Source organism: Variovorax sp. P2_H12 (assembly GCF_056403395.1).
In genome coordinates, this window is sequence record NZ_JBFUFO010000031.1 from 1 (window position 1) to 54635 (window position 54635).

57 protein-coding genes and 4 pseudogenes (1 of these 61 running past the window's edge) are annotated in these 54635 nt (G+C 65.5%); 34 read left to right on the top strand and 27 right to left on the bottom strand.

The features are described 5' to 3' along the window. Positions 1–164: 164 nt before the first annotated feature. Entirely contained in the window at positions 165–275 is a 111-nt protein-coding gene (locus AC1DYK_RS23310; RefSeq protein WP_478168516.1) for a DUF4411 family protein, read from the top strand. A 227-nt stretch (positions 276–502) separates the two neighbouring features. Here the strand turns inward: AC1DYK_RS23310 and AC1DYK_RS23315 are convergent, their stop codons facing one another. After that, positions 503–817, bottom strand: a complete 315-nt coding sequence (locus AC1DYK_RS23315; protein WP_478168461.1) for a BON domain-containing protein — start codon at positions 815–817, stop codon at positions 503–505. Between the two features lie 224 nt (positions 818–1041). Here AC1DYK_RS23315 and AC1DYK_RS23320 point away from each other — a divergent pair, with 224 nt between their 5' ends. The 3 genes from AC1DYK_RS23320 (at position 1042) to AC1DYK_RS23330 (ending at position 2667) form a co-directional block, all read left to right on the top strand. Next, positions 1042–1761, top strand: coding sequence for a Crp/Fnr family transcriptional regulator (locus tag AC1DYK_RS23320; RefSeq protein ID WP_478168462.1), 720 nt, complete (start codon positions 1042–1044; stop codon positions 1759–1761). 336 nt (positions 1762–2097) lie between these two features. Continuing rightward, a complete protein-coding gene (locus tag AC1DYK_RS23325) occupies positions 2098–2256 on the top strand; it encodes a DUF3309 family protein (protein ID WP_478168463.1) in 159 nt (52 codons plus the stop codon). Positions 2257–2469: 213 nt separating this feature from the next. After that, entirely contained in the window at positions 2470–2667 is a 198-nt protein-coding gene (locus AC1DYK_RS23330) for a CsbD family protein (protein ID WP_478168464.1), read from the top strand. A gap of 635 nt (positions 2668–3302) precedes the next feature. On the opposite strand, the gene AC1DYK_RS23335 is transcribed toward AC1DYK_RS23330, so the two are convergent. Next, positions 3303–4523 (bottom strand): hypothetical protein, encoded by a 1221-nt coding sequence (locus AC1DYK_RS23335; protein ID WP_478168465.1) that lies wholly within the window; start codon positions 4521–4523, stop codon positions 3303–3305. Positions 4524–5114: 591 nt separating this feature from the next. Here AC1DYK_RS23335 and AC1DYK_RS23340 point away from each other — a divergent pair. Then, a complete protein-coding gene (locus AC1DYK_RS23340; protein ID WP_106559146.1) occupies positions 5115–5378 on the top strand; it encodes a hypothetical protein in 264 nt (87 codons plus the stop codon). A 410-nt stretch (positions 5379–5788) separates the two neighbouring features. Here the strand turns inward: AC1DYK_RS23340 and AC1DYK_RS23345 are convergent, their stop codons facing one another. The 9 genes from AC1DYK_RS23345 to AC1DYK_RS23385 all read right to left on the bottom strand — a co-directional run bounded on the left by AC1DYK_RS23345 (position 5789) and on the right by AC1DYK_RS23385 (position 15162). Continuing rightward, positions 5789–6328 (bottom strand): cupin domain-containing protein, encoded by a 540-nt coding sequence (locus AC1DYK_RS23345; RefSeq protein WP_478168466.1) that lies wholly within the window; start codon positions 6326–6328, stop codon positions 5789–5791. A 20-nt stretch (positions 6329–6348) separates the two neighbouring features. Continuing rightward, on the bottom strand, positions 6349–7461 hold the full coding sequence (locus tag AC1DYK_RS23350; RefSeq protein WP_478168467.1) for an alcohol dehydrogenase catalytic domain-containing protein: 1113 nt from the start codon (positions 7459–7461) through the stop codon (positions 6349–6351). Positions 7462–7632: 171 nt separating this feature from the next. Further along, positions 7633–8502 (bottom strand): alpha/beta fold hydrolase, encoded by an 870-nt coding sequence (locus AC1DYK_RS23355; RefSeq protein ID WP_478168468.1) that lies wholly within the window; start codon positions 8500–8502, stop codon positions 7633–7635. A 37-nt stretch (positions 8503–8539) separates the two neighbouring features. Then, a complete protein-coding gene (gene dmpG, locus AC1DYK_RS23360; RefSeq protein WP_478168469.1) occupies positions 8540–9607 on the bottom strand; it encodes a 4-hydroxy-2-oxovalerate aldolase in 1068 nt (355 codons plus the stop codon). Positions 9608–9618: 11 nt separating this feature from the next. After that, complete coding sequence (locus AC1DYK_RS23365) at positions 9619–10569, bottom strand: acetaldehyde dehydrogenase (acetylating) (protein WP_478168470.1); 951 nt, start codon at positions 10567–10569, stop codon at positions 9619–9621. A gap of 52 nt (positions 10570–10621) precedes the next feature. Next, complete coding sequence (gene mhpD / locus AC1DYK_RS23370) at positions 10622–11410, bottom strand: 2-keto-4-pentenoate hydratase (RefSeq protein ID WP_478168471.1); 789 nt, start codon at positions 11408–11410, stop codon at positions 10622–10624. A 15-nt stretch (positions 11411–11425) separates the two neighbouring features. After that, positions 11426–12376, bottom strand: a complete 951-nt coding sequence (locus AC1DYK_RS23375) for a 3-carboxyethylcatechol 2,3-dioxygenase (RefSeq protein ID WP_478168472.1) — start codon at positions 12374–12376, stop codon at positions 11426–11428. Then, entirely contained in the window at positions 12376–14151 is a 1776-nt protein-coding gene (locus tag AC1DYK_RS23380; protein WP_478168473.1) for an FAD-dependent oxidoreductase, read from the bottom strand. The genes AC1DYK_RS23375 and AC1DYK_RS23380 overlap by 1 nt, the downstream gene beginning before the upstream one ends. Positions 14152–14169: 18 nt before the next feature. Continuing rightward, positions 14170–15162, bottom strand: coding sequence for a Bug family tripartite tricarboxylate transporter substrate binding protein (locus AC1DYK_RS23385; RefSeq protein ID WP_478168474.1), 993 nt, complete (start codon positions 15160–15162; stop codon positions 14170–14172). Between the two features lie 124 nt (positions 15163–15286). Here AC1DYK_RS23385 and AC1DYK_RS23390 point away from each other — a divergent pair, with 124 nt between their 5' ends. After that, positions 15287–16102, top strand: a complete 816-nt coding sequence (locus AC1DYK_RS23390; RefSeq protein WP_478168475.1) for a DNA-binding transcriptional regulator — start codon at positions 15287–15289, stop codon at positions 16100–16102. Positions 16103–16496: 394 nt separating this feature from the next. Here AC1DYK_RS23390 and AC1DYK_RS23395 read toward each other — a convergent pair whose 3' ends face one another. Beyond that, entirely contained in the window at positions 16497–17207 is a 711-nt protein-coding gene (locus AC1DYK_RS23395) for a hypothetical protein (RefSeq protein WP_478168476.1), read from the bottom strand. Between the two features lie 10 nt (positions 17208–17217). Then, on the bottom strand, positions 17218–18168 hold the full coding sequence (gene surE, locus AC1DYK_RS23400; protein WP_478168477.1) for a 5'/3'-nucleotidase SurE: 951 nt from the start codon (positions 18166–18168) through the stop codon (positions 17218–17220). Positions 18169–18443: 275 nt separating this feature from the next. Here surE and AC1DYK_RS23405 point away from each other — a divergent pair, with 275 nt between their 5' ends. After that, positions 18444–18758: a hypothetical protein gene (locus tag AC1DYK_RS23405; RefSeq protein ID WP_478168478.1), complete on the top strand. Its 315-nt coding sequence runs from the start codon at positions 18444–18446 to the stop codon at positions 18756–18758. Between the two features lie 279 nt (positions 18759–19037). Here AC1DYK_RS23405 and AC1DYK_RS23410 read toward each other — a convergent pair whose 3' ends face one another. Then, complete coding sequence (locus tag AC1DYK_RS23410) at positions 19038–19238, bottom strand: hypothetical protein (RefSeq protein ID WP_478168479.1); 201 nt, start codon at positions 19236–19238, stop codon at positions 19038–19040. 1092 nt (positions 19239–20330) lie between these two features. Between AC1DYK_RS23410 and AC1DYK_RS23415 the strand changes: the two are divergent. From AC1DYK_RS23415 to AC1DYK_RS23445, 7 genes and pseudogenes are all read left to right on the top strand, one after another. After that, a pseudogene (locus AC1DYK_RS23415) lies at positions 20331–20629 on the top strand (JAB domain-containing protein); the annotation flags it as partial. Between the two features lie 695 nt (positions 20630–21324). After that, positions 21325–22440, top strand: coding sequence for an ArdC family protein (locus AC1DYK_RS23420; protein ID WP_478168480.1), 1116 nt, complete (start codon positions 21325–21327; stop codon positions 22438–22440). Between the two features lie 45 nt (positions 22441–22485). After that, the gene (locus AC1DYK_RS23425) at positions 22486–22851 is read left to right on the top strand and encodes a hypothetical protein (RefSeq protein WP_478168481.1); all 366 of its coding nucleotides are present in this window, start codon (positions 22486–22488) and stop codon (positions 22849–22851) included. Between the two features lie 489 nt (positions 22852–23340). Continuing rightward, positions 23341–23517, top strand: coding sequence for a hypothetical protein (locus AC1DYK_RS23430; protein ID WP_478168482.1), 177 nt, complete (start codon positions 23341–23343; stop codon positions 23515–23517). Between the two features lie 696 nt (positions 23518–24213). After that, positions 24214–24522, top strand: a complete 309-nt coding sequence (locus tag AC1DYK_RS23435; RefSeq protein ID WP_478168483.1) for a DUF736 domain-containing protein — start codon at positions 24214–24216, stop codon at positions 24520–24522. Positions 24523–24904: 382 nt separating this feature from the next. Continuing rightward, positions 24905–26005, top strand: a pseudogene (locus tag AC1DYK_RS23440) (DUF3363 domain-containing protein); the annotation flags it as partial. Positions 26006–26183: 178 nt separating this feature from the next. Beyond that, positions 26184–26585, top strand: a pseudogene (locus AC1DYK_RS23445) (DUF3363 domain-containing protein); the annotation flags it as partial. Here the strand turns inward: AC1DYK_RS23445 and AC1DYK_RS23450 are convergent. Next, positions 26468–27379 (bottom strand): LysR substrate-binding domain-containing protein, encoded by a 912-nt coding sequence (locus AC1DYK_RS23450; protein ID WP_478168484.1) that lies wholly within the window; start codon positions 27377–27379, stop codon positions 26468–26470. The pseudogene AC1DYK_RS23445 and the gene AC1DYK_RS23450 sit on opposite strands and share 118 nt — an antisense overlap. Positions 27380–27605: 226 nt before the next feature. Here AC1DYK_RS23450 and AC1DYK_RS23455 point away from each other — a divergent pair, with 226 nt between their 5' ends. The 3 genes from AC1DYK_RS23455 to AC1DYK_RS23465 all read left to right on the top strand — a co-directional run bounded on the left by AC1DYK_RS23455 (position 27606) and on the right by AC1DYK_RS23465 (position 30187). Further along, positions 27606–28283, top strand: a complete 678-nt coding sequence (locus AC1DYK_RS23455) for an iron-containing redox enzyme family protein (RefSeq protein ID WP_478168485.1) — start codon at positions 27606–27608, stop codon at positions 28281–28283. Positions 28284–28454: 171 nt separating this feature from the next. After that, positions 28455–29027 (top strand): LysR family transcriptional regulator, encoded by a 573-nt coding sequence (locus AC1DYK_RS23460; protein WP_478168486.1) that lies wholly within the window; start codon positions 28455–28457, stop codon positions 29025–29027. Between the two features lie 38 nt (positions 29028–29065). Continuing rightward, positions 29066–30187: an autoinducer binding domain-containing protein gene (locus AC1DYK_RS23465; RefSeq protein ID WP_478168487.1), complete on the top strand. Its 1122-nt coding sequence runs from the start codon at positions 29066–29068 to the stop codon at positions 30185–30187. Here AC1DYK_RS23465 and AC1DYK_RS23470 read toward each other — a convergent pair. Continuing rightward, positions 30176–30841, bottom strand: coding sequence for an acyl-homoserine-lactone synthase (locus AC1DYK_RS23470; RefSeq protein ID WP_478168488.1), 666 nt, complete (start codon positions 30839–30841; stop codon positions 30176–30178). The two genes, AC1DYK_RS23465 and AC1DYK_RS23470, sit on opposite strands and share 12 nt — an antisense overlap. Before the next feature lie 478 nt (positions 30842–31319). Here AC1DYK_RS23470 and AC1DYK_RS23475 point away from each other — a divergent pair, with 478 nt between their 5' ends. The 4 genes from AC1DYK_RS23475 to AC1DYK_RS23490 all read left to right on the top strand — a co-directional run bounded on the left by AC1DYK_RS23475 (position 31320) and on the right by AC1DYK_RS23490 (position 34331). After that, positions 31320–32483: a Bug family tripartite tricarboxylate transporter substrate binding protein gene (locus AC1DYK_RS23475; RefSeq protein ID WP_478168489.1), complete on the top strand. Its 1164-nt coding sequence runs from the start codon at positions 31320–31322 to the stop codon at positions 32481–32483. After that, on the top strand, positions 32480–32845 hold the full coding sequence (locus tag AC1DYK_RS23480; RefSeq protein WP_478168490.1) for a chorismate mutase family protein: 366 nt from the start codon (positions 32480–32482) through the stop codon (positions 32843–32845). Before AC1DYK_RS23475 ends, AC1DYK_RS23480 begins: the two co-directional genes overlap by 4 nt. A 171-nt stretch (positions 32846–33016) precedes the next feature. Then, a complete protein-coding gene (locus AC1DYK_RS23485) occupies positions 33017–33598 on the top strand; it encodes a helix-turn-helix domain-containing protein (RefSeq protein WP_478168517.1) in 582 nt (193 codons plus the stop codon). A 130-nt stretch (positions 33599–33728) separates the two neighbouring features. Next, positions 33729–34331: a hypothetical protein gene (locus tag AC1DYK_RS23490; protein ID WP_478168491.1), complete on the top strand. Its 603-nt coding sequence runs from the start codon at positions 33729–33731 to the stop codon at positions 34329–34331. 70 nt (positions 34332–34401) lie between these two features. On the opposite strand, the gene AC1DYK_RS23495 is transcribed toward AC1DYK_RS23490, so the two are convergent. The 3 genes from AC1DYK_RS23495 to AC1DYK_RS23505 form a co-directional block, all read right to left on the bottom strand. After that, a complete protein-coding gene (locus tag AC1DYK_RS23495) occupies positions 34402–35280 on the bottom strand; it encodes a DMT family transporter (RefSeq protein ID WP_478168492.1) in 879 nt (292 codons plus the stop codon). After that, entirely contained in the window at positions 35280–37424 is a 2145-nt protein-coding gene (pabB, locus tag AC1DYK_RS23500; RefSeq protein ID WP_478168493.1) for an aminodeoxychorismate synthase component I, read from the bottom strand. The genes AC1DYK_RS23495 and pabB overlap by 1 nt, the downstream gene beginning before the upstream one ends. Positions 37425–37764: 340 nt before the next feature. After that, the gene (locus AC1DYK_RS23505; RefSeq protein ID WP_478168494.1) at positions 37765–38007 is read right to left on the bottom strand and encodes a helix-turn-helix domain-containing protein; all 243 of its coding nucleotides are present in this window, start codon (positions 38005–38007) and stop codon (positions 37765–37767) included. Between the two features lie 386 nt (positions 38008–38393). Between AC1DYK_RS23505 and AC1DYK_RS23510 the strand changes: the two genes are divergently transcribed. Then, entirely contained in the window at positions 38394–38951 is a 558-nt protein-coding gene (locus AC1DYK_RS23510) for a helix-turn-helix domain-containing protein (RefSeq protein WP_478168518.1), read from the top strand. Here AC1DYK_RS23510 and AC1DYK_RS23515 read toward each other — a convergent pair. Continuing rightward, a complete protein-coding gene (locus tag AC1DYK_RS23515; protein WP_478168495.1) occupies positions 38918–39142 on the bottom strand; it encodes a hypothetical protein in 225 nt (74 codons plus the stop codon). The two genes, AC1DYK_RS23510 and AC1DYK_RS23515, sit on opposite strands and share 34 nt — an antisense overlap. Positions 39143–39508: 366 nt before the next feature. Continuing rightward, on the bottom strand, positions 39509–39721 hold the full coding sequence (locus AC1DYK_RS23520; RefSeq protein WP_478168496.1) for a hypothetical protein: 213 nt from the start codon (positions 39719–39721) through the stop codon (positions 39509–39511). Positions 39722–40218: 497 nt separating this feature from the next. On the opposite strand from AC1DYK_RS23520, the pseudogene radC reads away from it, so the two are divergent. From radC to AC1DYK_RS23555, 7 genes and pseudogenes are all read left to right on the top strand, one after another. Continuing rightward, positions 40219–40650: pseudogene (radC, locus tag AC1DYK_RS23525) on the top strand (RadC family protein); the annotation flags it as partial. Between the two features lie 304 nt (positions 40651–40954). Next, on the top strand, positions 40955–41167 hold the full coding sequence (locus tag AC1DYK_RS23530) for a hypothetical protein (RefSeq protein WP_478168497.1): 213 nt from the start codon (positions 40955–40957) through the stop codon (positions 41165–41167). A 434-nt stretch (positions 41168–41601) separates the two neighbouring features. Then, on the top strand, positions 41602–41844 hold the full coding sequence (locus AC1DYK_RS23535) for a HigA family addiction module antitoxin (RefSeq protein WP_478168498.1): 243 nt from the start codon (positions 41602–41604) through the stop codon (positions 41842–41844). 180 nt (positions 41845–42024) lie between these two features. Further along, complete coding sequence (locus AC1DYK_RS23540) at positions 42025–42225, top strand: transposase (protein WP_478168499.1); 201 nt, start codon at positions 42025–42027, stop codon at positions 42223–42225. A gap of 904 nt (positions 42226–43129) precedes the next feature. Beyond that, positions 43130–45274 (top strand): ParB/RepB/Spo0J family partition protein, encoded by a 2145-nt coding sequence (locus tag AC1DYK_RS23545; RefSeq protein ID WP_478168500.1) that lies wholly within the window; start codon positions 43130–43132, stop codon positions 45272–45274. 335 nt (positions 45275–45609) lie between these two features. Next, complete coding sequence (locus AC1DYK_RS23550) at positions 45610–45876, top strand: hypothetical protein (RefSeq protein WP_478168501.1); 267 nt, start codon at positions 45610–45612, stop codon at positions 45874–45876. Continuing rightward, positions 45876–46118: a hypothetical protein gene (locus AC1DYK_RS23555; protein WP_478088467.1), complete on the top strand. Its 243-nt coding sequence runs from the start codon at positions 45876–45878 to the stop codon at positions 46116–46118. The genes AC1DYK_RS23550 and AC1DYK_RS23555 overlap by 1 nt, the downstream gene beginning before the upstream one ends. Positions 46119–46255: 137 nt before the next feature. On the opposite strand, the gene AC1DYK_RS23560 is transcribed toward AC1DYK_RS23555, so the two are convergent. Both AC1DYK_RS23560 and AC1DYK_RS23565 read right to left on the bottom strand, forming a co-directional pair. Then, the gene (locus AC1DYK_RS23560; protein ID WP_478088469.1) at positions 46256–46741 is read right to left on the bottom strand and encodes a hypothetical protein; all 486 of its coding nucleotides are present in this window, start codon (positions 46739–46741) and stop codon (positions 46256–46258) included. Positions 46742–46904: 163 nt separating this feature from the next. Next, complete coding sequence (locus AC1DYK_RS23565; RefSeq protein ID WP_478168502.1) at positions 46905–47162, bottom strand: hypothetical protein; 258 nt, start codon at positions 47160–47162, stop codon at positions 46905–46907. A gap of 167 nt (positions 47163–47329) precedes the next feature. Between AC1DYK_RS23565 and AC1DYK_RS23570 the strand changes: the two genes are divergently transcribed. From AC1DYK_RS23570 to AC1DYK_RS23590, 5 genes are all read left to right on the top strand, one after another. Beyond that, on the top strand, positions 47330–47884 hold the full coding sequence (locus AC1DYK_RS23570) for a hypothetical protein (RefSeq protein ID WP_478168503.1): 555 nt from the start codon (positions 47330–47332) through the stop codon (positions 47882–47884). Continuing rightward, a complete protein-coding gene (locus tag AC1DYK_RS23575; RefSeq protein WP_478158568.1) occupies positions 47877–48950 on the top strand; it encodes a relaxase/mobilization nuclease domain-containing protein in 1074 nt (357 codons plus the stop codon). Before AC1DYK_RS23570 ends, AC1DYK_RS23575 begins: the two co-directional genes overlap by 8 nt. 404 nt (positions 48951–49354) lie before the next feature. Beyond that, positions 49355–50563, top strand: a complete 1209-nt coding sequence (locus tag AC1DYK_RS23580) for a Fic family protein (RefSeq protein WP_478168504.1) — start codon at positions 49355–49357, stop codon at positions 50561–50563. Between the two features lie 254 nt (positions 50564–50817). Then, a complete protein-coding gene (locus AC1DYK_RS23585; protein WP_478088477.1) occupies positions 50818–51102 on the top strand; it encodes a ribbon-helix-helix protein, CopG family in 285 nt (94 codons plus the stop codon). Positions 51103–51109: 7 nt separating this feature from the next. Continuing rightward, on the top strand, positions 51110–51403 hold the full coding sequence (locus AC1DYK_RS23590; protein WP_478088479.1) for a type II toxin-antitoxin system RelE/ParE family toxin: 294 nt from the start codon (positions 51110–51112) through the stop codon (positions 51401–51403). 245 nt (positions 51404–51648) lie between these two features. Here the strand turns inward: AC1DYK_RS23590 and AC1DYK_RS23595 are convergent, their stop codons facing one another. The 4 genes from AC1DYK_RS23595 to AC1DYK_RS23610 form a co-directional block, all read right to left on the bottom strand. Further along, on the bottom strand, positions 51649–52770 hold the full coding sequence (locus AC1DYK_RS23595; protein WP_478168505.1) for a zeta toxin family protein: 1122 nt from the start codon (positions 52768–52770) through the stop codon (positions 51649–51651). Continuing rightward, on the bottom strand, positions 52767–53243 hold the full coding sequence (locus tag AC1DYK_RS23600) for a hypothetical protein (RefSeq protein ID WP_478158570.1): 477 nt from the start codon (positions 53241–53243) through the stop codon (positions 52767–52769). Before AC1DYK_RS23600 ends, AC1DYK_RS23595 begins: the two co-directional genes overlap by 4 nt. 93 nt (positions 53244–53336) lie before the next feature. Continuing rightward, entirely contained in the window at positions 53337–54038 is a 702-nt protein-coding gene (locus AC1DYK_RS23605; RefSeq protein WP_478168506.1) for a TraX family protein, read from the bottom strand. A 32-nt stretch (positions 54039–54070) separates the two neighbouring features. Then, positions 54071–54635 carry the 3' portion of a phospholipase D family nuclease gene (locus AC1DYK_RS23610; protein ID WP_478168507.1) on the bottom strand. 14 nt of this gene lie beyond the right edge of the window, so 565 of the gene's 579 nt are visible here — the last part of the coding sequence; its start codon lies beyond the right edge, outside the window; it ends in the stop codon at positions 54071–54073.

Sequence of the window (54635 nt, forward strand, 5' to 3'; positions counted from 1 at the left end):
TGCGCCGCAGCGTCAGCGCTGTGAGTTGCTCGCGTTCGGTTTCGCTCAGCACCAGTTCTGTCTTAGGTCTTCCTCGCATGGCCGCCTCGTCGTGTGCATACGGTACACGATCGATTCGGCGCTCCTTGATTAGTTCAATGAACTTCTAACTCACGACACTAGATATCCGTCGCAAGTTTCTGATTCCCAATGTCTGCCAGCACTTTGGGGTCGACTTCATCAACACCTTCGACATGCTGGGCAGGCTTTCCGCAAGGTTTGTGCTCGCCGAGTAGGCGGCCTCCACGCCTGCGCCGCCCAACTGACATAGACGTCCCGTTGGACCTGCTGCGACCTCGACACTCGCCGTGCCCGCGCATGACACCTACTTCTGCAGCCATGTGGTGCCGAAGCTGCCGGCGCCACCGATGAACTAGAGTGGGAGCACCTTCGGCGCATTTCGGCCACAACCAGTCATTCGAACCAGACTGCGTTTGTAATCGCCCAATCCGGGCTCCAAGGCTCAAGGTCGCACGGCAATCTCGTTCTTAACCGCCTTCACGCCTTTCACATTGCGCGCAATGCTTTCAGCCGTGGACTTCTCGACGGCGTTCTTGGCGAATCCGGCGAGCATGACCGTCCCGTTGAGCGTTTCGACCGAGATGCTGGACGCGTCGACGAGCTTGTTCTCAACAAAGCGGCCCTTGACCGACGCGGTGATACCTGCATCGTCGACGTAAGCCCCGGTGGATTCCTGCCCCCTGGTGACAGCACAGCCCGACATAGTAAGCAACGCCACGGCTGTGAGGGTGGCGGAAATGGCGATGCGAACAGTCATTTTGAATCTCCTGCGAACCTTGATCTGCAAAGACCGCCCCGATCGGGCCTGAGCAGAAAGGCCTCAGGCCAAGCACACAATCAAGACGAAGTACTTTGATCAAGCTAGTATTTGCGATCGGTCCGGCTGCCGTCTGTGCATTACCGAACATAGGCTTTTAGTTTGATGTGGATCAAATGGTAGATTGGGCGGTCGCCGTACATCAGAGCCACGCTAGGATGGAAATGGCCGCGCTGTCAGACCCCATGTCGAATCGCCTCCTTGCTGCCCTGCCCGAGGCCGAATGGCAGCGCTGGCGTCCGCAGCTTGAAGCGGTCGAGATGCCGCTGGGGAAGGTGCTGTATGAGTCTGGCAGCACATTGAGCCACGTCTACTTTCCAACCACCGCCATCGTCTCCTTGCTGTACGTGATGGAAGACGGCGCGTCCGCGGAAATCGCCGTCGTCGGCAATGAAGGAACAGTGGGTATCTCGCTCTTCATGGGCGGCGAGTCCACCCCCAGTCGAGCGGTCGTGCAAAGCGCCGGTCACGGCTTCCGGCTCAAGTCTCAGGTGCTCAAGGAGGAGTTCAACCGGGCTGGACCGGTCCTGCACCTGCTGCTGCGATATACCCAGGCGCTGATCACACAGATGGCGCAAACGGCGGTCTGCAACCGGCACCATTCGCTCGATCAGCAGCTGTGCCGTTGGCTGCTTCTGAGCCTGGACCGGCTGCAAGGCAACGAGCTGGTCATGACACAGGAGCTGATCGCCAACATGCTCGGCGTGCGTCGCGAAGGCGTGACCGAAGGCGCCCTCAAGCTCCAAAGGGCCGGCCTGATCAACTACGCTCGCGGTCACATTACCGTGCTGAACCGGCCAGGGCTCGAACAGCGGTCCTGCGAGTGCTACGCGGTGGTCAAGAAGGAGTACGACCGGCTCCTTCCGAAGTGCGTTGCGACCTAGCTGCTGACGCAGCAACTGGGCAATGACCGAGGGCGGCAAGGTTCAATGCTGCGAACATCGGGTTCTCGTCCACCGATAGTGCAACCCGACTTTCGCACGCTGAGCCGAATCCCGCCGTGCTACCAAAGTGCCCCGGCACACCTGGTGGCGTAAGAGCGCCAGCGAATCAAAGTTATGTTCGATGGCGCACAGACACACGCGACGCACGGGGATACCGTGGCCTTGCTGGCCGTTTCGCGACTCCGTGGGGCTGGCAGTGTGGAAAGATCGTGAGAAGTTTTCATGTCCGAGACGTGCCACGAACTTCACTTTCCTGCAATTTCAAGGAGAAGCGCCATGGGTCTAGGCACCCTTCTGTTGATCGTTCTGATCCTGATGCTGATTGGCGTGATACCCGCCTGGCCGCACAGCAGAAGCTGGGGCTATGCACCCGTTGGCGGTTTGGGTCTCGTCTTGCTCATCGTCCTCGTGCTGGTGTTGATGGGACGGCTGTGACAGCGTCCTCTGTGAACGTTTGGGGACGCCAAGACCCAATTGCCTGGCAGCGGCCAAGGCAAAGTTCAGCGAGAACTGATCTCGGCCGGAGGTCGTCGGTCAGGGCCGATGACGGGGCCCTACGCCGTGTCTGCGCGGCGTCTGACATCATTTTCTGCTCGAAGATGCTAGCTTGTTATGTGGCATCCGCCACATCGCCACTAAGGAGCTGCCATGAACAAAGACCAAGTTAAGGGTTCGCTGAAAAAGGCGAAGGGCAGTGTCGAAGCAGCCGTCGGCAAGGCCATCGGCAGCGACCGGATGCGGGTTGAAGGTGCTACTGACAAAGCGGTGGGTTCAGCGCAAAAAGCAGCCGGTGATTTGAAAGAAGCCGCGAAGGATGCGTCGAAGGCCGCCCACAAGAAGCCATGAGTTCAAGGATCGACGGGGGCTTGCGTTGCGGAACGCCACGATGGTTCACCAGTTACCTAGCAAGCCGGAGATCAGCAACTTCGTCGAAAGCGATTTGTCCTGCCTCCGGGCGCACATGACCCAATGCGCGGCAGCTCGGGATCGATTCCCTCGGGTGCGAAGCATGATTGACAGTGCAGAGGCATTCGCGAGCTGCCGGATCGTTTCTTGTGCGATTGTCGCATTCGTCGTGATCATCGCGTTAAGACTGTTCTTTTGAGCTTCGCCCCGCAGCAGAGTATTGCTGTCCGGGGCAGACCCTCTTGCAGTCGCTCCGGCTATCGTCACGCGAATAACCGAAGAGATGATCGCGTCTGAAGTCCGCAATGGGCCCGTTGCTGTCCTTCGGCTCGCGACAACCAGGGACAGCAGCAGACTGGTTGCTCAAGTTCAGGGTCCGGCTCCGAATGACGGCGCCTGACGGAAGCTGTCATCGGCACATTCCTCGACGGACGACTGCTCATCCTCGGAACTTGGCGCCGACATGGCGCTGCGCCGGAGGCCGCAGGATTTTTTCGCGGCGCAGAAGTCGTTGATCCAGGGCACCACGGACTTCTGGATAGCATCGGGCCGTCAGCACCCCAGACTCACGACTCTTATTGCTTGAAGTTAAAGACCGTTAAACGGGCACGCGTTGAAAGACCTAGAACCGACTCACTGGAAATCGCTGTGAGGTGCAGGCTAGCGCCGTTCCCGTCCGTAAAAAATGCAAGTCCTTCCGCTTCCCAAGAACGATGAGTCGTTGACGCTTGTCCGACATAATCAGCCAAGTGTAAAACCGGCGTGACTGTTCCGGTATTCAAGTCAATCATATTGACGGTCATCTGGGAGTCGTTCCCGAACGTGTACAGGTAATTGCCATTTACCTTGCCGCACTGGACAAAGGACAACGGCTGGGACAGGTTCAGTTGCGTGCGCACAGGAACCCCATTCCACACGGAACTGAGCGTGAACATGTTCAGCTTGGTGGCATTTTGATATTTCATCGCGTACACCATCTGACGCCCCGAATCTACCGCCACCCAGGGCACTCCGTCATTCTGGTCGACATCAAGAGGCAGAGCCGCGATCTGACCGGTAAACGAAAGATTGTTCGCATCATAGGTTGCGATAGCCGGGTGCTGGTATCCGGTCACCTCGTCCTCAAGAGGTACGAATATCTGCCCTTGGTAGACATCGATGCACCCAATGTGATCGGACCGGTATGTGCTACGGATGGCACTGGATATGGCGAACGTATTGGACCTAATACTATTGAAATTCAAATCTGTGGTGTTCAGACCGGTTCGCCCCGAAAATTCGATCGAATTGCTCTGCATGTCGAAGGCGATGCCTTGGGAGCGTGTGAGAGCAATTGAGGGATCGCTGACCAAGGTAAATTCATTCGTATTGACGAGAGCCCATGCAGGTATGGGCTGTGCGTCGGTGCCGATGTTCCAGAGCGCCCGACCGCCGCCATAGATGACCAGGTTCCCGTCATCCTGCGCTGCCAGATACGCACCCGGGTTGCCGTACGTTTGCGAGTGCCAGAGCGGGACGCCGTTGGTGTCATACACGACGAGATTGCCATCGCCCTGCATGGGGGCGAGCGCACCGGGACTCTGAGTCTGGCTGTTCCAGCGCGGGGTCCAGTCCGATGTCCGGTAGTAGACAAGATTCCCGTCGGCCTGCATCACGAGGACATAGCGGCCGTTGTCGGAACTGATGGATTGACCCGGTAAAAGCGCCGTGTTGGGCGCTAGGATGCTGGCGCTGGCGAAACATGCCACGAGGACCAGTGCAAGGGCACCCAGTGCCCGATATGACGTCGCCATCACGACCCCCTTCAGGCATGTGACTGCCCGCACTGCATTGCGCTGCGCCAGCACGGATTGTCAGGCGCTGGCTCCGTCCCGCTTGTGATGAGCGCGCAAGTGAGGCGGGAGTTGTTTCGCAAAGTGATGGCGCGTGCAAGCCCGCTCAGCCGGTTTTCTCGGTGGCCTTCGGGACGAGGCGATCGGGATTCTGAGGCGGAACGGTGTCGAGGCTTTCGCCCCCGGGTGACCGGACCCGGCCTCACAGCGTGAGGTCGCCCCGCGTGAGGGAAGGACAGCAACTTCTACACAGCTGTCGCTTGCTCGGCCGAGTCGAACGGCAGCTGATGGCCGCCAGTGTGAGTACGAGGCGGCGCCAGGAAGCTGACTTTTGGTGCGATTGCCCTGGCGGCCAAAGTCAGCTCGCGGCATCCCCCAGCGAAACCCGGTGGCGGCCACAACGTGCCGCTCGCTAGAGTCATCCAATGCGGGCGATGTGAACACAGCGCGCTGGACATGGGCGAACGATGAGCGTCTACTTCAAGCGGGCGCCGGCTTGAACGCGGCGCTATCGGTGCAACACCGCTTGCTTTTCGGAACGCAAAGGAGACTTCGATGCCTACGATCGTCGCCCACCATAAGGTCAAGGATCAAAAGCACTGGCTGGCCTCGCCCAAGCGCAAGGAATTCTTCGAACTGATCGGCGTAACGAACATCCGCACCTTCATCAACCCGACGGATCCGACCTCCGTGGCGTTGATGATGGACGTTCCCGACATGGAGAAGTTTGGCGCCGCGATGCAGTCCAAGGACGCGGCCGATGCGATGGCCCATGACGGCGTGCTGCCCGAGACCGTGGTGGTGTGCATCGAAGCCTAGACAGGCGCTGCCGATCCGGCGGCCCGTTCTTGCGGTGGCGTCCGGGTTGTGGTGAGTGCTGCTCACCCGTCGAGCGGGACGTTGACCGTCGGCTTTATGGCGATTGACCTGGGCCGCGTCGACTTCCGGTTTGGGTCGGCAGCGCTGCATCGTGACCATCGGGTGCAGCCGTTCGGCCCCGAAATTGTCGCGATCGTCGTTCGGCATGCGCGAACGACTGCTGTCGCAATCACTGACGTTCTTGGTGGCGTCGGCGAAGGTCAAGTTCCAAGGTAGACCGGTCGTTCGCTGAGAAAACCGCCGCTGGCTCCTATGGGCGCCCTGACCCGCCATCCACCCTCGACCTACGAGCGGCGGCTGTGCGATCGAAAGCGGTCGGAGATGTCGGGGCCACGACTCCGATGCCCAGCTCAGGAGCGCTTTGCCCCGACAAGGACGAACAGCATGGTCGCCGGCTTGTCGCTCTTGTTGCGCCAGGCGTGGCGTGTGCCGTTCTGGACGACCACATCGCGCGGCGCAAGCTTCTTCGTAGCGCCATCGTCGAGTTCGAGGTGTAGCTCGCCGTCGATCAGCACGCCGTAGTCAACGGAGTCGGAGGTATGCATGCCGGGGTGATCCATCTCGAACTTCTCAGCCAAACCGGGCAGCACTCGCATGTACTCACCGCCGGCGGCAGCTGGATCGAAGTCGGGAGTCATCATCACAGCGTCGGGAGGAAACGTGATGAACATCAGGTTCGTGCCACCTGGCGGCGGCGTCCATGACGCGGCAGAGACTGCCGGGTCACCCTCGCCCGCGGGCACTGTCGCGTTGGGAGTCGTCTCCCACAACAACGAAGTGACGAAGCCTGGAACGTGCTCGAACTCGGTGGTACGCGGTGCAGCCGCGTCCGATACGAAGACGGCGTTTCCTTTCCGGTCGTGGCCGGTGACGATGCGTCGGATGTGCATGGTGTGCTCCTTTGTGCCGCTCAATGCATGATCACGACGTTGGTGAATCCGCCGCTGCGCTGGTCGATCGCATCCAGCGCATCGTTGACACGCTCGAGCGAAAAGCGCTCGTGCTCGAACACTTCGAGGTTCAGCGTGCCCGCGTGGGCCATCGCCGCCATGTCCTGGCCTTCAGCTGTCGTAAACCACAAAGAGCCGATGTAGGACTTCTGCAGGCACATGAGGGGAAACGGTTCCAGCGGTATGGGATCGGCGACGCCGCCGATGTTGATCGCCTTCCCACCGCGGCGTAGTGCGTTGAACGAGTCGAGCACCGTCGCCACCGCGGCGTTGGGGCCCAGCGCCTCGATGAGCGCATCGACACCGAAACCCCCGGTCGCTTCCATCACAATCTCGGAAGTCGGCCGCGATCCGAGCGCGATCGGGACGATGCGTTGCGGGTCGAGTTGCTGCAGCTTTTCGAGCAGCGTGGTGTTGCGCCCCGTCGCGAAGATCCTGGCCGCGCCCATGGCCAGCGCAAGAATGACCGCACCCAACCCCAGCGTGCCCGTCGCGCCGTCAATGAGCACCGTCTGACCTGGGGAGAACTGTGCCTTGCGCAGCGCCGAGTAGGCGGTGCCCAGATAGCCGAAGCGAGCGCCTTGCTCGAAGCTGATGCTGTCGGGCAGCTTCACCAGGTTGGCGGCGGGTGCCGTCAGGTATTGGCCGAACCCGCCGTAAGGATAGTCCTCGAAGAGCTGCTGCGAGCCCGGGCCGAAGCCGAAATAGCCCTGGAATGTGTAGGCCGTGCAGTTGATGTGGTCGCCCCGCCGACATGCAAGGCAACTTCCGCAAGACAGCCCCGGATTCACATACACGCGGTCCCCGGGCTTGATGTCCGCGCGGACTTGGCTGCCCACTTGCGCGACCACCCCGGCTGAGTCGAGCCCGTAGATCGCGGGCAGCGCGGGCAACGGCAGGAAGGGGAACCACTTCGGATAGCTGGTCACTACATTGCGCAGGTTCGGCACCACGCCAGCCGCCTTCACTTCGACAAGCACGTCGGTAGGTCGAACTTCGGGCACCGGGATCGTGTCAACCTGGAATGGTTCACCGATCTTGTGCAGACGCGCAGCATTCATCATCTTGGCCATGGTTATCTCCGTTTGAACTGGGGGAAAAATGACCGGACTGCTACGCCCGGCCGGGGGATCGCTTGACGAGCGTCAGTCGCTCTCTTCGATTCGCGCTGACCTACGGACGCGGCTGTCCAAGCGCCACGCATCGAACGCGGCGTCCGAGGAAAGATCAGCGCCCGAGTGGGCTCAGCGCGCCAAGAAGTCCAGCACCATGCGGTTGAACTTGTCGGCGTGCTCCCACTGCGCCCAGTGGCCGCAGCGGCTGAAGACATGCAGGTCGGCCTTCTGCAGGCCTGTCACCAGCCGCAGGCCGATGTCCAGCGGCACGAAGCGGTCGTCGCGCCCCCAGACCACCAGCGTCGGAGCTGCGATCTCGCCAAGCCGGTGCCCCACATCGGGGAACTGCTTGGGGTTCGCGTCGGTGCTCTTGACGAAGTTCTCGAGGTGATCGCGACGGCTGAGCATGTTGTCCAGACGCGCCTGGAAGAGCTCTTCGGTGAGGTTGCTCGTGTCGTAGACGAACACGTTCATCATGCGCTTGAGGTTCTCAATCGTGGGATCGCGGTACAGGGCCCCGATCAGCTTGATGCCCTCGGTGGGCATGGGCACAAAGGGGCTGAGGCCGCCGGTGCCGCCACCCATCAGCACTAGTTTGCCCACGCGCTCGGGGTTGGCCAGCGCAAAGGCCACGGCGCTGTGCCCCCCCATCGAGTTGCCGACGATGTGCACTTTGTCGATGCCAATGGCATCCATCAGGCCCTTGAGCGCTCGTGCATTGAGGTCGGAGCGCGATCCGGTACTGACCACTGGATCGCTCTTGCTCCAGCCCGGACAGTCCATCAGGACGACGCGGTAGCCGGCGGCCACGAACGGCTCGACATTGCGGTTGAAGTTGGCCCAGCCGCTGGCGCCGGGGCCAGAGCCGTGGAGCATCACCACGGTCTCGGCGCCGCTGCCGGCGTCGTTGTAGTGCAGTTGCAGGTCAAGGTCGCCTTCCTTGATGCGGACGAAGCGGCTTGTGTCGGATTCGGTGATGGGAGCGTTGTTGGTGTGCATGACTTGGTCTCGGCTGTGTGATTTGGGGGCAAGGGCCTCAGGCGGCTTCGCTCATGGTGGGCGGCTGGTGAACGCGCTCGTGTTCGATGCCCTTCAACAGGTCGAGGGCCACGTCAACGATCATGTCTTCCTGGCCACCGACCATGCGGCGCTTGCCCAGTTCGACCAGAATGTCCACGGTCTTCAGGCCGTACTTGCTGGCGGCCACTTCCGAATGGCGCAGGAAGCTCGAATACACGCCGGCATAGCCGAGCGCCAAGGTCTCGCGATCCACGCGCACCGGGCGGTCTTGCAAGGGGCGCACGATGTCGTCGGCCGCATCCATCAGCTTGTAGAGGTCAGTGCCGTGGTTCCAACCGAGGCGTGCGGCCGCTGCGATGAACACTTCCAGCGGCGCGTTGCCCGCCCCGGCGCCCATTCCCGCCAGACTCGCGTCGACGCGGTCACAGCCTTCTTCGACCGCGACGATGCTGTTGGCCACGCCCAGGCTCAGATTGTGGTGCGCATGCATGCCCGTTTGCGTTTCGGCTTTGAGCACGTCCTTGAATGCACGGAAGCGATCTCGCACTTCGTTCATGCTTAGCGCACCGCCGGAGTCCACGACGTAGCAGCAGGTCGCGCCGTAGCCTTCCATCAGCTTGGCCTGCTCCGCCAGTGCTTGCGGAGTGGTCATGTGGCTCATCATCAAGAAGCCGACGGCTTCCATGCCGAGATGGCGCGCGTACTCGATGTGCTGCCTCGAAACGTCGGCCTCGGTGCAATGTGTCGCCACACGCACGATGCGCGCGCCTGCTTCGTAGGCGGCCTTGAGGTCGTGCACGGTTCCGATGCCCGGCAGCAGCAGCGTTGCGATCTTCGCGTGCTTGACCACGCTGGCGACCGCCTCGATCCACTCGACATCGGTGTGGGCGCCAAAGCCGTAGTTGAAGCTACCGCCCTGCAGGCCGTCACCGTGGGCGACCTCGATGGAATCGACTTTTGCCTCGTCGAGTGCCTTGGCGATCTGCTTGGCCTGTTCCACGCTGTATTGATGGCGGATGGCGTGGCTGCCGTCACGCAGGGTGACATCCGAGATGTAAATTTTCTCTTCGGGTTGGTGGCTCATCACTGTCTCCTTCAGGCTGGCACGACGGCGAGCATCCGCTCGGCCATGGATTCGGCGGTGCGCAAGGCGGCGCTGGTCATGATGTCGAGGTTGCCGGCATAAGCAGGCAGGTAGTGCGCAGCGCCTTCTACTTCCAGGAAGATGGAGGTTTTCAGACCGTGCATGCGGGCACCGACGCCGGGAATGCGGATCGGGCGTTCGGCTTCGATTCGGTCGAACTGCACCTTCTGCTTGACTCGATAGCCCTGCACATAAGCCTGAACGTCGGCGGCCATGCGCTCGACTGATGCGGCGATTTCCTCCTCATCGGCGAAGTCGCTCAAGGTGTAGACGGTGTCGCGCATCATCAGCGGTGGCTCGGCCGGGTTCAGCACGATGATGGCTTTGCCCTTGGCAGCGCCGCCCACCACTTCAATGGCCTTCGACGTGGTCTCGGTGAACTCGTCGATGTTGGCGCGGGTGCCGGGGCCTGCGCTCTTGCTTGAGATGCTGGCGACGATTTCGCCGTAGTGCACTTTCGTCACACGGGAGACGGCAGCGACCATCGGGATGGTGGCCTGGCCGCCGCACGTGACCATGTTGACGTTGAGCGCGTCCAGGTGCGCCTGGCCATTGACCACGGGAATGCAATACGGACCGATCGCTGCGGGCGTGAGGTCCACAAGGCGGATCTCAGGCTTGAGACTGCGAAGGAAGGCGTCGTTCTTGACGTGAGCGCCCGCCGAGGTGGCGTCGAAGACGATGTCGATGTCATCGAAGACGGGCAGGCGCGAGAGACCTTCGACGCCTTCGTGGGTGGTGGCTACGCCCATGCGTGCAGCACGTGCCAAGCCGTCGGATGCGGCGTCGATGCCGACCATCGCTCCCATTTCGATGTGGCGGCCATGGCGCAGGATCTTGATCATCAAGTCTGTGCCGATGTTGCCGCTTCCGATGATGGCGGCTTTCAGTTTGCGGGTCATGAATGTTCCTTGTTGGGTTTAGCGACTGCTGCGATGGATGCGGTGGAAAGACTCATGCTGCGGAGAAGCGCGCGCGAACGCTGCCCACTCCTTCGATACGGGCCTCGAAGTGGTCGCCGGCGAAGACGGGAACCATCGGTCCCAACGCACCCGTGAGGACGAGGTCGCCCGCGCGCAGCGGTTGGCCAAGCGAAGCCAACTTGCGTGCCAGCCAGACGGCGGCGTTGAGGGGATGACCCAGGCACGCGGCACCGCTGCCGCTCGACACCGTCTCCTCGCCGCGCACCATCGTCATGCCGCACAACTTGAGGTCCAGGCCATTGAGCTTCGTGGGTACGCCGCCGAGCGCAACCAGACCGCTGGAGGCGTTGTCGGCGACCGTGTCGGCAAACCGGATGTTCCAGTTGGCGATGCGGCTGCCGACGATCTCGATAGCCGGCAGGACATAGGCCGTGGCCCCGATCAGTTCCACCAGCGTGGTGTCAGCTGCCAGCAGGTCACGCTCAAGGACAAGCGCGACTTCAGCCTCGACCTTGGGCTGCAACGTGCGCGAGAGCGGGATTTCTTCGTCGTCCCCATAGAGCATGTCGGCGAACAAGGTACCGAAGTCGGGCTGATCCACGCCGAGCTGGCGCTGCACTGCAGGGGATGTCAGGCCGATCTTGCGGCCCACCACGCGCCGGCCCTGCGCCACGGCATGCGCGACGTTGGCCTGCTGGATGGCGTAGGCAAGGCTGCCGTCCGGGTCCGTGCCGAGTTCGTCGCGCAACGGGGCGATCGGCTCTCGTTGAGCCTCGGCCATGCGCAAGCGCTCGGCCCACTGTTCGATGCGGGGGTCCATTTTTGCTTCTCCTGTTCAGTTGGGTTGCTTCAGCAACATGAGGCCGAAGCCGGCGATGTATTCGGGGATGGCTTGGTAGTGGCGCAAGGAGCAGGTCAGCGGACGGTCCACGGCGAGGGCGCTGCGCGCGACGAGCCAGCTCTTGGACTCATGCGCCGAAAGGCCGCCCTCCTTTTCGATGCTGTCCTCGCTCATTGCGCACAGCGCATCGAGGCCCGCCGCGCCATCGATCAGCCCGTCCATCCACCGGCGGTCCCAGTCCGGATTGATGGGCTTCATGGCGCTGTCGCCCGCCGCCAGCGCCAGGCCAGCGGCCATCACACGCTGCGTCTTGGCCTCGCGCTCCTCTGGCGTCGGCTCGCTGCGGTGGGTGATGCGTTCGCGAACGGCCGCGTCCGGGTGCGAGAGCGTAGGGACCGGCGGCTCGTGCGAGAGGCCGCCGGAGCCAATGACCAGGGTGCGCCGCGGCTCCTTGTCGAGAAAGCGGCCGATGGCTTGCCCCAGCGCGCGGCAGCGGCGCAGGCGCGGGATTCCGGGCTGGGCAACCGCGTTCAGAAAGATCGGCAGCACGGGCGGCGTGTCCAGGCCACCCCACAGAAGCTGCAGCGATTGTGCGAACCCATGATCAACCTGCATGCGACGCGATACGGCGAGGTCGAAGTCCTCATCCATCAGTCGCGTGGCCAGTGCCACCGCCGCGTCGGCATCCACATGGAGGTCGCCAGCTGGCGTCAGATAGTCACCCACCGAGCGCGCCTGCGTACCAATACAGAAGGGCGGCATCAGCTCGTTGAAGAAGCCGTTGTAGTGATCTGGCGCCACGAGCACGACGAGCTCCGGGTCGAATGCCAAAACCTGATCGCGTGCGCTGGCAATGGCTGCCTTCAGTGCTTGCTCCACCGGCGGCGCGACGGGGTTGAGCCCCATCAGCGGCGAATGCGAGATGCCCAGGAATGCGCGTTCCATCACGCCGCCTCCAACACCCGCGACTTCTGGTCCAGCAACGAGGCCAGGGCCTGCTCAAGCTCTTCTCGTGCTTGCGCGGAATCCGCCACCCCAGCCTGCTGGCGCCAAGCCACGACACCGTCGGGCCGCACCAGCAACGCACCCGCTTCCTCGATTTCACGGACCGCGTGCCAACTGCAGTAGACGTCCTGGGCGGTCGGGCCTCCGATCACAACGGTGCGGAGGAACGGCAACTCCATTTCCTTCGCAGCCTCCGCCCATGCTTGGCCGGCGATCCCTGTCACCAGAGACACCTTGCCTTTGCCGATCAGATCGAGCGTAGACACGCGACGGCCGTCCTGTCCTACCAGCCAGGCGTGGGGCAGCTTGGCGCCGGGGCGCGTCGTGGATTGTACGTGAAGCTGCGGGTCGCGCTTCCAGACCTCCTCAGCTGCGTCGGGCTCCGGAATGACGGCCTCGGACACGCAACGCTGGTTGAGCTCGACACCCTGGGCATTGAACTCGAAGTTCTTCAAGTTCAATGCCTCGGCCAAGGCGGCCCGGCGGGCGATGCCCTCCGGACCTGGATCGGCGAGCTCGTCGATCCCCGCGGCGAGCGGATCCGGTGCGCCCGCCTTGCGGAAGGCCTGCTGTAGTGGGGCATAGTCCAGTCGCGATTGATTGGCGCGCTTGACGATCTGAGCGCCGACCGGGGCGCGCTCAAGGGTGTAGGAGTCCAGCAGCTGCTCGCCGGCGTGCCCCTTCACCACGAACGCCAGCTTCCATGCCAGGTTGAAGGCGTCCTGCATGCACGTGTTCGAGCCCAGGCCGCTCGAGGGTGGATGGCGGTGGACCGCGTCGCCGCCGCAGAAGACACGCCCGGACGAATAGACAGGCGCATGCGCCTGATTGACGTACCAGACGGATGTGCTGTCGATCTTGAACTCCAGGTTCGGATCGCCCACCAGCGCGCGCACCTTGCGCTTGACTTCTTCGGGCGAAAAATCGGGCTCGCCTTTCGACATGTCGAAACCCCATCCCGCGATCCATTGGTTCCACGGTTTGATGGCTCGCAACAGGCCCATGCCGATTTCGCCGAAAGAGGCGTCGGAGGTCACCATCCAGTACAGGATGCTGGGTCGATGGGCGACGTAGCGCGTGAGGTCGGCCGTGAACAGCACATAGGCGGTGGCGGCGCGCGCCAATTGCCCTTCCACTCCGAGGCCCGCATCGTCCATGACCTTCGATTTGGCCCCGTCCGCGCCAACGAGGTAGCGCGCCCTGACCTGATACTCGCGTCCGGTGAGGACGTCGCGCAGCTTCACGGTCACGCCTGAGGTGTCCTGCTCGTGGCTCAGGTACTCGGTGTTGAAGGAAAAGATCGCCCCGCGCTCGACAGCGTTCTTCACCAGCAACGGCTCCATCTTGTCCTGCGGCAGATCCATCATCGGGCAGGGGCTGGCCTGCAGGTAGTCTCCGATGCGCTCGTCACCGGTGCCCCAGGTGCGCAGCCGGGCGATCTCCGGTCCGGCAAGGCTGGTGGTGAAGAGGGTGTCGCCCATCCACTCCCATGGCGTGGCATCGCGCCGCGCTTCCTGTTCGACGCCAAGGTCGCGCAGCACCTCCATGGCACGCTGGTTGGTGATGTGCGCACGCGGTGTATTGGCAGTCCAGTTGTAGCGGTTGACCACATGCACGCGCACGCCATACGTTGCCAGTGCGAGGGCGGTCGTTGCCCCCATCGGGCCGCTGCCCACCACCAGCACGTCAGTTTGGAAATCTTCCGGTCGGTTCATGATCTGCTCCCTGCTTGCTTACTTGATGGTTGCCTGGATCACCGAGCCATAGGTCTCGATGTCGCGGCGCACACGAACTGCCAGCTCGGCAGAGTCCGCCGGGTAGGGATCGCCCGAAATTCCCAGCTTGTCCTTCATCGCCGGCTGCTTGAGCGCCGCGTTGAATTCGCGGCCCAGCTTGTCCACGATGGCTTGCGGCGTTCCTGCAGGAGCGACAAAGAAGAGGTAGTTAGAGATCGCCAAGCCGGGGTAGCCGCTTTCGGCCAAGGTCGGAACCTCTGGCAGCAGCGGATGGCGCTGCGCGCCCAGCGTGGCAATCGGCACCAGCTTGCCCGCCTTGATGTACTGCTGCGCGTAGTGCACCGGCATGACCATCGTGTCGATCTGTCCCGCCAACAGATCCGTGGCCGCCGGCGCCAGACCTTTGTAGGGCACGTCCACGAAGTCAGCCTTGGTCAAGCCGCGCAGCTGGTGCATGTGAATGAACCACGGGCTTCCCGTTCCCATGGTGCCGAAATTCAGGCCCGAGTTCTTGTTGTCTTTGGAAAGTTGGACCAGGTCCTTGACGGTGCGAGCCGGTACCTTGGGATTTACGACGAGCACCAGCGGCACGATGATCATTCCTGAGACCGGAACGAAGTCCTTCAGCGCGTCGTAGGGCACCTTGGCGCCGAGCACGTCGGCGGCCTTCGGCAGCTTAGCCATCGCATGGTTGATCGCGTGGGAATCCGAGACCACCCCGATCGTGTAGCCGTCCGCCGGCGACCTGGCCACGGCTTCCGTGCCAATGATTGAGGAGGCACCGGGGCGGTTGTCGATGATGATGGTTTGCTTGAGATTGGCCGACGCCGCCTCTGCGACCGCACGCGCCGCCGAATCGGCATTGCCGCCGGCCGGATACGGCACGATGATCTTGATTGGCTGCTTGGCAGGCCACTCCTGTGCCCAGGATGGGCTGGCGGCGAAACCCAGTGCGGCAATGGTGCAAAGGGCACGGCGAGTGATGGTCATCTTGTCTCCTGAATAGGGTGGGTGAGGCTTCTGTCGTCGCGTTCCTTGCGACTGGTTGGCAGTGTCTGAGGGGGGCTTCAAGTCGTATAGTCCGTGCACACAGTGCACCGAATGGAAGCGACGAATGCCCGTATCCGCAAGTTTTGGGGACTCGACTCTCTACCGGGAGGTGCGCGGCCTGAGCCGCGGGCTGGCCGTGCTGCGGGCCTTGAACGCGATGCCCGGCGGCATTGGTGGGGTCGTGGAACTGGCTCGCGTCACCGGGCTGCACCGCACCACCGTCAAGCGTCTGCTCGAGACACTAAAAACAGAAGGTTTGGTGCACCACAAGGACGACGGGTTGTCTTATGCCTTGGGCTTTGAAGTTAGGCGCTTGTCCGAGGGGTACGTGGGCGCCGATTGGATTGACCGGGTGGCAGCGCCAGCGATGCGCGCGCATCTACGCGCCCTTTCATGGCCGAGCGACTTGGCCACGCCAGACGGTGGTTTCATGATCGTGCGGGAATCCACCCACCGGGTGAGCATGCTCTCGCAACACCGCGCGACGATTGGCATTCGCATTCCTATGCTCGTCTCTTCGCTCGGCAGAGCGTGGCTGACCTGGTGCGCAGACGAAGAGCGCGAGGCCACGCTATCGTTGCTGCAGGAACGCACCGACGCCATCGGAGAAATGGCGCGCGACAGCGCCTATGTGAAGCGGGTCCTGCGGGAGACTCGACGACGTGGATACGCGATGAACAAGGGGGAATGGCTCACCGAGGCCAGCGTGACGGCCGTGGGCTTCCCGATACGAATCGGCGAGCACGCAATCGGCGCGATCAACTTGGTGCTGCAAAACAATGCCGTAACAGATCGCGAGATTGCCACGCGCTATGTGCCGCTGCTGCGCACGCTGGCAGATGAGATCTCCAAAGGAGCAGCGAGTTCACCTCGCGGCTGACCACGCATTTGATAGGGTTTACGGGTAAACCCTTGATTTCGGCGTAGGCCTCTTGGCTCGCGAAGGGCTTCCGCCCAGTAGCCAACGGCAAGCAAACGAGCGAGACCGGTCCTAGCAGGCGGGCGAGTGACTGTCTGGTCATGGCCGACTGTAGCCTGTCGCCGGCCCGCAGCTCCGGGCCCTAAGCCGACTTCCAGCCCGCTCCAAAGCAGCCATTGGTCCGCAGGCCGACATCTCAAAGGCCTGTTCCGAGGCGCTCGAGTGCACGATCGCCTACTGCTATGCGCCGGTCGTTTGCGCCTCCACCCCGCCCGGCGATCGCATGGGAGAGCGCAATCGGGTCGTAAGCGGTCAACGACACTAGACGCTGCCGACAGCTGCCCGCGATGTGGGCTTAGTCGGCGAATGCCCAGAGATCGACCAGCTGGGAGCCGTTGTCAGCCAGCAGCCGGAACTTCGCGGGTGCATAGTCGGTGTCGAAGGCGAGCACGCCCGAGGCCGTCGCGGGCAGCCCGCCACAGGCATCGGTGCTGGCCGCGAGATTCAGCTTCAGCGTGTTCGGGAGCACACCCGCCGACAATTTGCCGGAGAGCTTGCATGCCGAACTGCCGGCCACGATGGCGCCGTCGGCCGTCACGCTGAAGTCGGCTACCACACCAGCCGGCGTCTGCGTGCGGTAGCGCCCCGCGAGCGTGGCGATGTCGACGACGCCGGCGGCCACGACGGCGTTGCTTTGCAGCAGGGTCACCGTCACGTCTTTGTCCGAGGCCGGGATGCCGACCCAGGCACCGCCCGGATCGCGCCGATAGGTCTGCTTGGCACGGTCGTCGCTGTCGCCGAACACCAGCAACCGGCTGCCGTCCGCCGCGGCGTAGTACTTGCCGACGTTCGGTGCGCTAGCGTCATCTGAGCTGACGACGTAGTTGCCGGTGGCTAGGTCGTCGACGCTGACCTTCGGCGCGGCGGCCGTCCCGGTGGATGGGGGCGTGGCCGACGCCGGCGTGCCTGCCCCCGGCAGGAACCCGCTGCTGCTGCCGCCACCTCCACAGGCCGCCAAGAGCAGCGCGGCACTGCAAATGGCGGCGCTTCCGAATGTGAGATTCATGGTGCGCATCTCACTTGGCCAGAAGATCGCGCAGACGCAGGCGCAGCCATTGCTGGCCCGCGGGGCGGTGGTCGTAGCCCACCTGCATTGCCGTGACCGAGACCTTGTTCTTCGACACCAGCGCTTCATCCTCCACCTGCACGGCGGTCGCGGCTGTGCCCAAGGAGCCACCGATGCCGTAGGGCGGCGAGTTGTTGAACTTGAGCCCGTAAAGCTCGTAGCTGCCGATGCGCGAGAAGGCCCAGGGCAGGGCCACGGTCGGCGCGTTGGGAAAATTGACGTTGAGCGCCAGCCCCTCGGGCAGCAGGGCGCCGCTGCCCGCCTTGGCCTGCAGTTCTTTCACCAGCTTGACCGACAGCTGTGCCACCACGGTCGAATAGGCGTTGGCCAGGCCGGCGTTGTCGGTGGTGTCCGCGCCGGCGCTCAGGGCGATGGCCGGCAGGCCGCGCCCGGCGGCGAACTGGGCGTTGCCCACGGTGCCCGAGTTGATCACGACGCGTCCGACGTTCTGCCCTTCGTTGGGACCCGACAGCACCAGGTCCGGGGTCTTGCCCCAGCGCGCCTTGGCCAGCACGTCGAGGCCGTACATCGTGGCCATCACGGGCGTGCCGTGCACATAGTTGTAGTCGCCGCCGGTGTAGCCGGCCTTGGTGAACGGACCCACGGCCGGTGCGCCCGTGGCGGCGGCGCCGTTGTGGCAGCCGCCTTCGGCATCGACCTGGGTCTTGTCGTTGTCGGCAATGATCGTGCTGGTGCTGTACATCACGATCGCCGCGCCGCGTCCGCTCTGTCCGGTGCACGGGACCGACACGATGACGTCGTGCCCCTCCGCCTTGAGCGCCTCGTAGAGGGCCTTGAGGTTGCTGGTCAGGCCGTCGTCGTTGGACAGCAGGATGTTGAGGGCGAAGGCCGGACTGGCCAGGCCGAGCAGCGCGAGGGTGGCGGCAAGACGGAGTTTCATGGGAAAGGTTGGAGCTAGGTGGATCGGATCGCAGCGAGGCGACCGTGCGCAGCAGCAGCACGCCGCGCAGGTTATGCACGGGCGATGACACTGGCGTGACAGCGCGGGCTACCTGCGCATGCTTGGAGCGGACGATTCAGCGAGTGATCCGGAGCGCACTCGCCCTGCACATGCTTTTCTCTTACGTGTCACACGGAACAGGAAGACTTGCACCACCGTCCACTACCCGTTGTGAACGTCGCCTGCACGCAGCCTGGCGTCAACTGGAGAAATTCATGCCGATGAAACTGCTCGCTGTCATCGCCTCGTCCCATCTACCCATGTCGTTCAGTTACTCTGACGACATCGACAAGTTGCGGATCCTTCGCGCAGCCGGCCTGGTGATCGCGTTTGTGCCAGGGCCCGGAAGTCCGTTCACGCTCTCCGGCCCCGAACGGGCGGCGCAGGTCCTCGCCATCACGCAAAGGGGTCAAGAAGAATTGATGCGAAGCCGCCACCCTGACGAAGAGGTGCCGCTCGCCGCAGGCCATGGCGGCCCCACTCGCTTCCTGCGCGCGGTAGCAGATCGCGCCAGGCAGGCGCTGCGCTAGAACGCGCTCTTTTCGCCGTTCCTGCAGCACGTCAAGGCCGTCGTCACGAGCCAAGGCCCAGTTGGCATCAACGCGGTCGATGGAGACAGGGAATATCGTTGGAGATGCGATTCGCGCCACAGGCGCCGGGTAGGCGTTTGGAGCCTCGCCTGAGTCTCTCGAATGGCCTCATGCTTGACGAGGGTCTCGACGGTAAGACCGCCCCCCCGAGGGCCGGGGTGGGATCGGAACTCGGCAGTCGCACCGACTTGGTGTCCACGGTCGGTGACGAAAAAAAGCTCAACGTCCTTGCTGCAGCCGCTGCAGCCCTTGGTCTGTCAGGCGCTTGCCACCTAGGCAGTCCATTTCCACAAATCCGTTCGACCTTAGGCGATTCGAGACTTTGATTGAGTCGGTCGGATACCGTCGAGCATTGGCCTCCTGGAGAGCTTGGAGTGCACTCCACTGTTCGTCGTTGAGCTGAACTTTCTTGTTGGCCATCGCACTCTCCTTCAGCGGACGGCCAGTATCGTCGCGCGTCTAACCAGTACGCCACCTTGGAATTTCTCTTGCCAAGAAGTTCGAATCGGACTAGGAAGCGCCTTCACTCGCTCGTGAGAACGGGTGGCTGGAATACCTTGCCCGAGGCGCAGGAGTTTTCGGACCCCGGCGTCACGGACGCCAGGGCGCTGAAATCCCTTGTGACGACGGCGTTGGTGATGAGCCCTTGAATTGGCAGCGACACACGTAGGTCCCGGTGCGGCCACAACCGGTCATGTGGCTGCCGGGCTCGACCGCCCAAGCGCCGACCTTGAACGCCGCCTCCTCAGTCTTGATGAGGTTTCATCGGCAGCAATGACTAGCCCGGCCTGCCGCCTGTCCTCGCGGCTCTTGGAGTGACAAGATGCGGCCGGCCAGGAGCCGCCGCACCCACGTCAACCACTGACCACGCCACCATTCAGGCCATGGCGACAATTCAGATACCCGAGGATTTAGTTCCGAACATCGGGCCGGAGACGGGGATGGACTACCACGTCATCGATGTCCGATTGAAGGATGGTCGCACCCTTTCACGACTTGTCGTGCAAGGCGGCCGGTTCATTACTGGACGCGAAACAGATTTCAACGGCGCGGGCGAGCTGCCATTTCGGAGCGAGGATATTGCAAACGTCCGTCGCAGCACCTGGGTTTTTGGAAGGCTCTGGCCCTTCTGGCCACAGGCGCGGTCCAGGGGGACCAAATCGTCAAGAAATTGATGCCAAAGAGCTGAACAGGGGCCGCGCAAATTCCGCTTTGGAGAAAGTGGAAATTCGGCTTAGGGCCCCAAACCGGGCCTACAGCGGACGGAGATGCAGCCCGGAAGCGGCCGCTCCCGGGCCAAATCCTGTCGGCCATTCGCACTTACGCGTTCTTGGCACGCACGATGGTGTGCGTGACGGTCGACCCGCTCTCGCCGTTCTCGTTCGCCACTATCGAGAGCATGTCGCGGTGCCACCCCTCTTCGCTGACATGTAAGAACTTGCCCCAGGCGCTGGACCGGCCGTCCCTGGACGCGGTGCCCCGGTCGAAGCTCCAGGCGCCGTCCTTGATCTCGCCCCGATGTACCTCGATGCGCAGAACGCGCTCATCGCGTTCGAGGAACTGTTCCGGGCACCTTGACGCAGACCAGTGTCTATCCGCCCGAGGTCATGCGGCGCTGCCTGCAGCATGAGGCAGCCGCGCTCATCGTTGCGCACAATCAACAGAGCGGAAGTGTCGAGCCGTCGCGTGCGGACGAACTTCTGACGAAGACCTTGGGGACGGCTCTTGCGATGATGGACGTGCGGGTCCTGGACCACATCATCGTGGCAGGCGGGCGGTCGCTCTCGTTCGCGCAAGGCGGACTCCGCTGACGCATGGGGCTTCGGGCCCTTTGCATTTCTTGCGGCGATCAGCGCACTGCGTGCGATGGCTTCGGCCAGGGCGGCCAGGCGGTCACGGATCCCACCACGCTGCGTGAAGTGCCGCCGCGGCGGCGGCGGGATGCCGCTCCCATGCGATGGCGCAGGGAGGGGTGCTTGCTGTTCCCTTCAGGGTGCCACACCGTGCTCCGAGCAGGACCTGCACTTCCAGGCCACGCAGCGGCTCAGCGCCTACGCGAGCGAGGCGCGCATGGCTGGGCGCATCCAGGCCTGAGCGCCTGCCGCCGGCCTGGCCGGCGGCATTTCTCCTGGCTTGTCTCGCGTGGCGCGCGTCGCGCGCAGCCCGCTGCGCAAGATGCGGGCGCGGCACGCCTTCCCGTTGATCTTCCAGGTCATGCCCCTGCGTCGCAGAGGAGGGATCGAGCGGCCTGCGGCCGCAGCGCTGCCAGGGGGTGTGCCCGCACGGGTCCACGGCATGCCGCGGGGCATCGGCTGTCGGAGCCCCCTCTTGATCGACGCATAGCTCGCACGGGCCGCTGTCCAGGGCGTCGGGCTGCGCCACCGTCCTCACCCGGTCCTCACTTCGCTCGGCTGCGGCTTCCGGGCGGTCCCCGGACATCGGCCCTTGCTGCTCGCTGTTCATGCGTCGAGGCGGCTCCGAAAGCAGATGTTCAACCCCGCGGCACATGCCGCAGAAAGGACCGGTCATGCGTGCACATCAAACCCCTCGTCAGCGCAACACGGACAACCCGTCAGCCACGGGCGTTCCCCCCGTACCCCCCGAGGACTCACCCAAAGCAGACTTCTTGAAGGCCAGGGAGGGCGCGCCGCGCAGCGGCCGGATCGACGTCCGCCAGGCCGTCACCGATCGGATCATCGCGATGCTCGAGAAGGGTGGCAACGCGTTCCGCGAGCGCTGGACGCGGGCCGCGTCGCGCGGGATCCCGCGCAACGGCAAGACCGGTGCACCGTACCACGGCGCCAATGTGCTGCTGCTGTGGGACGCTGCGATCGAGCAGGGCTACGCCTCCAACGTGTGGCTGACCTACAAGCAGGCCGCCAGCCTGGGCGCCCAGGTGCGCAAGGGCGAGCGGGCGGTGCTCTGCGCGCATTTCGAGCGCAAGGTGGGCCCGGCATCATCGGGCCTTCCTGACGGCTCGCAGCACATCTCAGGACGCGAAGAGGAGGAGGGCGGCGCAACGGGCGCAGGCGAGCGGGACTTCCTGCTTTGCAAGCCGTTCTGGGTTTTCAACGTCGCGCAGGTCGACGGCCTTCCGCCGGAACGGGTGGATGACGTGAATGCGTCGAAGGACTGGGCCGATCGCTCGCCGATCGAGGGTGCGATGCGCTTCATCGGCGGTTGCCAGGCCGACATCCGGCACGGCTTCGATCGCGCGGCCTATGCGCCGCACGCAGACCGGATCCTCATGCCCGCCGTCGACCGGTTCACCAGTCCCGAGGCCTATTGCGCCACCGCGCTGCACGAGCTGGTGCACTGGACCGGCCACCCGGACCGGTTGGCGCGCACCTTCGGTGCGCGGTTCGGGGACGCCACCTATGCCTTCGAGGAACTCGTCGCAGAGCTCGGCAGCGCCTTCGTGCTTGGTCACATCGGGCTGGTCGACGCGACGATCGAAGGGCATGCGGCCTACCTCGACGCCTGGCTGCAGGTGCTGCGCAACGATCGCACCGCGATCTTCACCGCCGCGCGTCTGGCCGGCGAAGCGTTCGAGTACATCCTGAGCCGCGAGCTACCGACGGTGGGCGAGCTCGCCCTGGCAGATGACGCGGGCAAGGAATAGTTGGATGGATCCCCCTCGCCGCAAACCCATGGTCATGCCCGCCTCGTGAGCGTGCTGAAGACCTACGATTGCTGTCGCTGCGTCAGGAGGCCGGGGCACTGGACCATCGCACTCGCCGCGCCCAGGAAGGGCGGCGAGGTCGGCTCGGGTGAGTTCACCGTGGCGACGGCCGCTGGATCCATGCCGGTGACCTCGATGCTTCGCATGACGCGCTTCCAGCCGATCTTCGGGTCGGACTGTGCCGACCAACCCGGCCCCGGACGTCGATCCCGATCGACGTACGCCTCGCCGAAATGGCTGCTTCGGCTTTGCTCCTGGACGCTTCAGGCAAAAAAAGTTGCGGTGGAGATCGTCTTAGTGCTTGCCGCGCTGACCTTGGTCGTGACCGTGCCGGTCGGTCACTCGCCCTGACGCTCCATCAGGAGCAGGAGCAGGAGCAGGGGCCTGGACGGATGGCTGCCATTCGGTGCCCGCGTCGCTGTGACGCTGCGCGTGATCACGGACAGCCATGGGTCGAACGGTTCGCCGATCGAGGTCAGTGCCATCCCGCAGGTTGGGCTCGGCTTGCATGCCCCGGACATGGACGAGGCGCCAGCCGCCGTGGGCATGCGCCGAGTGCGGCAGGCGTGGGCCGACCGCCTGCCCGAAGGACCCGGAGGCGCGGTTCGCGGAACTGCCGGCAGTATGCGTGGCCTCCACGGCCAACGCGTCGGCTTGCCGTGAAGACCACCGGCCCCGCCGACCCGCTCGCGCGGGCGGCGAACCTCGAGCGCGACTGGTGGACGCCGACCGCTGGAGGCTACCTCGAGCATGTCTCGAAAGCCCGGAGGCCGAAGCGGTCCAGGCGTTTGCACACCGGCCGAGGTGCACCGACTGGGCACGGCCAGGAAGGCCGACATCGTGACTGCGACCGAACGGCTGGCGGCGGGAACCGGAGGGTTGCCTGCGATGCTTGGGCGACAGGAGGCTGATGCCCGGGCGCAGGCCATCGCGTCGAAGCCAGAAGCCATGGACCGCGCCGACTCAGCCGGCGATGCCGAGACCGAAGATTGCGTGGTCGAGCCAGCCGTCGCATGAGCCTGGAGCCCCGGCCTGCGGGACGGGGCGTGTGCGGCGAGAGGCGCGTCGACGAATTCAGCGGCTGCGCCGCAGACGCGCCTGCAAGCGCGCACCGCCGAGGGCGGCGCGGAGCCGCAATCCACGACAGGCCTCGCTGCGCGAGGTTGTGCCATGCCCTGCCGTGTCCGACGCTGGCGGGCAGGCCGCCGTGAACGACGCAGACACGCGCCGACAGGACCTGGTACGCGACGCCAATCGACTCCCACGTCGAACTCATCAGTCCCGCAAGCCGCCGCGGCGCGGCGGAGCGTTCTTGCGCATTCGCGAGAGCGGCGCGACCGGCACTCAGCTGCGAGCCGGACTCGTGCCGGATGGTTGTCGCTGGCGCGGTGGTTGCGGGCCTCATGCCTCCTTTGCGAGTACAGGCCTGCGCCCACGGCCTTGTTCTCGCCGTGAATCCTGGCGCGGGCACGGCGCCGCTCTCCTTCGTTTCGCTTTGCCTCGGGCCTTGCGCCGCAACCGTGCGGTCCGACAAATTTCCCCTCTGCTGCGCAGATTCCTCGCGAGGCAAATTTCCCGGGCCTTCCGGTCCTCCGCTGCGCTGCGGCCTTCTGTGCTGCGCCAGGCGGTGCGGCGAGCCCGGACCCGCGCCGTTCGGATCACGCCAAGGCCGCGATGGGCGCGAACCTGGATCAACCTCGAAAGGACTTCATCATGGGCACCATTGGCAACTTCATCGCGTCGGGCAACGGTTACACCGGCACCGTTCGCACCCTGGCTCTGAACGTGAAGGTCAGGATCACCGGCGCCGAAAAGGCGAACGAAAACGCCCCGGACTATCGCGTGATCGCCGGCAACGGTCTGGAAATCGGCGCGGCGTGGAAGAAGATGACCAAGGCGGACCGACCCTATCTGTCGGTGACGCTGGACGATCCATCGTTCCCCGCGACCATCCATGCCCGCCTGGTCGAGGCGGATGACGGTACGTACAGTCTGATCTGGTTGCGCAGCGAGGGCGATTGAGCATCGCCCTTGGCGCCCCGCCTCGGCGGGGCGCTTTTTCCTTTCAGTCACGGCGTGCGTCGACGGTCTCGGCGTGGTGCGTTGTGTCCCCACTCATCGCCTCGCTTTCCTCGGGTGTCAAAGGGGTCCGAAGACGCCGCGCGCATTCACGCGTTGCGTCGAGCATTTGATCCGGCGCCTGTACAGGGTCAGGGAGCCACGGCGATGAGAACCCTGACGGCGCGCTGCGCCGTGCCGCTTCCGGTCCCGGGCAATTCCGCCCGGATACCTTTCAGGGAGATCGACCAGGACGAAGCCGATCACCCACGAACAAGGCGCAGTTGCCGGACCAACGGTCGGCGATCCATCGAGGAAGGCGATTCCGACCCGTTCCCGTGGTCAAGTGGTTCACGCCCCACGCGGAGCGACGTGGCTGCTGACCGAGACCGATCCTGAGGACCCGGACCGGGCCTTCCGCCTGTGCGACCTGGGCTTCGTGCGCCTTCAGGAACTCGCGGCGTTGCGGGGGCGCTTGCGCCCGCCGATCGAACGGGACTTCGGCTTCGCCGACAAGCCCATCAGCGGGTATGCGCGCGAAGCGCGCCTCTCGGGGCGCATCGTGGCTTGGCCCGCCCCTTCAGCCGCCAGCCTCTGCGGCTGGCGCGGCTTCCCTTCTTTGCTGTGCAGGCGTCGCTTCATTGTCCAAAGCGGTTCGTGGGCGAGCGTTGAAGCTGGCCGCCTCGGTCTCAGGACGCGCCATGCGCGCGCCTACGCCAGGCTGCGCCTGGGTCGATCGAAGCGGGGCGCAGTGGCTGGACGTCTTGGGACTGGTGCAGCGGGTGGACGCGCACCGCTGGTGCACGGCGACGCACATCGAACAGGCGTTAGCGCCATGGGCGAACGCGCGGACGTCCTGCGTGCCATGCATCGCGCGCTTCGCGGATCCGCGCGGGAATGCGTGCCGGTCGCGCAAGCGAGTGCCGGCCTGGTGGGGCGCGTCGTCGGCAAGGGGCTTGGCGACGCGTTGAACGATCGAGGCTGTCTCGTGGTGGACGGCCTCGACGGCAGGGCACACTTGCGGGATCTGCCAGCAGGTGCCGACCTGGCCGCGTGCCGCTGGATGCATCGTGGAGCCGAGGGCGCGCGGCGCCTCGCGCGCCGTCAACGCCACGATCGTCGAAATGGCGAAACAGGACGTCTGTCGAAGGGAATACCACGTCGCCAGCCTTCGAGCGTGCACCGACGCCGACCCGGAAGGCGCGGTCGACATGCATGTCCGCAGGCTGGAGGCCCTCGCCGAGCCGGCGTGGTCGAGCGACTCGAAGTCGGCGTCCGGCGCATCCCCTCGGATGATCTTGCGCAAGCAGGCAGGCACGATGAACGAACCCGGGCACCCTGCCAGGTCTTGGTGACGTCCTGTTGGCCCCCGGAGCCCCAGGTCCGGGCGCCGGGCGCCACCTGGCGGGATCAGGAAATCCTCTGGCGTCGGGAGCCGGCACGGCCTCAGGGGTTCGGCCACGAAGTGCCCGCCGCGATGCAGCGTCGCCGGGACTTCCTCGCCGCGCCGGATTCGCCCGGGTCGAGGGCCCGCGCTTCCTGCCAATGCCCGGGCTTTTCTCGACCCTCGTGCAGCATGACCTGGCGGCCGCAGGGCGCCGGCTTCAGGCGCAGTCGGCGCTCTCTACCGACCGGCCTGCGACGGACAGCGCATCGGCGGGCGCTACGGCCGTTCGGTCCAGCTCGCAGGCGGGCGATTCGCCGTGCTCGACGATGGCGCAGGGTTCAGCCCCGTGCCGTGGCGGCCCGTGATCGACCAGCGTCTTGGACGGGAGATGTCTGCGGTGGTACGGGGGGATGTCCGTGTCCTGGCAGTTCGGGCGACTTCTCCCTTTGGATCTCGCCGGACCGCGACCGCCCCCCGTGGGCTTGGAAGGCAGGCGGCGCGGAAGTGGCGCACGCGGCACGCTCAGCAGGGTGCCCCTGATCCGATGAGGGATGGCGTGTCGGGAATGGGTGCCAGCAGCATCCGCCTGAGCGTCTCGAGATCGCCCATGTTCAGGGCGCCTTGCGGGGCCGCCACGTAGTAGGCCCACGCGGTGTTCAGGCGATGGGCGAACGGCTGCATGAGCCGACCGTCCTTCAGATCCCTTTCAACGAGCTGGTCCACCGCCAGCGCGAAGCCCTGTCCTGCCGCGGCGGCTTCCAGCGCCACGGTGGCCTGGTTGAAGAAGGGACCCCGGGGCGATCGCCCCGGGGTGACACCCGCCCTCGCCATCCACGCCTCCCAGAAATCGTGCAGCGACGTGTGCAGCAGCGTCTGCGACAACAGGATCTTCGGATCGCTGGGCCGCCCGAGGCATTCGAAGAGCGCAGGACTGCAGACGGGAAACAGCTCCTCGTCGAACAGCTTCAGGCCACACGCGCAGGGGCTGTCCGGTCGATGCTCGATCACCAAATCGATGTCCGCCCGCGAAACATCCGCCTCTGCGATGTCGGCGCAGACACGCAATTCGGCATTCTCGTGCGCGGCGCGCAGGACGTTCAATCGCGGGCCCAGCCAGCGGGTGGCCAGACTGGGCGGCGCCCAGATGGTGACGGTCCGGTTGCTCGTGACCTCTTCGGTCGCTCGCGAGAGCTGAAGCAAGGCAGAACGGATCGATTCGGCGTAGGTACGCCCCACGACGGTGAGCGCCAAGGTGCCGGAAAGCCGGATGAACAGCTTGACGCCGAGATGGGCTTCCAGCGATCGGACGTGCTGTCCGACAGCGCCGGCGGTCACGCAAAGCTCATCGGCCGCCGTTCGATAGTTCAGATGCCTGGCGGTCGCCTCGAACGCACGAACGGCATTCAGTGGGGGAAGCCTGATGCGAATTGCCATGGCCGCAACCTGATGAACCTTCGACCGTCTTGGATGTGGACGGAATCATTTTTGCATGGCGTGCAACCCTTGACGGGGCGTCGAGCAGTTTTTCTGCGACGCATGCAAGCAAATGTGACTTGCTGCCACTTCACGGCCGCCGATATCGTTGGGGGCGCGCGCGGACGGCCGTCATCCGCAGCATCTTGTTCAGCCCTTGATTCACCACATTGGAGCACCTCGACCTATGGACTATCTCGCGACTCTCGACGAACTGGCTGTTCCTGAGCCCGAAGAACGATTCTTCGCCGGCCTGAGCGGCCGACAGGACCCGGGACTTGGGCGCTGGGCGAGGAGCTACCACTACTTTTCGATCTCGCAGGCGAAGCTGCTGCCGTTGATGGTGAAGCGCCTGGCGATGACGGACTACCACTCGCTGTCTGAAGTCACGCAAGCGCTCTACGAAGAATACGGGTCGGGAAAGGTCGAGGCGGTGCACAGCCGCCTCTTCGCTCGATTCTGCGAGGCGGTCGGCCTGCGCGGCGACCGTCTGCCGATCGCGCGTGCCGACGTCGAGCCGGAGGTTCTTCACTACCTCGATGCCATCGAAGCCGGCTATCGCCACGCGGACAACGGCATCACGATGGCGACCTACTGCTTTCTTGAGCGGTCCGCCGTCCTGTCCTATCCGCTCATGTTGCGTCGCCTGGGCGATCTGGGATTCTCGGCGTCCGAGCTCATCTTCTTTTCGACGCATGTCGTGCAGGAAGCCGAGCATGACCGGGGGGCCAACCAGATCGCCCGGCGGTTGATCCGGTCATCGCGCGAGCAGCAGGATTTCGTCGATCAATTGCGGCGCATGCAACGCGCCTGGTCGAACTTCTGGCGGCCCTTCGCCATGCGGGAAGTGAACATCGTTCGTTGAGTCGACGCAGGCGGGTCGCCGGCCCCTTGCCGGCGCACCTCGCAGCGTGACGGCTGCGCACGCCGGAGCGGGTTGCGTCCACGCGAGCGCTCCAGGCGCAGCGGTCACGCGCCATGACGTTCTCACAGGCTCCATGTCGTTGCGTCGCGCCATGGGCCTCCAATCTGACCCATGATCGAATTGCCTCACCTTCGCCATCTCATTGCGGTTTCGGAAGAGCAGAACTTCAACCGTGCCGCCGAGCGGGTCCACATCGACCAGACGCCGCTGGCGCGAGCCGTGCGGGATCTCGAAGATCAATCGGGCGTGGGCCGGCTCATGCGCACGCTCCGGCGGCTCCATCTCACGCCGGCGGGCAGCGATGTGCTCGGTCATGCACGGCTACTCATCTTGCGCCTGGAACGCGTCAAACGGGCGGTTCGCTCCAGGGCGCAGCGCCACCGGTCGTCGCGTATCGCGATCGCAGATGGCATTGCGCAACCGCAAAGGCCGCACTGTCTGCGGACCCGGCAGTCCGTCTGCCCGCACGCCCCGCCGGAACTGCTGGAACTTCGCACCGATCTGGTGCCCGCTCTGCGCCGGGAGGAAGCGGACGCGGGCTTCTGCTTCGCAGCCCCGCTCCACGGGGCCATCGAACAGCGTGCGGCCTGGACGTACCGCGTGCGCGCGATTCTCCCTGCGAGGCATGTCCTTGCGCGGCGCCGCGAACTGTGCCTCGTCGAACGCCGGGCCTACCCACCGTGACGTGCGACGCCAATGCGATGCCGGGATTGCGCCGGCAGATGGATGAACTGCAGCGGGCTCATCATGCACGCGTGCGGCTCGACACGGCCAAGACCCTGGCCGGGTCCCTGGCGCGGGTGGCTGCGGGCTTTGGCGCCGGCGTGGCAGACGCCGGGCATCTGCAGGCCTGCCATCGCAGCGACCTCATGGCCGTGCCGCTGCACGAGGAATTCAGCTTTCGCACGTACGTGCTGCACAGGCGCCGGCCGGTGCGTTCCCCGGACGCCGTGCTTCGATTGGTCGACCACGCCCTTTCCGCTGGCGGCTGCCAGGGGACCTCGACCCCATGCGCGAGGCGCAGCGTCATCACGCTCCCAGAGACGCCGGAGGTGGCGAACGCAGCCGAAGGCGAGCCTGATGGACCCTGCGCAATGGAAGGAGGAGATGCCATGAACGATCGGATCGCGGAATTTCGTGACGGGCTGACGCCCGGACTGCCTGCAGAGGTCATCTTCTCGAAAATCGCCGCCGCTGCGCGCGAACTGGGCTTCGAGGGTTGCGCATACGGTCTGCGGCGCGGTCTGCCACTTTCGCAACCTCGCTTCGTCCTGTTGAACAACTACGATCTGCGCTGGCAACAGCGCTACGCCAGCGCGTCCTATCTGAACATCGACCCAGTGGTCGCGCACGGGGCGCGACGGGTCGAGCCGGTGATGTGGACCGATGGACTCTTTCGCAGCGCGCCGCAGTTGTGGGATGAGGCACGCGCCTTCGGACTCGCGGTGGGGTGGTCCCAGTCCTGCTTCGATGCCACCGGTACGGGCGGCATGTTGTCTGTCTCCCGCTCCCATGAAACGGTCACGGCCGCGGAGCTGCGCACACGCGAGCCGTCGCTTCGAATGCTGGTTCACGTCGCGCATCTGGCGCTGTCCGCAGCGCTCCTGCCTTCGGAGTGGCCCGCGGCCGAGTTGACCCGGCGGGAAGAGGAGATCCTTCGCTGGACGGCCGATGGGAAAACCTCGCCGGAGATCGCCGAGATTCTTCGGTTGTCCGTCAATACCGTGAACTACCACCTCAAGCGCGCGCTTCCCAAACTCGGCGCGGCGACCAAGGCTGGCGCCGTCGCTCTCCTGATGACCCGGCCGCTGCGGTCGTCGCGCGCGATGGGTTCAACACGCTGACGACGTGTGCGCCGCCTCGGGTGGGGGCAACGCGGCGCGACCCTTGCGGCTTGCGGCGCACCGCGCGCATTCGCGGCTCTGCCGGGCCTCGATCCAGCAAGGGACGAGCGCGTGGCCATCGATCACTTGAACCGGCGCTGCAGCCCGGGCTGCGAAGCCGGCGCGGCGAAGAAGTCGCTCCACACCGCGCGGCGACACGGTGATGAGACGACGCGCGCCACAGCCAGCGGCGAGGTCGAGCGCCGCCTGAAGGAGCCCGACCGCGACCGGCGAAGTGAAGGCCTGGTGCGAGGATGCGTGCTGCGACAACAGGTCCATCGCGGCGAATCGGGAGAGCTCCCAGATCTCGGCGCTGCGGGGAAGCGGCTGCGACCCCATGAGCTGAGGGAAGACCTCTGCCAGCAGGTAAGGCCGGTGCGTCGGAAGCAGTCGAGCCACCCCCACCAGTGCGCCATCCGGATTCCGGGCCGCGATGTAGACCGTGTCCGAACGATCGAACTGGTCGAACTCCAGGCCTTCGAAGGTCGCCAGCGACCAGCCCAGTCGCTCCACGAAGACCTGGTGGCGGTAGCGCGCGACGCTCGCCACGATGAGCGGCGCCAGTTGTGCCGGTGTTCCTGCGAGGTATTCGGTGCGTTGTTCGGGCGACTGCATGGGCGCTATTGCAGCCCGGTCCCGAGGCGGGTGCCACTACCCGATCAGGTGAGATGCAACTGCGGGATGCGCGGGATGCGCGGGATACGCGGGATGGGCGGGATACGCGGGTTGCGTGGGATACGCGGGTTGCGGGTTGCGGGTTGCGGCCGCGTTCGGCGATGCGCCGGCGCCGCCGGAGCGCGCGTCGGGTCGAACCAGCCGGACCTCATCGATCTCATCGACATCATCGACATCATCGACACGGGCGCTGCGGAATGCCCCGTCTTCTCGGACCTCTGCCGTTGCGCCACGAGCCTGCCGTGCAACACGGCCTGCGCTGTCCGGTTGCCCTTGCACCGCGTTTCCCGAATGAAACGGGGCCTGCGACGGCCGTCGCGGCGCGCCGCGACGGATGGCGCGTCGTGACGCAATGAGCAAGCGTTGAGACTTGGAGACCATCGGGGAAAACTTGGCGCTTCTTTCTTAGAGGTGATCAATGCCGAAACACACGCCCGTCTTCCTGGATCCGCCGGATCGCAGCATGCGCAAGAGCCGCAGCACGCGGGCCGCGACGCTCTCGTCGCGGTGGCTCTCCCGTCTCTTCATTCCAGGCCTGTGGCTGGAGGGAGGGCGCGGGCGAGATGTTGCTCCGGATGCACCCGCCGCGCCACGGCCGTTCAAGGCAGTCCTCTGCGCGGCCGCCCTGGCGATCGGCCTCGGCGCCCAGGGCGCCTTCGCTCAAGGCGCTGCCAGCGAGACGCCCAAGTGGCCGACGAAGCCGATACGCATCGTCGTCGGGTTCGGCGGGGGATCGTCTCCCGACCTCGTTGCCCGGGCCATCGCGGACCCTTTGTCGAAAGCGCTCGGTCAGCCGGTCATCGTCGACAACCGACCCGGCGCGAGCGGAAACATCGCGGCGGACATCGTGGCCAAGTCCACCGATCAGCACACGATCGGGATGCTGATCAACGGCAACATGACCGTTGCCAAGATTCTCAACCCCGCGACGCCCTATGACCCCTTGAAGGACCTGGCGCCCATCAGCCTCATCTGCGTGGCGCCGCTGGTCCTGGCGGCCCCGATGGACGCGCCGGGCACCGACGGACGGATCTTTCTCGCCGCAGCGAAGGCCGCAGGCAATCGCTGGAGCTATGGCTCGCCGGGCATCGGCACGGTCGGGCACCTGGGCATGGAACTCCTGAAGTCCCGCACCGGCATCGCTCCGGTGCACGTGCCCTATCTGGGCAACCCGCAGGTGATCGGCGGACTCATCGGTGGCCAGCTCCAGATATCCCTGCTGCCCCCGGGCCTGGCGGCGGAGCAGGTGAAGGCTGGCAGGTTGCGCGCCATCGGCGTGACCTCGCTGGCGCGCAGCCCCCTGGTCCCCGACTACCCGACCCTGGGCGAGGCCGGTGTCGAGAACTTCCAGCTGGAGATCTGGACGGCCGCCGCCGGGCCCGCCACCATGCCCCAACCCATCATCGACCGGCTGTCGAAGCTGATCGGGGAGATCACGCGCACGCCCGAGGTGCGCCAGCGACTGCACCTGGACGGTTACGAGGCGGTCGGTTCGCCCGCGGATGTCCTTGCCGCGCGCATCAAGGCGGACACCGCACTGCTCAGCAATATCATCGTCACGCAAGGTGTGAGGCTGGAATGAGCGAGCCGAAGCCGGACCCTGATGGTGCGTCGTCTGCGGCTGCTGTGGAGCAGGAAGCCAGGCTCGCCGCCTTGCGCGCGCAACTCGATGCGATCGATGCGAGGCTGCTGGAGGTGCTGTTCGAGCGACTGGCGTGCTGCGCCCGCATCGGGCACCACAAGAAGGTGCACGCGGTGCCCATGATGGCACCGCATCGCATCGGGATCGTTCAGCGCCGCGCCGCCGAATTCGCCGCCAGCCACGCGTTGAATCCCACCTTCCTGCATCAGCTCTACGAGCTGATCATCGCGGAGACCTGCCGCCTCGAGGACGAGATCATCGCCTCGGAAGCGACCCTGCCGCAGGCCGTTCGCTCCGCCTGACCAGGACCTTCTGCATCGATCTTCGCGCGGGTCCTCGTCGACGCATTCCGCCAGGAATGCTTGCGGGGCCGCGCGCTGCGTGAGCCTGTGAAAAAGCATCTCGTCGCATCTCCCTTTCCGACGGCCCGGAAGATCCGTCTCCCGGAAGCGCTCAGCCGTCCCCGCAGCACCGTGGCGACGCCGCGCAGTGAAACCGCGCGACGGCTCGGAGAGCAGGTGCGCGCGCTTCGCATCGCAGCGGGCGTCTCGGGGGGAGAGCTGGCCCGCCGCAGCGGCATCTCGCGCTCCATGCTTTCGCGGATCGAGCGCGGCCTGGTGCGAGCCACAGTGGACACGCTCGAGCGGATCGCAGAGGGACTCCATGTGCCGCTGGCCCGGATGTTTTCCGACCAGGCGCAACGAGCGGACTATTCCTTCGTCCCGGCAGGCCGAGGCATCGTGGTCGACCGGGTGGGCGCCGTGGCCGGGTATCGCTACGAACTGCTGGGCCATGTGCTGTCCGGGAATCTCTTCGTGGAACCCTACCTCGTGCGGCTTCTCCCCGCAGCCACGCCGTACACCAGCTTTCAGCATCCGGGGATCAAGTTCCTCCACTGGATCGGTGGACGTGTTCGATACCGATACGGCGACCGGGTGGTCACGCTGACGAAGGGGGACTCCCTGCTCTTCGACGCCATGGCGCTCCACGGCGTGGACAGCATCGAGGAGGCGCCGGTCGCCTACCTCTGCGTCGTCTTCACGATGCGAGACTAGGCGCACCATCGGCCGGCGCCAGCCTGATCTTGTCATTCATCCATTCATCCATTCATCCATTCATCCATTCATCCATCCGCCGTCCACCTCCACCATCCACCATCTCATCAACCATTTCCGAGACAGAACCATGCCATCCTTTGTCACCCTGGGTCCGAGCGGCAGCAACCACGATTTCGTCCTGCGCCGCTATCTGGATGCCCATGGCCTTGGCGACCGCGCCCGCATCGTGCTGGTGGACGACTTTCATGTGGGCGCCCGGCAGGTCGTCGCCGGTGAAGCGGATTTCATGCTTCAGTGCGCGGCGCATCCTGATCTGGCTGAGGTGACAGGCCTCTATCGTCGGCGACTCTTCGTGGTGGACGCTTTCATTTCCCAAAGTCGTCCCATGGCCCTCATGCGTCAGAAGGATCCGGTCGGGGTCCCGGATTGTGTCGCAGTCCAGGCGGCGACCCGCCATTACGCGGACCTCTCGCCCTGGTCTCGGGTGGTGACCGAGCCGACGGTCATGGCCGTGAGTCTGGGCCTGCTGGCGCGACGCCATGTGGCAGGCATCGGCTTCGCTTCGTTCGCCGAGGCACATCCGGAGGCCTTGGAGGTCGTCGTTCCCATCGGATCGATCTGTGACGCGTGGGTGCTCTTCGGGCGCACGGCCGTGGATGGTGGCGAGACCGTGGTCTGGACATCCAGTCCCGTCTCGCGGCTCCTTGCCGCGGATGAGCCGACGGGCTGATTCATCGCAGGTGTACGCAGGTTGTGCGCAGGAGGGATGGTTCGCGCGGACCCCCGGCGATGGCATGGGATCACCGACCGACCCCTGGCGCTCGCCGCGTGGAGCGCAGGACGCAGGCGCCGGAACCGGCGACCAGCGCAATGCCGATGAGGGCCCGCCGGTCCGGCACTTCGTTCCAGACCGCGAATCCCAGCACGAGGGCCCAGACGATGTTGCTGAAGCGGAAGGGCGCGACGACGGACAGGTCAGCGCGCCGGGTGGCGGCCACGACGGCACTGTTCCCGACAGCCGTGAAGACCGCAGCCCCGACCATCCAGGTGAGCGTGCGCGGGTCCGTGGGAGCGCGGACCTCCAGGGTGGCCATGGCTGCGCCCGCAAGGGTCACCGCCAGGGTGGTGACGCTGGCGACCAGCAGCGAGGGAACATCGAGCGGAATGGCGCGATTGACGAGTTCGCGGCCCGCCAGAGAGGCGGCGCAGGCGAGGGCCAACGCGAGCCCTGGGAGGTCGACCGCGGAAGAAGGTCGCACGACCATCAGGACGCCGACAAAGCCGGCGGTCGCCGCCAGGACACGATCCAACCTCCTGGGCTCCAGTCCCGTCGCCATGCTCACGGCGGCAACGATCAGGGGAGCGATCATCATGATCGAGGTCACCGTGGAGAGCGGCATGCGCGACAGCGCGGCGACGGAGGTTGCCGCCGTCGTGATCTCGAGCAACGCGCGAAGCGCGACGATGGGCCGAAGCGTCTGGCGCCAGGCGTGATGCAGCCGGGCACGCGCCACGACCGCCAGAAGCATCATCGACGCGAGCGCTCCGCGCAGCAGCAGGATCTGTCCGGTGCCGTAGCGGGCCGCCGCCAGCTTGATGAAGGCGTCGTTCAGCACATAGCAGGCCATGGCGAGCAGCATGAGACCGATGCCATGCCGGTTCTCCTCGGCGGAGGCCATCACGCGCCGCTGTCCGCGTCGTCCTGCGCCTTCGATGCGGGCGGCCCGTCCATGGACGCCGCGCCGCAGGCGCGAAGCGTTTCGTACTGCGCCTTGGCCTTGAGCACGATCTCGTCCACCTCGGCGTCGGGATCCGACATCGCCACGATCGCTCCACCCGATCCGATGGAGACCTTCTCTCCGTCGCTCACGATGGTGCGGATGACGATGTTGAGCTTCGCCCGGCCGTCCAGGGACAGGAAGCCAAGGCTTCCGGCGTAGACGCCTCGCGGGGCGCCTTCGAGGGCGTCGAGGATCCGCATGGTTCGAATCTTCGGCGCACCTGTCATGGACCCGCCCGGGAAGGTTGCGCGCAGTGCATCGATGATCGACTTGTCGCGGCGCAGTTTTCCGCGGATGGTGCTCACGAGCTGGTGCACGGTCTCGAAGGACTCGACGTGAAAGAGCAGCGGGACGTTGACGCTGCCGACCTCGCACACGCGCGCCAGGTCGTTGCGCAGCAGATCGACGATCATGAGGTTCTCTGCCCGGGTCTTCTCGTCCTCGAGCAGAAAGCGGCTGTTGCGTGCGTCCTGCTCGGGTGTCGCGCCGCGGCCGATGGTGCCCTTGATCGGCTTGGATTCGAGGGTGCCGTCGGCCGCGAGTTCCAGGAAGAGCTCCGGCGAGGCGCAGAGGACGGCAAGGGGTCCCGACTTGAGGTAGGCGGCGTAGGGGGCCGGGTTGTTCCGGCGCAGCACGCGATAGACGTTCCAGGCGTCGATCCCGCCGGCGCCGACAAGCTGGTTCGTGAGACAGGCCTCGTACGTCTCGCCCTGGAGGATCTCATCCTGGCAGCGCTCGATGAGCGCACGGTATTGCTGCAGCGGTATGCGCCATGCCATGGGCTCGAGTGCCTCGGCACCCGCTTCGCGCAGGATGGGCGCGCCGAGAGCGAGCGTCTCCAGCCGCTCGGCGAGCCCACGCATCCATTCCATGTTCGCCTTGGACAAGGCGCCCTGGTCGAGACACAGGATCCATGCGTCCTCGTTCAAATGGTCAAAGGCCACCAGACGGTCCGCGAAGATCCAGAGCGCGTCGGGGGTGGACGCGTCGGGCGTGGGCTGGCCTTGCAGTTCGCCGCGCAGCTCGTAGCCGAGGTAGCCGACGTAGCCGCCGATGAATTCGAAGGGCCACTCGCCCGCGGCGACCGCGCACTGGGCGAGGCGCTCCTGAAGGAAGTCGAAGATGCTGCCCGAGGCGTTGTTCGCCCCGGCGGCGAGCAGGTGGTCCGGGGCGGGTCCCTGGACGCGGAGCTCCCGCTCGGCCGAGCGATAGGTCACGACCTGCGCAGCAGGGCCGCGGGCGTCCCCCATGTACGAGAAGCGTCCTCGCTGGCCGTCGGGGGCGCTGCTGTCCAGCCAGAAGGCGGCATGGGCGTCCGCGAAGCAGGCCGAGAACACCGCTTCGGGCGCGGGAAAGTTCTGCAGGCGATGGATGTGGACGCTGAAGGGACGGCCTATGGGGCTCTCGCGCGCGGCCTGAGCCGGACCGCGGCCCGGAAAGCCCGCATGGGATGCGTGCCGCACATGCCATGCCTGCGTGAGATCCCGGAAGTTGGCCAGGAGCCGGGCGCCGAACTCCGTGCAGATCGACTCGGGATGGAATTGCACGCCCCACCAGGGTCGATGAAGGTGTCGCAGGGCCATGAGCGTGCCGTCCGGCGTCCACGCCAGCGCCTCCATGTCGGGCGGAAGGTGGCTGGCCGCGAGCGAGTGATAGCGCACCGCTTCGAACGGTGAGGGAATGCCGCGGAAGAGCTCGCAGTCCACATGCGAGACCTGGTCCACGCGCCCGTGCATCGGGCGGATGGCCAGGTCCACGGTCGCCCCCGAGAAGTGGGCCATGGCCTGATGGCCCAGGCACACCCCCAGGATGGGGACATCCGAGAAGCGCAGGGCGTCGCCGGAGATCCCCAGATCGCTGGCCCGCTGCGGCCGCCCTGGCCCGGGCGAGATCACGATGTTGTCGAACTCCATGGCCTGGACCTCGGCCCATGGCAGCGCGTCGTTGCGCAGGACGATGGGCTCGCGGCCGTTGGCGGCCGCCAGGTACTGGTGCAGGTTGTAGGTGAAGGAATCGTGGTTGTCGATCAGCAGGGTGCGCATGGAAAACCTCGCCGGGGTCCTGAGGGCTTCCATGGTGGGTCGGCGGACGGGTCCGTCCAACTACCAGAATGGGTGGGTGCGTTCAGCGCGCCAGGTCGGCGCGCCGGAGGGCGCAGACCACGTTGCGGCGGCTTCGTGATGCGCGCGCTGAAGCGTTGCGGCCGGACACGTCGCGCTGCCGGCAGGGCAACCGGAAAGGCGAAGGTGAAGAAGCGGGAAGGAATGGGAAGGGATGGGAAGGAATGGGAAAGGATGGGAAGGGACGGGAGGGGACGGGATGGGACGCGCAGGCGACCGGGCCTGCGCCGTGCGATGCCGTGCCCTCGACCCGAAACGCTGTCTAGGCGCCCGCCTGGATCAATTCGGCGAGCGACGCCTCGGGCGTGTGCATGCAGGCGCGGCACCAGTCCAGATAAAAGAGGACGTCCATGTAGCGCTCGCCGCGCTCGATCTTGGAGACGGAAGACTGGTCGACCTTCAGGCGGGCGCCGAGCTCGGCCTGGGTGAGGCCGCTCTGGCGCCGGAGCTTGCGCAGATGCCTGCGCAGAATCTCGTAGCGGCGGTGGTGGATGGGAACAAGCACGCGTGCAATGCTCTCCATGAATTATAAAAAGGCCATTTCGGACTATTTTTGTGTATGATTCGCCGAGGAAAAAAGACTGGTATGGCCTTTGAAATGCACCTTGCCGCTGCGACGCCCGGCATGGGTGGGCGCATCCGCCCTGGCGCGGTGCCGGGCACGAGGTCGGCGCGGGCACAGCGCCCCGGGGTGCGTGAAAGCACCGGGTGGCCGTACGCGGCGGCTGCCGTCCACGCGACAGCCGCGACAGCCGCGAAGGTCGGAGAGCGAGGCCGGTGATGCGCGCGCGCGCTGCGCCATCGCCGCTGCCGAGCGCGCGAAAGCCCCGATTGCCCGCCTCGCTCGCGCGGGCGCCTCTTCGTGCAGGGCCACCCGCGAAGAGCGAGGCCCTGCATCGTCTGGGCGAGGAGGTGCGCAACCTCCGGATCGCCCATGGACTCTCGGGCGGCGAGTTGGCTCGGCGTTGCGGACTCTCGCGGTCCATGCTCTCGCGCATCGAGCGCGGACTCGTGTCGCCCTCCATCGATACCCTGCATCAGTTGGCGCAGGCCCTGGAGGTCCCGCCGTCGCGCTTCTTCTGTCATCAGAACGCCCGGCCCGAGCTGTCCTTCGTGCCCGCCGGACGAGGCATCGTGGTGAACCGGCTCGGCGCGACCGCAGGGTTCCGCTATGAGCTGCTCGGCCACTCGCTGTCCGGCAACCTGCTGGCCGAACCCTACGTCGTCCGCCTGAAGCCGGGTGCGCGACCCTTCGTCGAGTTCCTGCACCCCGGGCGACAGTTCATCCACATCCTGTCGGGTCGCATCTGCTACCGCCATGGCGGCCAGGCGCTGGAGATCGGCCAGGGAGATTCGCTCTTGTTCGACACCAGTGCGCCCCACGGCGTCGAGCGGATCCTCGAGGAGCCCGTGAGCTACCTGATGGTGAGCGTCACCACGCGAAACTGAGACACCGGGCCGCTGTGGCTTGCCGTGGGCGGCCCCGCACCGCGCTCGCTCCGAAAGAGGCGCCGGCAGCGCATGTCGCGGCGCCACGTCGCGCCGGGACGTTCAGGTTCGTCGCGCTCGCGCTCGCTCACGGCCATGGTCATGGTCAAGGTCAAGGTCAAGGTCATGGTCATGGTCATGGTCATGGTCATGGTGCCGCCTGCGCGCCGAGCCATTCACCTGCTTGGGCGGTCGGCCGCATCACGAAGGCCCTGGATCGTCCGCATGCGCATGCGTCGACCTCTCAGGTCGCGTGCCATCCCGTGGTGCAGGTCCACGGCCCGCAGAAGGCTGAGATGCACCGTACTCGGCGTGCCACTGCGGACACACCCCAAGCGGGCTCAGCCTCTCGGTGACGGGGTACTGGCACCTGCGCGCGTTCGCGCGTTCGCGCGTTCGCGCGGCGTTGCATCCCATCCAGCAGTTGCCGGGTTGGCGAACGCCGCGCGAGTGGCTGGCTGGCACCGCCTGAATGATGCGCAGACCGCGGCGGTTCGCGCCACGTTCACGCGTGGGCGTCATCCCTGCTTGATCGCGTTCCCGCCGGAGATGCCGTCCCACAGCAGGTGGCCGGATCCCATCGATGCGGGTGTTGTCGGCAGGCCGCGCTGCATGAAATAGCGGTCCAGCGCGGCGCGCGCCAAAGGCGGCAGCGATACCCGGCCGCGTCGGACGCCTTCGCCGACGACGTGGAGATGGCCCGAAGCTTCAGGTTCGTCGCGTCGGGCCACCGGAACGGCGGTCGTCGTCCTCGCCGGGGTGGGCGTCGGGTCCGGCAGGGCGCTCCACCGGCTTCGCCGCTGTCGGGCTGCTCCAGGTTCGCGCCGTCGCGCTCTTCCCCTTCGGGGACTGCGTCTCGCAGCCCTCCAGGCCATTCATCTCTGCCATAGCGAGGGTGGGTGGGTTTGCCTGTGTGCGCCCACGCTACCCCGCCGTTCTCGCGTTCAAGGCCCTGCGCGCGCTTCGCGTGCTCGGCGCGTGGCCGCGCGCCTGCGGCGGCCTTGAGCGCTGCGCTGCGACGGGGTTCCCCAGCGTTGCAGGCAATCCCGCCTGTGCCTCTTCCCTGGAGCACAAGATGACTTCCTATACCTTCCGCCAGCAACGCATCGTCGACGCCCTGCGGGTTCTCATCGGGGACACGGCGCCGGCGATGTACGAGGCGCACGATCGGTCATTGCACAGACTTGCGGGCTTTGCGCGCGCGTCGCAGCTGCCGGGCTGCCAGCGTCTGGTCACGGGGCTCGAGCTTGCGCAGGAACTGCTGGTGGAGGAGCTGACCGCCCGCTCGGTCTTCGATTCGCCCAAGGCCGTCGCTGACTTCCTGAAGCTGCATTTCGCGGGTCAGCCGCACGAGAGCTTCGCGGTGCTCTACCTCGATGCCCGGCACTCCCTGATCGTGTTCGAGGAGATGTTCCGCGGCACGCTGACGCAGACCAGCGTCTATCCGCGCGAAATCCTGAAGCATGCGCTACGGCACAACGCGGCCGCATTGATCCTGGCGCACAACCATCCGAGTGGATCGACCGAGCCGTCGCGCGCGGACGAGTTGCTGACGAAGGCGCTGGGTACCGCGCTGGCGATGATCGACGTGCGGGTGGTCGATCACCTCATCGTCGCGGGAGGGCAGTCGCTGTCTTTCGCGGAGCGTGGACTGTTGTGACGCGTGGGGGCCTCGTGCCCCTTCGTCATTGCGTGTGACGAGCGCACTTCGTTCGAGAGATTCAGCGTGCCCGCCGCGCTGGCGGCGGGGTATTGGCAGGAGCAGGGCGGGCGGGCGGGGGGGCGGCGCACAGGAGTTGAGGCGTGCTTGCTGTTCCCGTGAGGATGCCACGCGGTGCTCGCCATCAAGGTCTGCGCGCCTGCGGCGCCGGCGGCCTGCGGCCGTCTCGAACCTTGAGCGCCGCGCGGTGGCGTGCCGTGGACGGTCACGGGCAATCCGCCCTCTACCGTTCCAGGAGAACGCCATGGCTTCCAACAATCCCTTCATCACCGACGAGCAGTTCGAGCTGCTTCTGGCCAACGGGCGCCTGGCACTGGCGTGCCAGGAGACCCGAGCGTCCATGGACCGGCTCACCTTTGAGCCGGTCGGTCCTGATCGGCATGCTGGACGCCGAAGTGCCCCCAAAAGCAGTCCTGGCGCACGCTGGCGGCCATCCGTCTTCGATGTGCCGCGTTGAACGCCTGACCGGCTCCGGTATCCCGTCGGGCCGGTCGTACAACCATCCGCACTTCGTCTTGCTCATGAAACGCACTCTCATCGCTCTCGCCGCCGCAGGTTTCGCATTCGCCGCCGGCGCTTCCTTCGCTCAAGCCGCACCCGCAGCCATTGGGCTTGCCACCTGGCAATGTCCTGAAGTTCCACGATGACTTCTGGCACGTCAGGATCAGCGACCCGTGGCGGCTCGCTTGGCAGTGGACCGGCGACGGCCCTGAGAACGTGAAGATCTGCGACCCGCACTGGCGCAGGCAGGGCGGCGCCCAACGTCCGGCGAACTATTCTTCCCAAGATGCGAACCGCCCTTGGGGCAGAAAGGCAAGAGCCCATGTTCAAGAATGGAATGCGTCCGGTTCATCCCGGCGAAACGCTCCGGACTTTCTGGAGCCCCTCAAGATGAGCGCCAGTGCGCTCGCAAAGGAACTGCACGTCGCAGCGGCGACCATGAACGACATCGTGCGCGAGCGCCGTGGCGTGTCCCCCCTGATGGCCCTGCGCCTGTCCCGCTACTTCGGCGGCTCGGCGCAATGGTGGCTCAACATGCAAAGCGTCTACGACCTCAAGCTGGCCGAGAAGGAGGCCGCGAAGCAGATCGAGAAAGAGGTGCGGCCCCGCGAGCATGCGGTCACCTCCGCCTGATCCAACCGCCCCAAGGAAAGCCCGCCGCGTGCGGGCTTTTTTGCGCGCCCATACCGCGCCGATACCACGGTCCTCGAATCCCGTGGGCTTCGATGCAGGTCCGCGGCAGCGCAGGCGTGGCCGACTTGCCAGGGCGTCGCCCATCGAGTCGACCATGGATGACGGGAGATACCTTCATGCATGGAGATCACGCCAGCCCAATTCGCCCAGATCGAGCACTGCCTGCCTTTGCGGCGCGGCAATGTCAGTCTCTCGAATTTGGACGTGTTGAATGCGCTCCTTCATGTTGCAGAGCACGGATGCAAGTGGCGCGGCCTGCCCAAGCGCTTCGGCCACTGGTGCCAGGCGACACGACAGACTGCCCCCCCCATGACGACATGAGGAATTGACCCCGCTCATGGCAGGAGGCCAAGATGGAAGGCAACGTGTTCGACAGGCGATGCAGGCACCGGAGGACATGGAGGCGATGCTTGAACTGGCGTCGCTCGGCTGGGGCGCCAAGCGCATCGTCAACGCGTTGGGGTGCAGCCGCAACACCCTGCGGCGATACCTGCGCCAAGGCGGCTGCCCCCTCTGGAGGGACCGATTAGGCGTGAGCGCAAAGCGCGAGGGGCGTAGCCCCTGGTGGGTGGGGGATGCCGGGTGGGAGCGCGAAGCGCGGGCGGAGGCCGAAGGCCGGAGGAGCCGGCGGGGGCGAGCATCATGCGCAGAACGTCCGACAGTTCCATGGCACACGCCTTGCCCATCCTATGGGCACGCATGACGATGCCTCGATAGCCTCCTTCGAAGGTTCTCTTTGGATGCAGGGCGCCCCACCGGCTTCGCCGCTGTCGGGCTGCTCCAGGTTCGCGCCTTCGCGCTCATCCCCTTCGGGGACGGCCTGCGGCCGCCTTGCGCATCCCTGGCGCGCGGGACTGCGTCCCTTGAACCTCCCTGATCAGACTGCCTGCGGCAGGTGGAGGCGCTCGCCGCGCGGCGGTTGAGGTGCGCGTCGGCCTCGGGCCGTGCTGCCGTTCTCCTGCGTCTTTCGCCTTGTCCGGTGACTCTGCGCCCGCGGGGCCGGGGGACCGGCTTCGCCTGCAAGGGGGTTTTCATAAGGCTGCGCCTTACAAACCTTCCCCCTTGCTCCCCCGTCCCCGCCGTCGCTGCCGTTCACCGGGCGAAAGACTCAGGAGAACGGCGGACAGCTCCGGGCAGGAGACCGATGCACACCGCACCCCTTCATCGAAGGGCTCCAGATCTAGAAGCCCGGCATCCCTTCAACTTCAACTGCAAAGGAACCGACATGACTGCTGCTGCCCATATCGCTGCCAATCCCGCTGCCGCTGTCCAGGACACCGCCGGAGGCACGACCGCGCGCAAGCTCAACGGGGCGAAGGCCCCGAGGAGGCCCAAGGCTTCAGAAACCCGCCAGCTAGCGAAGCCGAAAGCGCCCACCAAGGCGTCCATGAAGGCCGCCGCCCCTGTCGCCGCGCCTTCACCTGCTGCCCGCGACGTGCTGGTGCCGCTGAATCAACTCGTGCTCAGCCCCGCCAACGTGCGGCGGGTGTTCCACGAGGACGGCATCGCCCAGCTTGCCGCTCTCATCGAGTCGCAGGGGCTGCTGCACCGCCTCGCGGTGGTCGCGCAGGCGGATGGGGGCTTCGCGGTGGTGGCCGGCGGCCGCCGGTTGCGCGCCATGCACCAGCTCGTCGCCGAGGGCCGGTGGAACGCCTCGCAGCCCGTGGAGTGCAGGCTCTACGACGACGCCCGCGCCGCCGAGGTGTCGCTCGCCGAAAACTCGGGGCGCGAAGCGATGCATCCCGCCGACGAGATGGAGGCTTTCCGCACACTGGTCGAGGAAGGTCTCACGGTCGCGCAGGTCGCGGGCCGCTTCGGGGTGAGCGTGCTGACGGTCGAGCGCCGCCTGAAGCTCGCCCGCCTTGCCCCCCGGTTCCTCGCGATGTACCGCACCGACGAGATCGAGCCGGACCAGTTGCAGGCGCTCGCGCTGACAGAGGACCATGCGGCACAGGAAGCCGTCTGGGATGGCCTGCCGGCCTACGACCGCGATGCATGGACGATCCGGCGCTTGCTCACCGAACAGTCGTGCGCGGGGGACAGTCGATTGGCCCGGTTCGTTGGCATTGAAGCCTACGAGGCCCGGGGCGGTCGGGTGCGGCGTGACCTCTTTGCCGATGACGACGATGCGAGGAGCGTCTACCTGGACGATTCCACCCTCTTGCAGATCCTGGCGATGGAGAAGCTGCTCGCCCTGGCCGAGGAGGTGCGCGCCGAAGGCTGGGGCTGGGCCGATTGCCTGACCGAGGGCGACCACCTCGCGCTGCGCAGCTATGGCAGCGAGGCGCAGGCCGAGCGCGAACCGACACCGGAGGAAGCGCAAGCCATCGAGGCGATGGAAGCCGAGCGCGACCGTCTGGCCCAGGCCTACGACAGGAACGAGGACGGAGGGGACCCGGACGCCGACAACTACGCGGCCGAGGAACAGCGCCTGTCCACCGCCATGGACGACCTGGACGACCGGCTCGACACCGCGCGTGCGACCTTGCGTGCGTGGACGCCTGAACAGATGGCGCGCACCGGCGCGTTGCTTCGCATCGACCACGCCGGACGGGTGACTGTCCACCGCGGCTTGATCCGACCCGAGGACCGGAAGGCGGGCGCAGGGCCGGGTGCTGGCGGCCCCGACTCTTTGTCGAGGAGCGGCACGGTAGAAGGCAGGGACGAGGGGGCCACGGAGGACACGCGCAAGCGCCCCGAGTTCAGCGAGAAGCTCATGCGCGACCTGACCGCCCACCGCACCGCTGCCATTCAGGCCGCACTGACCCAGAACCCGCAGGTCGCGCTGGTCACGCTTGTCCACCGGATGGCCGAGACCGTCTTCGGCCAGTACGGACGGGGCAACGATGTGGTGAAGGTCAGTGTTCGCCTGACCAGCGACTACAGCCTCGCGCAGATCGCGACCGGCTACGAGAACTCCCCGGCCTGCGCGATCCTCGGCCCAGCCGAGACGCAGTGGGGCGACCGGCTGCCGGGCAACCCGGAGGCGATGTTCGACTGGCTGCTCGGGCAAGACCGCGAGATGCTGCTCGACCTGCTGGCCTATTGCACCGCGCGCAGCATCGACGCGGTGGCGGGCCGCGAACGCTCGCGCGACCAGAGCGATGCGATCGTCAAGGCGCTCGGCATCGACATGGCCGACTGGTGGCTCCCGACCCCGACGACCTACCTGTCCAGTGTCAGCAAGGCCAAGGCGCTCGAGGCCGTCAAGGAGGCCACGGGTGTCGACGCGACCCACACCGTCGCCAAGATGAAGAAGGCCGAACTCACCGCCTACTGCGCCCGACAACTCGAAGGCACACGCTGGCTGCCGAGTCCGCTGCGGATCGTCCATGCGCCCGTGAACGGCGAAGGCCCCGACCACGCGTGACCTGCCTCTGCCCGCTGCCCCGGTTCGGAGGCCTCGTCCTCCGAGGGGCATGCGGCTTCCATCCTTTCCCCCAGGAGCCCTTCATGAACATCCGGACTTCACTCACTTTGTGGGCCACCGCAGTGGTCTGCCTCACCGGGGCCGCCGTCGTCATCGTGGTTCATTCCGATGCCGGCACGCCCACCCGACCCACGGGCTTTCAAACCAGGTTCCAGCCGGCCCTCCGGCCGGACGCTCGCATCGGGAGCTTCAGGCCCCCACGCCCGTGCCACTCGATGACCCTGCACACCCTGGACCCGCGCGTACGTCGGGTCCCACCGCGGAGGAACGTCGCCATGGCAACGCGCAAGCCCACCCCTGAAACGGCCGGAGCTGCCACCGAGGCAGCCTCCCGCGCGCCGCTGAGTCGATTCGAAGGACACTGTCTGTGCCGGCGAACGCGCGAGTGCGAAGAGCTGCTGCAACTGGCCGTGCTCGGCATCGAACAGACCCGCGAGCGGCACGCGCCCGATGCCGACCTGCGCGAGATCGCCGAGCACCTGACGAAGGCCGAACGTCACGTCGAGATCGCCCGTCGTCTCGCTGCCCGCTGGAGCGAATGATGGCCACGAAATCCGTCAAGCCGGTGACCCGGGAGACTTCGGCGTTGGTGCGCGAGCGTGGGCTTCGCGCGGTGATGGTGACGATCGTGGGCGGCGTGATCGAGCTTCGTGCGAAAGGCCTGCGATCGCGAGAGACCGTCGATGTGGCCTGGTGCTACTACGCGGCAGTCAAGCAGCGCGTCGCCTTCGAACGCGCCGAGCGTGCTCGGGAGGGAAGGGCGAAGAAGGGTCGGGCGGGTTGATCCCGCTTCTCGGGCAGGCCCGTCGGCGACCGCTGGCGGGCTCCCTCGTCGCCGACGTTCGGCATGCCGAACAGCGAGCCCGGCTTCGCACCGTCGAGCGAGGCACTGCGAGGCTGCCTGTTCGGCGCAGACACGGTTCAGGGCTTCCTGCGCAGCAGTCGGTCCAGTCGGCTTCGCGGCTTCGATGGAATCGCGGGCTTGGCGTCGCGGTAGGCGGCGCGCTGCGTTCGCAACGCTGCGGCGAGGGCGGCCACACTGGCGCCGTCGTAGTGCCAGATGCCCGTCACGGCCAGACAGCCGATCCTTCCGCCCTGAGGCTTCGGTGATACCCGGATATTCCGTACGCCGATGCTCTGCAGGATCTCGGATCGATATGAGGCGAGCGACGCCTCCCGACCCACGAATTCGGGAACGTCCCGGCTCAGTTCGATGCCGATCATGTGGACGGATGGATGACGCTCGGCGATGAAATTCACCACTTCGGCCAGCACGAGCCGTGGCAATGCGCCGGCCCGAAAACCCTCGAAGTCGACGGTCATGAAGTTCTCGACCAGCACCTCGGTTCCGTCGGAACTCAGCGTCACCGACTGCACGCGTCCGATCAAGGCTTCGCCGTCGAACACATCGATGGGTTTTCCGGGCACATAGGCGCGGCCGTCGGGGCCCGTGAGCCGCAGCCTGATGCCGATCACGCGGATCGCGACGAGTGCGTGTGGCCCGCACAGGGTCGTTCATGGTGCGCCGCGTTGGCTGCGCCGGCGGCGAGTTCTGGATGGTCCTCTGTGATCATGGACGCAGCTTATCGGCGTCGAGCGCTGCGGCCTCAGCTTCGAATCGAAGCCGCGAAGCGCACTCGTGAAGCATGTCGCAGTCCGATGAAGTTTCGTCGTCGACGATGTTCGGCGTGCCGAACACGCCGGCAACAATCGACGCCGCATCGGCTTCCTGGACGGGACACGCACACGGTGTTCGGCGTGCCGAACACATCGAGATGCGCTGCTTCGAGGCATCGTGAGAACGTTCGCATGCGTTCAGGCGGGTCATCGTTGTTCGGCATGCCGAACGGGTCCCAGATTTGCCCATTGAGTGCCTCCAAGCTTAACGCTGTAAGGAGCGAGGTAGATGTTCGGCATGTCGAACGCTGAGGCCTTGTTTGGCTTTGAGGGCAGGATAGACTGGCGTCAGACATTGTTAACGTTCCATCGTTCACCATGGCCAGCGCGAACCGAACCGCCGTTGTCGGCACCCGCACCTCGAGCGAAACGAAGGCTCGTTTCGCTGCTCTTGCGGCAGGTCGCGGAGTCACCGAATCGGCGCTGCTCGCGTTGCTCATCGAGCAAGTGGTTGCCGACAACCCAGAACACGACGTTCGAGCGACGCTGTTTCGCATCGCAGATGAAGGTCCCGCCATCGACCGCCTGACGCTTCGCTTGCGGCCGGGCGACCGGGCTCTCGTCGATGCGCGGGCTGCAAGCCGTCGGATGAAGACCGCGAGCTACTTGTCGATGCTCGTTCGAACCCATGTCCGCGGAACGCCGGTGATGCCACCGCAGGAACTGGATGAGTTGCGCTGTGCGGCTGGCCTTCTGGGATCCATGGGACGCCAGCTCCGCGCCATGGCTTCGCAGTCCCCATGCCAATCCGATTGCACCGCGGATTTCGCGGAGCTGCTGGTCGATGTCGGTCGGGCCGTCGAGAGCGTTCGCGCGGGGGTCTCCGACGTTGTCCGCGCGAACCTCAAGAGTTGGGAGGCCGGCCATGCCTAGGCACATCGTCACCTTGCCTCGCACCGCGGGGATGGAGTTCGACATCGTCAGCTACGGCCGACGGGGACCCAGTGCACCCGCTTCGCTGAGCGTTGACCAGGTCGAGCAAGTGAAGCGAACGGTCAGCCGCACGCCCGAGGTGATGGTGAAGGTGTCCGGCGGCGCGCGCGATACAGGAGGCGCCCGAGCCCACCTGAAATACATTGACCGCCACGGGAAGCTCGACATCGAGACCGATGATGGCGTCGCAATGCGCGGTCGCGGCGCCGCCGAGCAACTTGTCGGCGACTGGCAACTCGACCTGTGCCGAAGCGAGCACAGACCGAAGCCGAAGGATGGCGAGAAGGACACGCGCTCCAAGCTGGTCCACAACATCGTCCTGTCGATGCCGGCTGGCACACCGCCGAAGAAGGTCTTGGCGGCCGCAAGGCATTTCGCGCGTGAGAACTTTGCGCTTCAGTATCGGTATGCCATGGTTCTGCATACGGACCAGGCCCATCCGCATGTGCATCTCGTCGTCAAGTGCGAGCACGAGTTCGAGCCAGGTCGGCGCCTGTATGTGCGCAAGGAGACGCTGCGCTCGTGGCGCGAGCAGTTCGCGGCGTTGATGCTAGAGGAGGGCGTGGCGGCCAACGCGACCCCGCGCCAGTTGCGGGGGACTCGAAAGGGCCTGAAGGATCCGATCCATCATCGGCTTCGCGACTTGAGAACAACCCAGGCAGCGAGCACGGATCGGTTCGCTGGTGGTCGACCGGCCCAGGACTCCAGCTTCATGCGGCGTCGGCTACTGGGTATTGGCAAAGACCTGCAGGCAGGTCGAGTGGTTTCGGAGGATGGCAAGGCCAAGCTGCTGGCGACGCGATCCGAGGTCCTGGATGGTTGGGGAGCGACGGCCGAGACGCTGCGACGCCAAGGGCTTGCCGATCTGGCGGGTCAAGTAGAGCGCTTCATGCAGAAACTGCCGACGGCTGTCGCCGACCGCGAGCACTTGGTACAGGGCTTGTTGGCACGCCTGAAGGCACAGCGCCATGCGCGGGGTCCCGCTCGGAGTGAGCGAAGCCGCTGAACGGCGAGGCTGTTGTCGTGCCAGCGCGCGGCCAATGGACGCACCGGCAACGCGAATTCGGACAGCGGGAAGTGCTCCCACACGCGAGCGGCTTGGGGGTCGCATCGAACTGCGGCTTGGGCGGCGTGACGGCCATGTACCCGGTGGGCCCGGCGCGATCCCGGATTGCGGTCACAGCGGCAACAACATTCACCGCGGCTGATCACCCGGCGATGCACACGCTGGGCGGCTGTTGACCGATGCCGCGTGAAGCTACCGCTTCTCCCCGCGGTTGAGTCTGAACGGGCAATCGAGCCGGCAAGAAAACCAGAAATCGAACCGGAATATCGATTGGGTGTGGCTTCTCTAAACCATTGTTATTCATAAGGTTTTCATGGAAAATAACGGAAACACAACCGGAAATCATGTCAGAAAAACCCAAGGCGATCGCGGTCTATGACCAGCCCCATCAGTTCGAGCCGCTGTTGCCGGCGCAGAACTTGGACGGGCTGATTGAAGCAACCCGCCGCGTCTTCGAGAAATCCGCACAACTGCGAGCCTCGGCAAGCCCTCAAGCACGGGATGCCCTGCGGGCGATCGTGCGCTCGATGAACTCGTACTACTCGAACAGCATCGAGGGGCAGGGCACGCACCCGGCAAACATCGAGCGCGCGCTCAGGCACGACTTTTCCGAAAAGCCCGACGTGGCCCTGCGCCAGCGGGTGGCCGTTGCGCACATCGAAGCGGAACAGGAACTCGAGCACCTCGTGTCGACGGAGGCGGCAGCCCTCAGCAGCGATTTTCTTCTGAAGGCACACACGGCCTTGTACGGCAGGCTTTCGGAAGACGACCGGCGCACGGACGATGGACGCATCGTTGTGCCGGGGGAGCTTCGCAAGCACGACGTCGCAGTCGGCCGGCATCAACCTCCGACCTGGCAGTCGCTACCCCAGTTCCTGGCGAAGATGGATGAGCGATATGGCCGGCTCAAGGGCGTCGATGCGGTTCTCTATACGATTGCGTCCGCCCACCACCGCATGGCGTGGACTCATCCGTTCGAGGACGGGAACGGGCGTGCTGTCCGGTTACAGAGCCACTGCGCCCTGTTCCCTCTCAGCGGTGGCCTCTGGTCCCCCAATCGGGCGCKGGCGCGCCMGCGCGAGGTCTACTACGAAATGCTCGACAACGCGGACAGTGCGCGGCAGGGTGATCTCGATGGCCGTGGAAACCTCAGCCAGAAGATGCTCTGGGAGTGGTGCCGCTATTTCATCGAGCTGTGCGAGGACCAGGTCACGTTCATGACCACCATGCTTGATCTTCCGAAGCTAAAGGATCGCATTCGCGCCTACGTGCTCGTGCGCGGGATTACGGACGGAATCGCCGAGTACCGGGAAGAGGCCATCTTTCCGCTTCAGACGGTCGCAACAACGGGTTCGGTCTCGCGGGGCCACTTCATCAGGATGACCGGCCTTGAAGAGCGCACAGCTCGCAAGGTCGTGTCGCGCTTCTTGGCCGACGGGCTGCTGAAGAGCGATGGCCACCGGTCGGAACTGAGCATCGGGTTCCCGATGTCTTCGCTCAATATTCTGTTCCCCAACCTGTATCCAGAGGCCGCAACGGCAGCTCTCGAATAGCTGGCGGCTCGAAGTCGATGTGGGGTCAGTTGCTGATATCGCTTGACACCGGCGAATCGGCCATCGGCGGGGAACCTGATGTGAGCAGTTCCGGCGCACACCGCTTCGTCATTGCAGAGCGCACCTCACCATCTGTTCAATTTGAACCGCGTCGTCAGCGCCTGCCAACACAAGGAGGAAGGTGGGTGTCGATGGCTCGTGTGGTACAAATGTGCTACATTGGGGTTCGCTCAGAAGGTCCAGGAAAGTTGCCCATGTCTACGACCACGATCCGAATGGAAGATGCCCTGAAAGCTCGCATCGCGGCGGCTGCCGAGCGAGCCGGAAAGTCGTCACATGCCTTTATTCTGGATGCGCTATCCGAGACGGTGGAGCGCATCGAGACGGACGACGAGTTGCATCGGATTGCCGACGAGCGGTGGGTTGCTTTGAAGCGGACTGGAAAATCGGTGGCCTGGACGGATGCGAAGGAATATTTGCAGGCCCGCGCTAGCGGCAAGAAAGCGCGCCGGCCGTCAGCGCGACAGCCTTCGCGCTGATCGAGTCATGGCTCGAATCGAGCTTGCTCCCGAAGTTCTTGACGACCTTGATCGCTTCTTGGATCACATGGCGCAGTTCGACGCGGTGGACATCGCTAAGCGGATCGAGGAAATCATCGAGGCCATCCAAGTGCTTGCGCATAGTCCTCAAATCGGCAGACCGGTGAAAGACGGAAAACGGGAATTGGTCATCGGCAGGGGTGCTAGAGGCTATGTCGCGTTGTATCGCTACTTGGCCGAGGTTGAGACGGTCTTCATATTGGCAATTCGCGCGCAGCGAGAATCGGGTTTCAAACATTGATCCCTTCGTGCAGGGGCGCATGACTTGGATCCGGCGAAGATCGCGAGATGGTGGAGATCCGGGGCATGGCGCTGCAACCGACACCCAACGGCAAGATTGTTTGGCTCCGCCGACATCTTCGATCGCGATGCGAATCGCCACAGTGCCCGCCGGGCCGTCGTCGTCTCGATAAATACCCGACATGTCGCTGATGGATGCGTTGGTGGCAAGGCGTGGAGAGCCCCTCGAGGCGGCCTTGGGTTCAGCTAGCGCGTAGGGGGATCCGTCGGCTTTTCTTTCGCCGCGATCCGCGCCATGTCGCCGCGTTCAATGCGCTGGGCGATGTTCTCCCGGGCATGGAGCACCAGGCGCGTCGCCTCGTAGTCCTGGTATTTTTCAGACTCGAGCATCGCCAGGCCCAGGGATTGCACGGCCCGTGCATGGTGGGGAAATTCCTTCACGAACTCGTTGCGTTCCATGGCCCGGAAGGCGGCGCCCTCGCGCGCCCATTGCAGCATCTGGGCGGCCGCAGGAACTGCTTCGCATCGCGCCACTGCCGCATCGCGCCATCGCAGCACCTCGCTCGCCACGTCGCGAGGCACTACGGGGTCCTGGACCAGGCGCCGCACCAAGGTCTCCCACCGCATGGCGGTCTGCACGAGTTCCCTCGGCGCCGGCGTGCGATCACGCTCTGCGTCCAGCGTGACCTGGGCACGCGTGGTGCGAAGCCATTCGCCTTGCGTCAATCGGTTCTCGTAGAACTGGGCGCCCCGGGGATCGATGATGCGCAGGCCATCCACGGCCCGGCGATCCTCCAGATGCCCCATCACATGGCGGACGTTGGCGAGCGCCGCGTCGTGCGCCGCGGCTGAAATGAAAGGCGCCGGCAAGCCGCGGGATCGCCACCGGTCGTAGCGCGCCATCAACGCGATGCGACTCAGGTCGGGATGGGTGCTGACGAATACGGCCTGCACCGCGTACGCGTCCTTGCGCAACGCGGCCGCCAGCCTCGGAATCGACCTCGCATCCTCCAGCTCGTCCTCGATGACCATGTGCAAGCGCTGCGCTCTCGCGTCCTCGACGGCGCGACCCAACCAATGCACGATGTTGGGCTGGATGGCAGGGAAATCGACGGCGCTGTCTGCATGGCTGGCCGGGTGGTAGGCCGTCAGACGCTCGATCGAGAGATGGATGGCCGGGCCTGCGGTCTTGAGCAACTCGCGCCGCAGCAGGGCTGCGGCCACCGATACGCCGGCCCCAGGTTGCCCGGCGACGAACATCGCGACCGGCTGGGGGGACGCGGGGATGCCCGCGAACAGGTCGGGTCGGACCCTGCGCTCGTAAAGACGGTCTCGCTCGGACGCGGAAAGATGGCCCGTTCGCGTCATTCGGCGGCCCCCGAAACGGTGGGATGGGCAGGAGGACCGTACCTCGCCAGAATCCGTGCGACGTCGGTGGCGCTCATCGGGTCGAAATCGGCGAGCAGCTTGCAGGCGGCGTCGCGTTCGTCGCGTATTCGCTCGAGTCGCCGGACGTCGGGAACTGCCAGGGCCAGACCTTCGTCGAGCGACGTCGTCAGATCGGCGATCGTCCGGTGCAGCAAGGCCAACGCCAACTCCGCGTCCAGCGAGGCATTCAGCGGGTCCCAGTAGCGCGGTTCGTAGTCCTCCACGGGCGGGATTGCCGCAGATCGAGAGGGCGCGTCCCGATCCTGGTCGATCGAGAAGCTGCGCAGGCGGACCGCCTTGGTCAGCATCATGCGCATCACGTCCGGCAATTCCATGCCGACCTCGGCCGCCATCCGATACGCTTCCTTCGCGATCGCGCGGTCGATTCGGAATCGGATGATCGGGCTTTCCATGGCGACGCGAGTTATAGCAGGCCGCGGGAGGCGTACCCCGGGGGCTCGGCGCTTTTTCGGCCCTGACGTGGGCCGGACCACGGGCAGCGAGGCTCAGGCCAGCTGCTTGACGAGCCAGATGACGCTCAGGTGGGCGGGGTAGAAGGCATAGAAGAGCCACCGGCAGCGCCTCACGGGAAGGGCCACCTGCGCGGCCGCCCAGATGAGCGGCAGGCCGGCGAGCGCCGCGAGGTTGCGGTTCACCACCCCCAGCGATGCGATCGCGGCCGCCCAAAGAGCAAACCGCAACGCCGTCGGCCGCCGGCAGAAGGCCCAGGCGCCGATGCAGCTCAGCAATCCGAACCACCAGAACTCGACCACCGCCCCCGCGAGGATGAACAAGCCGATTGCCAACGCCGTGCGGGTCCGGCCCCCGCCCTCGCGCAGCGCCACGAGGGCGGTTGCCGCGAGCAGCGTCCAGAGAATGTTCAGCGGCCACCCGCCGACAAGCGCCACGTAGGCAGGCGTCGCCACTGCGCCGAAGGCGAGAAGCCGCCACATCACTCTGCGGTGCACTCCCGCCGCCCAGGCGCCAGAGCGCGCGAGGTTGTACATCAGCACGAAGCCGAACAAGGGCATGACCATCCGGCCGAGGTCAAACAGGAAGACGAGGCGCTGGTCCCACAGATACTTGTTGACGTGGTCGAGCACCATCAGGATGAGCGCGAGCCACTTCAGGCCTTCCAGACTGCCGTCGGCGACCACGAAGCGTGCCTTGTGGGGGTGCGCGCGGGTCGATGTGCTGCGGGTCAGCATGATCGGACCGTCACGCGCATGCCAGGTTCAGGTCAGTAGGCCGGGGGCAGGTCCGTGCCCTCGTGCCAGAGACGCTGCCATTCGGTCGTGTACTGCGCCGCGATAGCGGGCGCGTTCCGAAGCACCAGCACGTTCTCGGCGTTGCGCCTGGCGGCCGAGGCGGTGTAGTTGAAGCTTCCGGTCTGCACGGTGGCGCCATCGACCACCATGAACTTGTTGTGCTGGAGCGCGTAGCGCGCATTGAGGCGGACGGGCACACGCTCGTTGGCCAGAAACCGCGCGGCCGAATAGTCCTTGGTCGCCTCGCCAGCGTCCACGATGACGACCACCTTCACGCCCGCGCGCGCGGCGTCGCGCAGTGCGACAGCGACCGGTCGGCTCGTGAAGGCGTAGGCAGCTACGAAGATCGATGATCGCGCGCCGCTGATCGTGTCGAGCACCAGGGGGAGCGCCTGTCCCGGTGTGAATGCTGCGAAGGCCTCGATCTGCAGGGATGGCGTCCGCTCCGCCGATGCCAGCGGCAGGCCGCTGCCGATCGCAAGGGCCGCTGCCAGAGTGAGCAGCCGGCTGGCGACATGTCGACGGCGCGAAGGGGAC

Excerpts from the sequence above, each read along its gene's own strand:
- AC1DYK_RS23315 (WP_478168461.1), bottom strand. The coding sequence starts at position 817 with ATGACTGTTCGCATCGCCATTTCCGCCACCCTCACAGCCGTGGCGTTG.
- AC1DYK_RS23320 (WP_478168462.1), top strand. The coding sequence starts at position 1,042 with ATGGCCGCGCTGTCAGACCCCATGTCGAATCGCCTCCTTGCTGCCCTG.
- AC1DYK_RS23325 (WP_478168463.1), top strand. The coding sequence starts at position 2,098 with ATGGGTCTAGGCACCCTTCTGTTGATCGTTCTGATCCTGATGCTGATT.
- AC1DYK_RS23330 (WP_478168464.1), top strand. The coding sequence starts at position 2,470 with ATGAACAAAGACCAAGTTAAGGGTTCGCTGAAAAAGGCGAAGGGCAGT.
- AC1DYK_RS23340 (WP_106559146.1), top strand. The coding sequence starts at position 5,115 with ATGCCTACGATCGTCGCCCACCATAAGGTCAAGGATCAAAAGCACTGG.
- AC1DYK_RS23345 (WP_478168466.1), bottom strand. The coding sequence starts at position 6,328 with ATGCACATCCGACGCATCGTCACCGGCCACGACCGGAAAGGAAACGCC.
- AC1DYK_RS23350 (WP_478168467.1), bottom strand. The coding sequence starts at position 7,461 with ATGGCCAAGATGATGAATGCTGCGCGTCTGCACAAGATCGGTGAACCA.
- AC1DYK_RS23355 (WP_478168468.1), bottom strand. The coding sequence starts at position 8,502 with ATGCACACCAACAACGCTCCCATCACCGAATCCGACACAAGCCGCTTC.
- dmpG (WP_478168469.1), bottom strand. The coding sequence starts at position 9,607 with ATGAGCCACCAACCCGAAGAGAAAATTTACATCTCGGATGTCACCCTG.
- AC1DYK_RS23365 (WP_478168470.1), bottom strand. The coding sequence starts at position 10,569 with ATGACCCGCAAACTGAAAGCCGCCATCATCGGAAGCGGCAACATCGGC.
- mhpD (WP_478168471.1), bottom strand. The coding sequence starts at position 11,410 with ATGGACCCCCGCATCGAACAGTGGGCCGAGCGCTTGCGCATGGCCGAG.
- AC1DYK_RS23375 (WP_478168472.1), bottom strand. The coding sequence starts at position 12,376 with ATGGAACGCGCATTCCTGGGCATCTCGCATTCGCCGCTGATGGGGCTC.
- AC1DYK_RS23380 (WP_478168473.1), bottom strand. The coding sequence starts at position 14,151 with ATGAACCGACCGGAAGATTTCCAAACTGACGTGCTGGTGGTGGGCAGC.
- AC1DYK_RS23385 (WP_478168474.1), bottom strand. The coding sequence starts at position 15,162 with ATGACCATCACTCGCCGTGCCCTTTGCACCATTGCCGCACTGGGTTTC.
- AC1DYK_RS23390 (WP_478168475.1), top strand. The coding sequence starts at position 15,287 with ATGCCCGTATCCGCAAGTTTTGGGGACTCGACTCTCTACCGGGAGGTG.
- AC1DYK_RS23395 (WP_478168476.1), bottom strand. The coding sequence starts at position 17,207 with ATGAATCTCACATTCGGAAGCGCCGCCATTTGCAGTGCCGCGCTGCTC.
- surE (WP_478168477.1), bottom strand. The coding sequence starts at position 18,168 with ATGAAACTCCGTCTTGCCGCCACCCTCGCGCTGCTCGGCCTGGCCAGT.
- AC1DYK_RS23405 (WP_478168478.1), top strand. The coding sequence starts at position 18,444 with ATGCCGATGAAACTGCTCGCTGTCATCGCCTCGTCCCATCTACCCATG.
- AC1DYK_RS23410 (WP_478168479.1), bottom strand. The coding sequence starts at position 19,238 with ATGGCCAACAAGAAAGTTCAGCTCAACGACGAACAGTGGAGTGCACTC.
- AC1DYK_RS23420 (WP_478168480.1), top strand. The coding sequence starts at position 21,325 with ATGCCGCAGAAAGGACCGGTCATGCGTGCACATCAAACCCCTCGTCAG.
- AC1DYK_RS23435 (WP_478168483.1), top strand. The coding sequence starts at position 24,214 with ATGGGCACCATTGGCAACTTCATCGCGTCGGGCAACGGTTACACCGGC.
- AC1DYK_RS23450 (WP_478168484.1), bottom strand. The coding sequence starts at position 27,379 with ATGGCAATTCGCATCAGGCTTCCCCCACTGAATGCCGTTCGTGCGTTC.
- AC1DYK_RS23455 (WP_478168485.1), top strand. The coding sequence starts at position 27,606 with ATGGACTATCTCGCGACTCTCGACGAACTGGCTGTTCCTGAGCCCGAA.
- AC1DYK_RS23460 (WP_478168486.1), top strand. The coding sequence starts at position 28,455 with ATGATCGAATTGCCTCACCTTCGCCATCTCATTGCGGTTTCGGAAGAG.
- AC1DYK_RS23465 (WP_478168487.1), top strand. The coding sequence starts at position 29,066 with ATGGATGAACTGCAGCGGGCTCATCATGCACGCGTGCGGCTCGACACG.
- AC1DYK_RS23470 (WP_478168488.1), bottom strand. The coding sequence starts at position 30,841 with ATGCAGTCGCCCGAACAACGCACCGAATACCTCGCAGGAACACCGGCA.
- AC1DYK_RS23475 (WP_478168489.1), top strand. The coding sequence starts at position 31,320 with ATGCCGAAACACACGCCCGTCTTCCTGGATCCGCCGGATCGCAGCATG.
- AC1DYK_RS23480 (WP_478168490.1), top strand. The coding sequence starts at position 32,480 with ATGAGCGAGCCGAAGCCGGACCCTGATGGTGCGTCGTCTGCGGCTGCT.
- AC1DYK_RS23490 (WP_478168491.1), top strand. The coding sequence starts at position 33,729 with ATGCCATCCTTTGTCACCCTGGGTCCGAGCGGCAGCAACCACGATTTC.
- AC1DYK_RS23495 (WP_478168492.1), bottom strand. The coding sequence starts at position 35,280 with ATGGCCTCCGCCGAGGAGAACCGGCATGGCATCGGTCTCATGCTGCTC.
- pabB (WP_478168493.1), bottom strand. The coding sequence starts at position 37,424 with ATGCGCACCCTGCTGATCGACAACCACGATTCCTTCACCTACAACCTG.
- AC1DYK_RS23515 (WP_478168495.1), bottom strand. The coding sequence starts at position 39,142 with ATGACCATGACCATGACCATGACCATGACCTTGACCTTGACCTTGACC.
- AC1DYK_RS23530 (WP_478168497.1), top strand. The coding sequence starts at position 40,955 with ATGGCTTCCAACAATCCCTTCATCACCGACGAGCAGTTCGAGCTGCTT.
- AC1DYK_RS23535 (WP_478168498.1), top strand. The coding sequence starts at position 41,602 with ATGAGCGCCAGTGCGCTCGCAAAGGAACTGCACGTCGCAGCGGCGACC.
- AC1DYK_RS23540 (WP_478168499.1), top strand. The coding sequence starts at position 42,025 with ATGGAGATCACGCCAGCCCAATTCGCCCAGATCGAGCACTGCCTGCCT.
- AC1DYK_RS23545 (WP_478168500.1), top strand. The coding sequence starts at position 43,130 with ATGACTGCTGCTGCCCATATCGCTGCCAATCCCGCTGCCGCTGTCCAG.
- AC1DYK_RS23550 (WP_478168501.1), top strand. The coding sequence starts at position 45,610 with ATGGCAACGCGCAAGCCCACCCCTGAAACGGCCGGAGCTGCCACCGAG.
- AC1DYK_RS23555 (WP_478088467.1), top strand. The coding sequence starts at position 45,876 with ATGGCCACGAAATCCGTCAAGCCGGTGACCCGGGAGACTTCGGCGTTG.
- AC1DYK_RS23565 (WP_478168502.1), bottom strand. The coding sequence starts at position 47,162 with ATGACCCGCCTGAACGCATGCGAACGTTCTCACGATGCCTCGAAGCAG.
- AC1DYK_RS23570 (WP_478168503.1), top strand. The coding sequence starts at position 47,330 with ATGGCCAGCGCGAACCGAACCGCCGTTGTCGGCACCCGCACCTCGAGC.
- AC1DYK_RS23575 (WP_478158568.1), top strand. The coding sequence starts at position 47,877 with ATGCCTAGGCACATCGTCACCTTGCCTCGCACCGCGGGGATGGAGTTC.
- AC1DYK_RS23585 (WP_478088477.1), top strand. The coding sequence starts at position 50,818 with ATGTCTACGACCACGATCCGAATGGAAGATGCCCTGAAAGCTCGCATC.
- AC1DYK_RS23590 (WP_478088479.1), top strand. The coding sequence starts at position 51,110 with ATGGCTCGAATCGAGCTTGCTCCCGAAGTTCTTGACGACCTTGATCGC.
- AC1DYK_RS23595 (WP_478168505.1), bottom strand. The coding sequence starts at position 52,770 with ATGACGCGAACGGGCCATCTTTCCGCGTCCGAGCGAGACCGTCTTTAC.
- AC1DYK_RS23600 (WP_478158570.1), bottom strand. The coding sequence starts at position 53,243 with ATGGAAAGCCCGATCATCCGATTCCGAATCGACCGCGCGATCGCGAAG.
- AC1DYK_RS23605 (WP_478168506.1), bottom strand. The coding sequence starts at position 54,038 with ATGCTGACCCGCAGCACATCGACCCGCGCGCACCCCCACAAGGCACGC.